The organism is Mobilibacterium timonense, assembly GCF_900155555.1.
GTDB lineage: Bacteria > Bacillota > Clostridia > Peptostreptococcales > Anaerovoracaceae > Allobaileyella > Allobaileyella timonense.
Genome location: NZ_FUHN01000007.1, coordinates 1 through 57671 on the forward strand (window position 1 = coordinate 1; position 57671 = coordinate 57671).

Annotated in this window: 47 protein-coding genes, 2 tRNA genes and 2 rRNA genes (1 of these 51 running past the window's edge); 41 read left to right on the forward strand and 10 right to left on the reverse strand. The window is 52.8% G+C overall.

Annotated elements, in window-relative coordinates:
- The 4 genes from BQ7382_RS02990 to BQ7382_RS03005 all read left to right on the forward strand — a co-directional run.
- Positions 1 to 2717 (forward strand): 23S ribosomal RNA (locus BQ7382_RS02990); the annotation flags it as partial.
- A 92-nt stretch (positions 2718 to 2809) separates the two neighbouring features.
- Positions 2810 to 2926, forward strand: a 5S ribosomal RNA gene (gene rrf, locus BQ7382_RS02995).
- Positions 2927 to 2945: 19 nt separating this feature from the next.
- A tRNA-Glu gene (locus tag BQ7382_RS03000) sits at positions 2946 to 3020 on the forward strand.
- A 60-nt stretch (positions 3021 to 3080) separates the two neighbouring features.
- Positions 3081 to 3163: transfer RNA gene (locus tag BQ7382_RS03005), tRNA-Leu, on the forward strand.
- Between the two features lie 99 nt (positions 3164 to 3262).
- Here the strand turns inward: BQ7382_RS03005 and BQ7382_RS03010 are convergent.
- Positions 3263 to 3865: an HdeD family acid-resistance protein gene (locus BQ7382_RS03010; protein ID WP_159437211.1), complete on the reverse strand. Its 603-nt coding sequence runs from the start codon at positions 3863 to 3865 to the stop codon at positions 3263 to 3265.
- Between the two features lie 448 nt (positions 3866 to 4313).
- On the opposite strand from BQ7382_RS03010, the gene ileS reads away from it, so the two are divergent.
- From ileS to BQ7382_RS03060, 10 genes are all read left to right on the forward strand, one after another.
- Positions 4314 to 7436 (forward strand): isoleucine--tRNA ligase, encoded by a 3123-nt coding sequence (gene ileS / locus BQ7382_RS03015; protein ID WP_077390674.1) that lies wholly within the window; start codon positions 4314 to 4316, stop codon positions 7434 to 7436.
- Between the two features lie 30 nt (positions 7437 to 7466).
- Positions 7467 to 8486: a 23S rRNA (adenine(2503)-C(2))-methyltransferase RlmN gene (rlmN, locus tag BQ7382_RS03020; protein WP_077390675.1), complete on the forward strand. Its 1020-nt coding sequence runs from the start codon at positions 7467 to 7469 to the stop codon at positions 8484 to 8486.
- Positions 8487 to 8714: 228 nt separating this feature from the next.
- The gene (plsX, locus tag BQ7382_RS03025) at positions 8715 to 9755 is read left to right on the forward strand and encodes a phosphate acyltransferase PlsX (RefSeq protein ID WP_077390676.1); all 1041 of its coding nucleotides are present in this window, start codon (positions 8715 to 8717) and stop codon (positions 9753 to 9755) included.
- Positions 9756 to 9768: 13 nt separating this feature from the next.
- Positions 9769 to 10488, forward strand: coding sequence for a ribonuclease III (gene rnc, locus BQ7382_RS03030; protein ID WP_077390677.1), 720 nt, complete (start codon positions 9769 to 9771; stop codon positions 10486 to 10488).
- Positions 10489 to 14043 carry a chromosome segregation protein SMC gene (gene smc / locus BQ7382_RS03035; RefSeq protein ID WP_077390678.1) on the forward strand — a complete coding sequence of 1185 codons (3555 nt, stop codon included), beginning with the start codon at positions 10489 to 10491 and terminating at the stop codon, positions 14041 to 14043. It abuts the gene before it with no gap.
- Between the two features lie 24 nt (positions 14044 to 14067).
- Positions 14068 to 14964, forward strand: a complete 897-nt coding sequence (gene ftsY / locus BQ7382_RS03040) for a signal recognition particle-docking protein FtsY (RefSeq protein ID WP_077390679.1) — start codon at positions 14068 to 14070, stop codon at positions 14962 to 14964.
- On the forward strand, positions 14957 to 16282 hold the full coding sequence (der, locus tag BQ7382_RS03045) for a ribosome biogenesis GTPase Der (RefSeq protein WP_077390680.1): 1326 nt from the start codon (positions 14957 to 14959) through the stop codon (positions 16280 to 16282). The genes ftsY and der overlap by 8 nt, the downstream gene beginning before the upstream one ends.
- Positions 16283 to 19090, forward strand: a complete 2808-nt coding sequence (locus tag BQ7382_RS03050) for a glycerol-3-phosphate acyltransferase (RefSeq protein ID WP_077390681.1) — start codon at positions 16283 to 16285, stop codon at positions 19088 to 19090.
- Positions 19091 to 20413 carry a tRNA (N6-isopentenyl adenosine(37)-C2)-methylthiotransferase MiaB gene (gene miaB / locus BQ7382_RS03055; protein WP_077390682.1) on the forward strand — a complete coding sequence of 441 codons (1323 nt, stop codon included), beginning with the start codon at positions 19091 to 19093 and terminating at the stop codon, positions 20411 to 20413.
- 62 nt (positions 20414 to 20475) lie between these two features.
- Positions 20476 to 21198 carry a site-2 protease family protein gene (locus BQ7382_RS03060; RefSeq protein WP_077390683.1) on the forward strand — a complete coding sequence of 241 codons (723 nt, stop codon included), beginning with the start codon at positions 20476 to 20478 and terminating at the stop codon, positions 21196 to 21198.
- A gap of 142 nt (positions 21199 to 21340) precedes the next feature.
- On the opposite strand, the gene BQ7382_RS03065 is transcribed toward BQ7382_RS03060, so the two are convergent.
- The gene (locus BQ7382_RS03065; protein WP_077390684.1) at positions 21341 to 21769 is read right to left on the reverse strand and encodes an OsmC family protein; all 429 of its coding nucleotides are present in this window, start codon (positions 21767 to 21769) and stop codon (positions 21341 to 21343) included.
- Positions 21770 to 22076: 307 nt separating this feature from the next.
- Between BQ7382_RS03065 and clpB the strand changes: the two genes are divergently transcribed.
- The 4 genes from clpB (at position 22077) to BQ7382_RS03085 (ending at position 27886) form a co-directional block, all read left to right on the forward strand.
- The gene (gene clpB / locus BQ7382_RS03070; RefSeq protein ID WP_077390685.1) at positions 22077 to 24602 is read left to right on the forward strand and encodes an ATP-dependent chaperone ClpB; all 2526 of its coding nucleotides are present in this window, start codon (positions 22077 to 22079) and stop codon (positions 24600 to 24602) included.
- 92 nt (positions 24603 to 24694) lie between these two features.
- The gene (locus BQ7382_RS03075) at positions 24695 to 26155 is read left to right on the forward strand and encodes a Mur ligase family protein (RefSeq protein ID WP_077390686.1); all 1461 of its coding nucleotides are present in this window, start codon (positions 24695 to 24697) and stop codon (positions 26153 to 26155) included.
- Positions 26155 to 26907, forward strand: a complete 753-nt coding sequence (locus BQ7382_RS03080) for a hypothetical protein (RefSeq protein WP_077390687.1) — start codon at positions 26155 to 26157, stop codon at positions 26905 to 26907. The genes BQ7382_RS03075 and BQ7382_RS03080 overlap by 1 nt, the downstream gene beginning before the upstream one ends.
- 52 nt (positions 26908 to 26959) lie before the next feature.
- Positions 26960 to 27886, forward strand: coding sequence for a serine aminopeptidase domain-containing protein (locus BQ7382_RS03085; protein WP_159437212.1), 927 nt, complete (start codon positions 26960 to 26962; stop codon positions 27884 to 27886).
- A 49-nt stretch (positions 27887 to 27935) separates the two neighbouring features.
- Here the strand turns inward: BQ7382_RS03085 and nth are convergent, their stop codons facing one another.
- The gene (gene nth / locus BQ7382_RS03090; protein WP_077390689.1) at positions 27936 to 28577 is read right to left on the reverse strand and encodes an endonuclease III; all 642 of its coding nucleotides are present in this window, start codon (positions 28575 to 28577) and stop codon (positions 27936 to 27938) included.
- A 157-nt stretch (positions 28578 to 28734) separates the two neighbouring features.
- On the opposite strand from nth, the gene BQ7382_RS03095 reads away from it, so the two are divergent.
- From BQ7382_RS03095 to BQ7382_RS03190, 20 genes are all read left to right on the forward strand, one after another.
- Positions 28735 to 29391: a GntR family transcriptional regulator gene (locus BQ7382_RS03095; RefSeq protein WP_159437213.1), complete on the forward strand. Its 657-nt coding sequence runs from the start codon at positions 28735 to 28737 to the stop codon at positions 29389 to 29391.
- A gap of 215 nt (positions 29392 to 29606) precedes the next feature.
- The gene (gap, locus tag BQ7382_RS03100) at positions 29607 to 30617 is read left to right on the forward strand and encodes a type I glyceraldehyde-3-phosphate dehydrogenase (RefSeq protein ID WP_077390691.1); all 1011 of its coding nucleotides are present in this window, start codon (positions 29607 to 29609) and stop codon (positions 30615 to 30617) included.
- A gap of 103 nt (positions 30618 to 30720) precedes the next feature.
- On the forward strand, positions 30721 to 31905 hold the full coding sequence (locus tag BQ7382_RS03105; protein ID WP_077390692.1) for a phosphoglycerate kinase: 1185 nt from the start codon (positions 30721 to 30723) through the stop codon (positions 31903 to 31905).
- Between the two features lie 22 nt (positions 31906 to 31927).
- Entirely contained in the window at positions 31928 to 32701 is a 774-nt protein-coding gene (tpiA, locus tag BQ7382_RS03110; protein ID WP_077390693.1) for a triose-phosphate isomerase, read from the forward strand.
- A 197-nt stretch (positions 32702 to 32898) separates the two neighbouring features.
- Positions 32899 to 34464: a Y-family DNA polymerase gene (locus tag BQ7382_RS03115; RefSeq protein WP_077390694.1), complete on the forward strand. Its 1566-nt coding sequence runs from the start codon at positions 32899 to 32901 to the stop codon at positions 34462 to 34464.
- A 28-nt stretch (positions 34465 to 34492) separates the two neighbouring features.
- Positions 34493 to 34957, forward strand: a complete 465-nt coding sequence (locus BQ7382_RS03120) for a hypothetical protein (RefSeq protein ID WP_235847926.1) — start codon at positions 34493 to 34495, stop codon at positions 34955 to 34957.
- Between the two features lie 168 nt (positions 34958 to 35125).
- Positions 35126 to 35764: a hypothetical protein gene (locus BQ7382_RS03125; protein WP_077390695.1), complete on the forward strand. Its 639-nt coding sequence runs from the start codon at positions 35126 to 35128 to the stop codon at positions 35762 to 35764.
- A 257-nt stretch (positions 35765 to 36021) separates the two neighbouring features.
- Positions 36022 to 37173 carry a double-cubane-cluster-containing anaerobic reductase gene (locus tag BQ7382_RS03130; RefSeq protein WP_077390696.1) on the forward strand — a complete coding sequence of 384 codons (1152 nt, stop codon included), beginning with the start codon at positions 36022 to 36024 and terminating at the stop codon, positions 37171 to 37173.
- Between the two features lie 81 nt (positions 37174 to 37254).
- On the forward strand, positions 37255 to 37590 hold the full coding sequence (locus tag BQ7382_RS03135; protein WP_077390697.1) for a heat-shock protein Hsp90: 336 nt from the start codon (positions 37255 to 37257) through the stop codon (positions 37588 to 37590).
- A gap of 131 nt (positions 37591 to 37721) precedes the next feature.
- Positions 37722 to 38420: a precorrin-2 C(20)-methyltransferase gene (gene cobI / locus BQ7382_RS03140; protein ID WP_077390698.1), complete on the forward strand. Its 699-nt coding sequence runs from the start codon at positions 37722 to 37724 to the stop codon at positions 38418 to 38420.
- A complete protein-coding gene (locus BQ7382_RS03145; RefSeq protein ID WP_077390699.1) occupies positions 38417 to 39259 on the forward strand; it encodes an ABC transporter ATP-binding protein in 843 nt (280 codons plus the stop codon). The genes cobI and BQ7382_RS03145 overlap by 4 nt, the downstream gene beginning before the upstream one ends.
- Positions 39222 to 39992, forward strand: a complete 771-nt coding sequence (locus BQ7382_RS03150; RefSeq protein WP_235847927.1) for an ABC transporter permease — start codon at positions 39222 to 39224, stop codon at positions 39990 to 39992. The genes BQ7382_RS03145 and BQ7382_RS03150 overlap by 38 nt, the downstream gene beginning before the upstream one ends.
- 19 nt (positions 39993 to 40011) lie before the next feature.
- Entirely contained in the window at positions 40012 to 40824 is an 813-nt protein-coding gene (locus BQ7382_RS03155) for a sirohydrochlorin cobaltochelatase (protein ID WP_077390701.1), read from the forward strand.
- Positions 40812 to 41951, forward strand: coding sequence for a hypothetical protein (locus tag BQ7382_RS03160; RefSeq protein WP_077390702.1), 1140 nt, complete (start codon positions 40812 to 40814; stop codon positions 41949 to 41951). Before BQ7382_RS03155 ends, BQ7382_RS03160 begins: the two co-directional genes overlap by 13 nt.
- Positions 41952 to 41977: 26 nt before the next feature.
- Complete coding sequence (locus BQ7382_RS03165) at positions 41978 to 42478, forward strand: precorrin-2 dehydrogenase/sirohydrochlorin ferrochelatase family protein (RefSeq protein ID WP_077390703.1); 501 nt, start codon at positions 41978 to 41980, stop codon at positions 42476 to 42478.
- Complete coding sequence (gene hemC / locus BQ7382_RS03170; RefSeq protein WP_077390704.1) at positions 42465 to 43355, forward strand: hydroxymethylbilane synthase; 891 nt, start codon at positions 42465 to 42467, stop codon at positions 43353 to 43355. The genes BQ7382_RS03165 and hemC overlap by 14 nt, the downstream gene beginning before the upstream one ends.
- Entirely contained in the window at positions 43355 to 44863 is a 1509-nt protein-coding gene (gene cobA, locus BQ7382_RS03175) for a uroporphyrinogen-III C-methyltransferase (protein WP_077390705.1), read from the forward strand. The genes hemC and cobA overlap by 1 nt, the downstream gene beginning before the upstream one ends.
- Positions 44863 to 45846 carry a porphobilinogen synthase gene (hemB, locus tag BQ7382_RS03180; protein WP_077390706.1) on the forward strand — a complete coding sequence of 328 codons (984 nt, stop codon included), beginning with the start codon at positions 44863 to 44865 and terminating at the stop codon, positions 45844 to 45846. Before cobA ends, hemB begins: the two co-directional genes overlap by 1 nt.
- 178 nt (positions 45847 to 46024) lie before the next feature.
- Positions 46025 to 46579 carry a hypothetical protein gene (locus BQ7382_RS03185; protein WP_077390707.1) on the forward strand — a complete coding sequence of 185 codons (555 nt, stop codon included), beginning with the start codon at positions 46025 to 46027 and terminating at the stop codon, positions 46577 to 46579.
- Positions 46580 to 46662: 83 nt separating this feature from the next.
- Entirely contained in the window at positions 46663 to 47064 is a 402-nt protein-coding gene (locus BQ7382_RS03190) for a transposase (RefSeq protein ID WP_235847928.1), read from the forward strand.
- A 147-nt stretch (positions 47065 to 47211) separates the two neighbouring features.
- Here the strand turns inward: BQ7382_RS03190 and BQ7382_RS03195 are convergent, their stop codons facing one another.
- Both BQ7382_RS03195 and BQ7382_RS03200 read right to left on the reverse strand, forming a co-directional pair.
- Positions 47212 to 48429, reverse strand: a complete 1218-nt coding sequence (locus BQ7382_RS03195) for an IS256 family transposase (protein ID WP_077390708.1) — start codon at positions 48427 to 48429, stop codon at positions 47212 to 47214.
- Between the two features lie 247 nt (positions 48430 to 48676).
- The gene (locus BQ7382_RS03200; protein ID WP_077390709.1) at positions 48677 to 49384 is read right to left on the reverse strand and encodes a helix-turn-helix domain-containing protein; all 708 of its coding nucleotides are present in this window, start codon (positions 49382 to 49384) and stop codon (positions 48677 to 48679) included.
- 161 nt (positions 49385 to 49545) lie between these two features.
- Here BQ7382_RS03200 and BQ7382_RS03205 point away from each other — a divergent pair, with 161 nt between their 5' ends.
- The 3 genes from BQ7382_RS03205 to BQ7382_RS03215 are packed head-to-tail and all read left to right on the forward strand — an operon-like array spanning position 49546 to position 53521.
- Complete coding sequence (locus tag BQ7382_RS03205) at positions 49546 to 50862, forward strand: metal-dependent hydrolase family protein (protein WP_077390710.1); 1317 nt, start codon at positions 49546 to 49548, stop codon at positions 50860 to 50862.
- A 14-nt stretch (positions 50863 to 50876) separates the two neighbouring features.
- Positions 50877 to 52115, forward strand: coding sequence for an MFS transporter (locus BQ7382_RS03210; protein WP_328587315.1), 1239 nt, complete (start codon positions 50877 to 50879; stop codon positions 52113 to 52115).
- A gap of 23 nt (positions 52116 to 52138) precedes the next feature.
- Positions 52139 to 53521, forward strand: a complete 1383-nt coding sequence (locus BQ7382_RS03215; protein ID WP_077390712.1) for a sodium:solute symporter family protein — start codon at positions 52139 to 52141, stop codon at positions 53519 to 53521.
- Between the two features lie 164 nt (positions 53522 to 53685).
- Here the strand turns inward: BQ7382_RS03215 and BQ7382_RS03220 are convergent, their stop codons facing one another.
- The 5 genes in view from BQ7382_RS03220 to cbiB are tightly spaced (at most 23 nt apart) and all read right to left on the reverse strand, a layout consistent with a single transcriptional unit that may run on beyond the window.
- Positions 53686 to 53952 carry a cysteine-rich small domain-containing protein gene (locus BQ7382_RS03220; RefSeq protein ID WP_077390713.1) on the reverse strand — a complete coding sequence of 89 codons (267 nt, stop codon included), beginning with the start codon at positions 53950 to 53952 and terminating at the stop codon, positions 53686 to 53688.
- A 2-nt stretch (positions 53953 to 53954) separates the two neighbouring features.
- A complete protein-coding gene (locus BQ7382_RS03225; protein ID WP_077390714.1) occupies positions 53955 to 54599 on the reverse strand; it encodes a precorrin-8X methylmutase in 645 nt (214 codons plus the stop codon).
- Positions 54600 to 54605: 6 nt separating this feature from the next.
- Entirely contained in the window at positions 54606 to 56120 is a 1515-nt protein-coding gene (locus BQ7382_RS03230; RefSeq protein ID WP_077390715.1) for a cobyric acid synthase, read from the reverse strand.
- Positions 56107 to 57150 carry a pyridoxal phosphate-dependent aminotransferase gene (locus BQ7382_RS03235; RefSeq protein WP_077390716.1) on the reverse strand — a complete coding sequence of 348 codons (1044 nt, stop codon included), beginning with the start codon at positions 57148 to 57150 and terminating at the stop codon, positions 56107 to 56109. The genes BQ7382_RS03230 and BQ7382_RS03235 overlap by 14 nt, the downstream gene beginning before the upstream one ends.
- 23 nt (positions 57151 to 57173) lie before the next feature.
- Positions 57174 to 57671: the 3' portion of an adenosylcobinamide-phosphate synthase CbiB gene (cbiB, locus tag BQ7382_RS03240; RefSeq protein WP_331465911.1), read on the reverse strand. The gene runs 468 nt beyond the window's last position; 498 of the gene's 966 nt are visible here — the last part of the coding sequence; the start codon falls outside the window, past its right edge; it ends in the stop codon at positions 57174 to 57176.

The following is a 57671-nucleotide window of genomic DNA, read 5'->3' on the forward strand; positions in this document are numbered from 1 at the left end:
ATGGAAGGGAACGAGGTGAACTGAAACATCTAAGTAGCCTCAGGAAGAGAAAGAAACATCGATTTTCTGAGTAGCGGCGAGCGAAAGGGAAAGAGGCCAAACCGAAGCTTGCTTCGGGGTTGAGGATCATCACAATGCGATCGAGGTATGCGAGTCGAAGAGGACTGGAAAGTTCCGACACAGAGGGTAATATCCCCGTAGACGAAGCAGAAGACGCGCAGATGACACCAGAGTAGGGCCGGACACGTGGAACCCGGTCTGAAGCAGGAGGGACCACCCTCCAAGCCTAAATACTAGCCAGTGACCGATAGCGAATAGTACCGTGAGGGAAAGGTGAAAAGAACCCCGGGAGGGGAGTGAAATAGAATCTGAAACCTGATGCTTACAAGCATAGGGAGCGCAAGTGACCTAGTACTTTTTGTAGAACGGGCCAACGAGTTACGGTGTGCAGCGAGGTTAAGTTACTGGAGTAACGGAGCCGTAGGGAAACCGAGTCTTAAGAGGGCGAAGAGTTGCATGCTGTAGACCCGAAACCGGGTGACCTATCCATGAGCAGGTTGAAGTAACCGTAAAAGGTTATGGAGGACCGAACCTATATCTGTTGAAAAAGGTCAGGATGACTTGTGGATAGCGGTGAAATTCCAATCGAACTCGGATATAGCTGGTTCTCCTCGAAATAGCTTTAGGGCTAGCCTCAAGGTAAAGATACACGGGGGTAGAGCACTGACTGTTCGCGGGGCCTTCACCGGTTACCAACAACTATCAAACTCCGAATACCGTAGTATCATACTTGGGAGTCAGACTATGAGAGATAAGTTCCATGGTCGAAAGGGAAACAGCCCAGATCAACAGCTAAGGTCCCAAAGAGTAAGTTAAGTGGAAAAGGATGTGGGATCGCACAGACAGCTAGGATGTTGGCTTAGAAGCAGCCATACATTCAAAGAGTGCGTAATAGCTCACTAGTCGAGTGGTCCTGCGCCGAAGATAAACGGGGCTGAAACTTACCACCGAAGCTTTGGAATACGTAAGTATTGGTAGAGGAGCATTCTATACGGGACGAAGTCGAGCCGGAAGGCGAGATGGACTGTATAGAAGAGAGAATGTTGGCATGAGTAGCGTAAGGCAGGTGAGAATCCTGTCCGCCGAAAATCTAAGGTTTCCTGAGGAAGGTTCGTCCTCTCAGGGTCAGTCGGGACCTAAGCCCAGGGCGAAGGCCGTAGGCGATGGACAACAGGTAGATATTCCTGTACCACCGAGGATCGCTTGAGTGAAGTGGGGACACAGAAGGATAGGTTGAGCATGCTGTTGGTAAAGCATGTCCAAGCGTCGAGGCAGAGGGAGCAGGACAAATCCGTTTCCTTATTAATGCTGAGGCGTGATGGGGTGGTCGTAAGACCGGAAGCAACTGATTTCACGCTGTCGAGAAAAGCCGCTAACGAGATCCAAGGTGCCCGTACCGCAAACCGACACAGGTAGATGAGGAGAGAATCCTAAGGTGAGCGAGCGAACTATTGTTAAGGAACTCGGCAAAATGACCCCGTAACTTCGGGAGAAGGGGTGCCCTCGAAAGAGGGCCGCAGTGAAGAGGTCCAGGCAACTGTTTACCAAAAACACAGGTCTCTGCTAAAGCGAAAGCTGAAGTATAGGGGCTGACGCCTGCCCGGTGCTGGAAGGTCAAGGGGAAGTGTCAGGGCAACCGAAGCACGGAACTTAAGCCCCAGTAAACGGCGGCCGTAACTATAACGGTCCTAAGGTAGCGAAATTCCTTGTCGGGTAAGTTCCGACCCGCACGAAAGGCGTAATGATCTGGACACTGTCTCAACAATAGGCTCGGTGAAATTGTAGTACCGGTAAAGATGCCGGTTACCCGCAGCAGGACGGAAAGACCCCGTGGAGCTTTACTGTAGCTTGATATTGAGTTTCGGCGTTAGATGTACAGGATAGGTGGGAGACTGCGAGATCAGCACGCCAGTGTTGGTGGAGTCACCGTTGGGATACCACCCTTGTAACGTTGGAATTCTAACCGAGTACCGTGAACCGGTACCGGGACAGTGTCAGGTGGGCAGTTTGACTGGGGCGGTCGCCTCCTAAAGAGTAACGGAGGCGCCCAAAGGTTCCCTCAGCGCGGACGGAAATCGCGCGAAGAGTGCAAAGGCAAAAGGGAGCTTGACTGCGAGACAAACAGGTCGAGCAGGGACGAAAGTCGGGCTTAGTGATCCGGTGGTACCGAGTGGAAGGGCCATCGCTCAACGGATAAAAGCTACCCCGGGGATAACAGGCTTATACCCCCCAAGAGTTCACATCGACGGGGGTGTTTGGCACCTCGATGTCGGCTCGTCTCATCCTGGGGCTGAAGTAGGTCCCAAGGGTTGGGCTGTTCGCCCATTAAAGAGGTACGCGAGCTGGGTTCAGAACGTCGTGAGACAGTTCGGTCCCTATCCGCTGTGGGCGTTGGAAATTTGAGAGGAGCTATCCTTAGTACGAGAGGACCGGGATGGACATACCTCTGGTGTACCGGTTGTTCTGCCAAGGGCATAGCCGGGTAGCTAAGTATGGAAGGGATAAGCGCTGAAAGCATCTAAGTGCGAAGCCCCCCTCAAGATGAGATTTCCTCCGAAAGGTAAGACTCGTGGGAGACTACCACGTTGATAGGTCAGAGGTGTAAGTGGAGCGATCCATTGAGCTGACTGATACTAATAGGTCGATCACTTGACCAGAAAAGGTTTTCTAGATTGGATGTGTTATTCAATTTTGAGGGCGCTGCTCTCACAAACAGCAGAAGGAAAGTATAGCATTCTTACTGCTCATATCTGGTGACTACAGCAAGGAGGATACACCTGTTCCCATCCCGAACACAGAAGTTAAGCTCCTTAGCGCTGAAGATACTTGGCGGGAAGCTGCCCGGGAAATTAGGACGTCGCCAGTTTTTTTCTTAATATAAATGTGGCCCCATGGTCAAGTGGTTAAGACATCGCCCTTTCACGGCGGTAACCCGGGTTCGAGTCCCGGTGGGGTCACCACTTTTTTTTTACCGTTTTGGAATATCATCGGGATATCGAAATAGTAATACAAGAGATATTGCGCGGATGGCGAAATTGGCAGACGCACTAGATTTAGGTTCTAGCGGGAGACCGTGTGGGTTCGAGTCCCACTTCGCGCACCAGATAAAATAAGAGCTGGCACAGGACTGATCCGTGCCAGCTCTTTTATAAAATGATGAAGATCATTGGTAGTATGATCATTGACAGATCGTTTCGTGCTCCTAGTTGTCATATGGTTCTGTGTCGAAGTCCACGGTCCTGGCATCGTCACGTTTTTTGTTTGCGTTGGTGACCATGATCCCGTTAGCTATGTTGGTCACTGCAGCTATCACCAGTGCGATCCCGATGAATCTCATCAGGAGGAGCTGTGTTGCGAAGTTGTATCTGATAGCCAGGAATCCGAGCAGTATGTTCAGGATGCCGATAATAAAAGAGGCCGTGCCGCGTTTTGGAAGGAATGAGTTCCAGAACACTCCGCAGCCGATGAAGATCACGCCCTGCACGATGATGACAGTCCCGATCACGATCGGGATGAATGCCCCGAGAGTCTGCGGATTCAGGAATATGATAACTGAGATGATCGCCGTTACTATGGCGCCTACGAGGTTTATTTTTACTGGAAGTCCGGATTTTTCTCCCGCCTTCTTAAGAGAAAAATAAGCGAACAGCCGGCTGAATGCGAACACCAGGAATCCTGCGGCGATGATGGTGCAGATGATCTTTACCGACATTTTCGGGTCCAGCAGGAATATCAGGCCCATGGCCAGCATGAGGAACGTGGACAGAAGCGAATTATTTCGTATAGTCTGGTTCAGTTTTTTCATTTTCATAACCTCCATAGGGAAGATCGTTTATCAGGATGGGATCTTCTCTTTGTTGTACGAGATTCTAACACAAGTCCTTTATGGTTGAAAGTTTATGAAAAACCGGAGAATATCGGATGAGTGCATGCACTTGAAAAAAACATGATTTTTTGTCGTTGACATACAAAAATAAATTTAGTAACATAAGTGCGTTCTGAATTTAATCATGATATGGCTGTGACGGAGACAGTAGCCGGAAGTAATATCCTTACAGAGAGCCCTGCGTTTGCTGAGAGCGGGACGGTGAGATCCCAAGTGAAGATCACTCCTGAGCCAGACACTTAAGAGAGGCGCCTTGCTGGAGGCTGCAATCGGGGTGGTACCGCGGTTATGTCAATGATCGTCCCTGCATTATTCATGCAGGGCTTTTTTATTAGTTGAAGCTGGATCAAAGAAAAGGAAGGAAGACATGTTTCAGAATTTATCTGATAAGCCTGTTGCCGAGACACAGGAAAAACAGATCGAAAAATGGAATCAGATGGATCTCCTGAACCTCTGCGTCAAAGCCAGAGAGGGGAGCCCGAGTTTTGTATTCTTTGAAGGCCCGCCTACGGCCAACGGAAAGCCTGGTATCCACCACGTTATGGCCAGGACGCTGAAGGATTCCATCAACAGATACAAGACCATGCAGGGCTACCAGGTCAAGAGAAAGGCCGGTTGGGACACTCACGGACTCCCTGTGGAGATCGAGGTGGAAAAGCAGCTGGGCATGAACGGCAAGCAGGATATCGAGAAGTATGGCATAAAGGAGTTCAACGAAAAGTGCAGAGAGTCCGTGTTCAAGTACACCGGAATGTGGAAAGATATGTCTGAGAAGATGGCTTATCTGGCAGACATGGACGATCCGTACATCACTTTCAAGAATGACTATATCGAATCCGGATGGTGGATCCTGAAGAAGTTTTTCGATGCCGGGCTGATCTACGAGGGACACAAGGTGCAGCCTTACTGCCCTAGATGCGGAACTGGCCTTGCTTCCCACGAGGTAGCTCAGGGATACAAGGAGATATCCGTCCAGACTCTGACGTGCAAGTTCAAGAGAAAGGGATACGACAACGAGTACTTCCTCGCATGGACCACAACAGCCTGGACACTTCCGTCGAACCTCGTCCTGACAGTAGGACCTGACGTGGACTACGTGAGAGCTAGAATGCTGGAGGGAGACGAGAAGGGCAACATCTTCTGGGTGGCTAAGGTCCTTGCCGACAAGGTTCTGGGAGAAGGAAAGTACGAGGTCATCGAGGAGAGAAAGGGAAAAGACCTCGAGTATGAGGAGTACGAGAGGTTCCTGGACTTCGTGGAGCTGCCTGAGGGTGCGAAGGTCAACTTTATCACTCTTGCGGATTATGTAACAACCGAAGACGGCACGGGCATCGTACACACGGCTCCTGCTTTTGGTGAAGACGACTACAACACATGCAGGCGCTACAATGTCCCACTGGTAGAGCCTGTGGACGAGAAGGGCCGCTTCACCGAGACTCCGTGGAAGGGCCGTTTCGTGATGGATGACGACCTTGCTGTTGACATCATAAAGTATCTGGCCAAGGAGAACAAACTTTTTGCAAAGCAGAAGATGGTCCACGACTATCCTCACTGCTGGAGATGCGGAACACCTCTCGTATACTACGCTAAGCCTGGCTGGTACATCGAGATGAGCAAGCTGAGAGACGAGCTCGTTGCCAACAACAAGACTGTGAACTGGTATCCGCCTTACATTGGAGAGGGCCGCTTCGGAAACTGGCTGGCAGATGTTAAGGACTGGAACATCTCCAGAAACAGATACTGGGGCACTCCGATCCCGATCTGGAAGTGCGAGTGCGGACATATCCACTGCGTCGGAAGCAGAAAGGAGCTTGCCGAGATGGCCGTCGAGGACGTGGATCCAGAGACTATCGAGCTCCACAGGCCTTATGTGGATGACATCCACCTGAAGTGTCCTGAATGCGGCAAGCCTATGACCAGGATCCTGGAGGTGATGGACTGCTGGTTCGACTCCGGAGCGATGCCTTTTGCTCAGTGGCACTATCCATTTGAGAACACAGAGCACTTCGACGAGCTTTTCCCTGCGGACTTCATCTGCGAGGGCGTAGACCAGACGAGAGGATGGTTCTACTCTCTGATGGCTATTTCCACGTTCATCACGGGAAAGGCACCGTACAAGAACGTTCTGGTAAACGACCTGATCCTGGACAAGGACGGCAAGAAGATGTCCAAGTCCAAGGGCAACACCGTGGATCCGTTCAAAATGATGGAGAAATACGGTGCGGACGCCCTGAGATGGTATCTGGTATCGGTATCCCCGGCATGGACGCCTACCAAGTTCGACGAGGACGGTGTGAAGGACGTTGTGAGCAAGTTCTTCGGAACACTGAAGAACATCTACAACTTCTTCGTTCTCTATTCAAACCTGGACGATATCGACGCTGCCTCTATCGAGGTGCCTTACGCTGACAGGCCTGAGCTGGACAGATGGATCATCTCCAAGTACAACAAGCTCGTAAGAGACGTAACTGAGAGCATGGATTCCTATGATCACATGAGATCTGTGAGGGCCATCACCAACTTCGTTGTAGAGGATCTGTCAAACTGGTACATCAGGAGAGCGAGACGCCGCTTCTACGCCGAGGGCATGACAGAGGACAAGAAGGCTGTTCTTGCCACCACGTACGAGGTTCTGCTCGGAGTGACCAAGCTCATCGCACCTATCGCTCCGTTCATTTCAGACGAGATGTACACCAAGCTCACGGGAGAGCCTACCGTACACATCGCGTACTATCCGAAGGCGGATCTCTCACTCATTGACGAAAAGGTCGAGGAGAGGATGGATCTTGTAAAGACCCTGGTCAACCTCGGAAGAGGCACCAGAGAGCAGGAGAAGCTGAAGGTACGTCAGCCTCTGTCCGAGGTGGTAGTGGACGGAAAGTACGAGAGCGTGATCGGGGACCTCGTGCCGCTGATCACAGAGGAGCTCAACGTCAAGAAGGTGGTGTTCGAGAAGGATCTTGAGAAATACATGAACTTCTCTGTAAAGCCTAACTTCAGGGCGGCTGGACCTGTTCTCGGCAAGAGCGTGAAGTCCTTCGGCAAGAAGCTTTCCGAGCTGGATGCCAAGGAGCTGCTGTCCCAGGTATCTGACGGAAAGACCGTGGACATGGAGCTCGACGGACAGACGTATCAGATCGGCGAGGACCTTCTGGACATCCGCATCTCCGCGAAGGAAGGCTTCGTGGTAGGCATGGAGAACAACATGTTTACCATCCTCGATACCACACTTACACCTGAGCTCATCCAGGAAGGATACGTGAGAGAGGTCATCTCCAAGATCCAGCAGCTCAGAAAGCAGGCTGATCTCGAGATGATGGACAGGATCGCCGTATACATGGACTGCGATGACGACATCAAGGCAGCCGTCGAAGGTGACAGGGATCACATCATGGAGGAGACTCTTGCTGATGAGATCCAGTACAGGACCGGTCTTCCTGAGTTCGACATCAACGGACATAAGACGGGTATGTCCATCGAGAAGAAATAGCTCCTTACAGGAGAAACAAATCAAAGGAATATGGATAAAAGAAATATTCTGGACTGCGGCCTCCAACAGCTTGTGGAGGTCGTTTGTTCATACGGGGAAAAGAAGTTTCGTGCCGCCCAGATCTTCGGCTGGCTGGCCAGGGGAACAGAGTCGTTCGACGACATGGGAAATATTCCGAAGCCTCTGAGATCAAAGCTCGAGGATGACTGGTACATCGGTCTTCCCGAGGTGGTGGTGGCGCAGAAGTCCGGAGAAGACGGGACGCAGAAGGTCCTTTTCCAGTTCCGTGACGGAGCCAGGGTGGAATCTGTGTTCATGAAGTACCACTACGGAAATTCCATCTGCATATCATCCCAGGTGGGGTGCCGCATGGGGTGCGCTTTCTGCGCTTCGACGAAGAAGGGACTGGACCGCAGCCTTACCGGCGGAGAGATGCTGGGACAGGTTCTGGCCATGGAAAAGTTCACCGGGGAGAAAATCGGTCACGTGGTGGTAATGGGGATAGGAGAGCCCTTCGACAATTACGACAGCCTTTCGGACTTCATACACCTGATAAACGACCCGAAGGGGTTCGGCCTCGGCATGAGGAACATCACCGTGTCCACGTGCGGGCTCGTACCGTACATAGCGCGCTTCGGAAAAGACTTTTCCCAGGCGAATCTGGCGGTGTCGCTCCACGCCCCGAACGGAGAGATACGGCAGCGCACTATGCCGGTCGCCCGGAGATACGGGTATGAGGAGCTGATGGATGCCTGCCGGAGATATACCGAGGATACGGGCCGCAGGATAACCTTTGAGTACGCCATGATCAAGGGTGTGAATGACAGCGGGGAAAATGCTCTGGAGCTGGCCGGGCACCTGGAGGGGTGGCTGACACACGTGAATCTGATCCCGCTGAACCCGGTCGAGGGCACGGGGATGAGCGCCTCGTACAGGGAGAGCATTCTGAGATTCAAGGAGGTCCTGGAGAAAAGGGGCATCGCCGTCACCATCAGGAGGACGCTCGGGTCGGACATCGACGGGGCGTGCGGGCAGCTGAGGCTGCGGTGAGGACCGGCGGAGTTCTGTTATAGAAAGCGGCAGGTTCGGAAGATGCCTTCATAAAAAAAGATCCCGGAAAGGCGGTACGCTGCGGTGCGTGCCGCTTTTTCGTGCGTGAAGACTATGCCGTACGATGTGTCATCGGCCCCTTTTCTGTGATATAATAACCTGGTTTTATATGCGAGCATCGCGCTGGTTTCAGCGAATATATAGTCATCTGTGTTTGGAGGAAAACGAATGAATATTTTACTGGACGGCATGGGAGGAGATAACGCTCCTCTGGAGATCGTAAAAGGGGCGATAAAGGCGGCTCCGGAGATCGACGGACAGATCTCGATCATCGGAAGAGAGCAGGACATCCGGGATGCTTTCGATAAGCTGGGATACACGAAGGGAGACATCAGGGTCATCAACGCCACAGAGGTGGTGACCAACAACGAGGCTCCTGCGATGGCCGTTAGAAAGAAGAGGGACTCCAGCATCACGAGAGGGATGGGAATGGTGAAGTCCGGAGAGGCGGACGCATTTCTTTCCGCCGGAAGCACCGGAGCGCTTCTCTCTGCGGGACTGTTTTTCCTGGGCCGCATAAAGGGCATACAGAGACCGGCGATAGCCGCCTTTTTCCCTAAGATCGGAAAGAACGACACCACGCTACTGCTGGACTGCGGCGCCAACGTGGAGAGCAAGCCGGAATACCTGCTGCAGAACGGTATCATGGGAAGCATTTTCGTGGAGAAGGTCAAGGGCGTCGAAGATCCGGAAGTGAAGCTCCTGAACGTGGGTGCCGAAGAGGAAAAGGGAGATTCCCTCCACAAGGAGGCCTTCCAGATGCTGTCGGAAGCGGATATCAATTTCCAGGGGAACTGCGAGGGGCGTGACGTTCCTTTCGGGTGCTGTGACGTGTGTGTGACTGACGGCTTTTCCGGAAATGTTCTGCTGAAGAGCTCCGAGGGTGTCGCAATGGCGATAATGGGCAGGATCAAGGAGAAGCTCAAGGAAAGTCCGGTGAGCATGATGGGCGCAGCCCTGGCGGGAGGCAAGCTCAGGGATCTCAAGAAGGAATTCGACTATTCAGAGGAGGGCGGTGCTCCGATCCTTGGATTGAAGGGCCCTGTCCTCAAGATGCACGGCAGCTCGAATGCCGAGGCGGTATACAACGCCATCCTCAAGGCCGTTCCGTATGTCGAGAATGACGTGACTGGGACCATAGAGAAGGCGGTGGCGGAGTTCAGCGCCAGAGAAGTGGAAAAGGAAGATACGGAGGCGGCGGAAGAGTAACATTCCGGAGAAAATGAGAGAGAACAGAGAAGAAAACACAAGACGAGATCTGGAGAGCCTCGAAAAAAAGCTGGGATACACATTCCACGACCAGAGGCTGCTGCTGAACGCGCTCACCCACAGCTCGTACGCATCGGAAAAGGGCCGCAGCTACAGGGACAACAACGAACGGCTGGAATTCATCGGAGATGCGTATCTCGATGCCATAGTGGGAAGCAAGATATACGACATCGTCCCTGATAAACACGAGGGCTTCCTGTCCAAGACCAGGGCCGCCGTCGTGTGCGAAAGGTCTCTGGCGGAGATCGCAAGAGAGATCGGACTTGGGGAATATATTCTCCTCGGACACGGAGAAGAGACCGGAGGCGGACGGGACAAGGATTCCATACTGGCCGACGGTGTAGAGGCGGTCATAGGAGCGATCTTCAAGGACGGAGGGTACGACAGCGCCAGTTCGGTGGTCCTGGATCTTTTTGGAGATCACATCAGGCTGGCCATCCAGGGAAAGCTTTACAAGGACTACAAGACGACCCTCCAGGAAATGCTCCAGGAGAAATACAGGAATCCGGAGATCCAGTACGTGATACTGGAGGAAAAGGGACCGGATCACGACAAGACGTTTACCGCAGAGGTGAGAGTCAACGGTCGGGCCATGGGGACCGGACTGGGACGAAGCAAGAAGGAGGCCCAGCAGGCAGCAGCCAGGCAGGTCATTCTGAAGGGAGAGAACTAGTTGTATTTCAAGAGATTAGAGATCCAGGGATTCAAGTCCTTTGCTGATCCGGTCACGATAGATCTGAATGAAGGGGTGACCTGCATCGTGGGGCCTAACGGCAGCGGCAAGTCGAACATCTCTGACGCCCTGAGATGGGTGGTCGGAGAGACCAGCGCCAAGCAGCTGAGAGGCGGCAAGATGGAGGACGTGATCTTCGCAGGTACGGCTTCGAGAAAGCCGAAGGGGATGGCAGAGGTGACACTGGTCATCGACAATGAAGACGGATCTCTTCCTCTGGAGTACAGAGAAGTTGCCGTCACACGGAGGATGTACAGGTCAGGAGAGACGGAATACCTGATCAACGGAAACCCCGCACGCCTTCGCGACATAAAAGAACTTTTCATGGACACAGGCATAGGAGTGGATGGATACTCCATCATCGGCCAGGGCAAGATCGCGGACATCGTATCCACCAAGCCGGAGAACCGGAGGGAGATATTCGAGGAGGCAGCGGGCATCGTACTGTACAAGAACCGCAAGTCCGACGCCATGAGGAAGCTCAACTCCGCGTCTGAGAACCTGGACAGGGTAAAGGACATAATCGACGAGATCGAGGGCAGGCTCGGAGGCCTCAAGGAGGATTCCGAGAAGGCCAAGGAGTTCCTCAAGATAAGAGAGCGGTATAATTACCTGTCGGTCAACATCATACTCCACAGCATAGAAGGGCTGGTGAGCTCTGTGGAAAAGGGGCGCCAGGAGCTCGAGTCGGTGCAGGAGGACTATGACAGCGCCATCGCCATGAGAGAGGAGCTGGAGGAAAAGCTCAGCTCCATCCGCGACGAGGAGAGCCGCATCAGCGACGAGAGCCAGGAGGCGAATGACCTTCTGCTCCAGAAGATAAAGGATCTTAACACGGTAAACAGCAGGGGTCAGATCAACAAGGAGAGGTTTTCTTCGATCGCCAGAGACGTGGAGCGCCTCGGAGATTCGATCAGGGACGCGGAGACGAGACTGGAAGCGGAGAACAGCAATTTTCAGGAGCTGAGGACTCAGGAAAAGGAGCTGAACGATGCGAAGGATGCCGCCGACCGTGCGTACCGTGAGGCCGCAGGGCGGGTAGAAGCACATAAGGAAAAGATAAAGATACTGGAAGGCCAGATAGACAGAGATCAGGACAGGATCATCGAGATCGGCAAGATGAGGGCCTCCAGGAAAGCAGAGATACAGACTCTATCCAACTACAGGGAGACGCTGATCCAGCGCCGCCAGAGGATGGTGGAAGAACACCAGAGCAGGGACGGCGCTCAGGGAGAGACCATCAAGAGGGTCGAAGAGGCGCAGAAGAGGCTCCAGGAAAAGGAAGATGAGCTGAAGTCCCTCGGCGATTCCTACGACGAGACCGAGAAGCGGCTGATGAACGCGAGAAACGACCTGAACAGGCTGGCATCGCAGGCAGAGGATCTTTCCATGTCCATCGGCCGGAGCATCTCAAGAAAGAACACCATCGAGGAGATGGAGAACAACTATCAGGGGTATAATAACGGTGTGAGAGCGCTGATGCAGGCCGGCGGCAGAGGCATCATCGGGACCGTGTCGGACCTCATCACCGTGCCTGACGGTTACGAGCTCGCCGTGGAGACGGCACTGGGAAGCCAGCTTCAGAACATCGTCTGCGAAGACGATGCCGCTGCTAAGGCCGGCGTGAACTGGCTCAAGAAAAACAGAGCAGGAAGAGCCACGTTCCTTCCAATAAGCTCCATAAGGGGCAGCTACAGGAGCGTGAGCGGCAGAGTGGAAAACGCCCCGGGATTCCTGGGAATAGCGGCAGACAAGGTCTCCGCCGAGAAGCGCTTTGACGAGATCGTGGATTTTCTTCTGGGAAGGGTGATCCTGGCCGATACCATGGACAACGCTGTGGCCATGTCAAAGCTCGACCTTAGGGGTATGAGGATAGTGACCCTCGATGGAGAGGTCATCTCCGCCAGCGGTTCCATTACCGGAGGGCGGTACAAGAATGCCACGGCGAACATACTCGGCAGGAAGAAAGAAATAGAGGACCTGGAAAAGAAAATCCTCGCGATGAAGGAGGAACTCGGCGGCCTGAGGAAGACAAGAGAAGAGAGAGAACTTGAGGCCGGGAAACTGGCTCAGTCGAGAAGGGATCTCAGAGAGAGGATCCAGCAGGAAGAGCTGGAGGCTCAGTCGCTGAGGTCTGACCTCAACCATGCGAGAGAGCTCCAGAAGGAGGCGGAGAACACCGCCGGCAGATTTGCCCAGGAGAGGGACATGATCACCAGGGATATCAATGACACAGAGGCCAGGATATCCCAGTATCAGGATAACGTGGAGGCTTACACTAAAGAGTCTGAAGACCTTGAGTCTCAGGTTGAGGAGTTCACCGCACAGGTAGAGGAATACCAGGAGGTGGCAGAGTCCGACAGCGGTGAGATAAATAGGTGCAGGATGGACGTGAGGGAACAGGAGACGAGGATCCTGGGCCTCAACGAGCTCATCGAAAGAGTCAGAGATACCATCATGACCCTGGAGACCAGGAGAGATGACGCTGCCGAGGAGAAGGCTCAGCTGGAGGAGGAGCAGAGGCTCCTTTCGGATAACAGGCAGGAATCCGCAGAAGAAAGAGAAAGGCTCGCTGCCGAGAAGACCGCGCTTGAAGAAAAGCTTCGGACACTTGCAGGTGAAAAGGAAGCGAGCAAGGCGGCTCAGACCGAGACCCTCCAGAGGCAGAAGGAGAACAACAAGTCCATAGACACCCTGGGCGACAGGAAGTACAAGCTGGAAGTGAAGAATGCAAAGAACGAGACGCTTTTCCAGGCCCAGAAGGACAAGCTTTGGAACGACTTCGAGATGTCCTATGCAGAAGCCCTGGACATGAAGGACGAGGATTTCGCGATTACCTCCGGAAACAAGGAGGCCAGGGAGATCCGTCTCCGCATGGCCGAGCTGGGAGACGTAAACGTTTCCGCCATCGAGGAATACGAAAAAGTCAGCAAGCGGTATGAGTTCATGACCGCTCAGGCGGCCGACATAGAAGAATCCATGAAGGAGCTCAGCAGGATAATCTCCAACATGGACTCCACAATTAAGAAAAACTTTAAGGAGACATTCGACAAAGTTGTGGTAAACTTCGATGAAAGCTTCAGGAAGCTGTTCGGAGGAGGCACAGCCGAGCTGCGGCTCGAGGACGAGTCGGATCCTCTCAGATCCGGAATCGAGATCAGCGCCCAGCCTCCGGGGAAGAAACTGAAGAACATCAACCTGATGTCCGGAGGGGAGAAGACTCTCACAGCCGTGGCACTGATGTTTGCGGTACTCAAGGCCAAGCCGACGCCATTCTGTATCCTGGACGAGGTGGAAGCTGCCCTGGATGAGGCAAATATAGAACGTTTCAGCGATTACCTGAAGGAGTTCGACGGCATCCAGTTCGCCCTGATCACACACCAGAAGGCCACGATGGAGCATGCGGATGTTCTCTATGGTATAACCATGCCTGAACAGGGTGTATCGAGAGTACTGTCTCTTAAGCTGGGGGACGATTTTGATCCTGTGGCTTAAGGTGTTATAAGCAAGGAGTTACGTATGGGTTTATTCAGTCAGAAGGGCACCTTCAAGAAGCTCACTGAACACATAACCAACGTCATCGTGGGAAATCCGAACATCGATGACGAGTTTTACGATGAGCTGGAGGAGTCCCTCATCATTTCGGATATAGGTGTGGACACCGCAGAGCACATAATGGAGAGGCTGAAGGAGGAGGTCAACGCCAGGTACATAACAGACCCCAAGAAGATAACGGGCGTGCTGGAGAACATCGTGGCGGAGATCGTGGACAAGGGAGACCGGAACAGGTTCAGCCGTGAAAATCCTCTCGTGGTCCTCATGATAGGGATCAACGGAGGAGGAAAGACCACGTCCATCGGAAAGATCGCCAACATGTGTAAAAACGAAGGCAGGTCCGTCCTTCTCGCGGCGGCAGACACCTTCAGGGCCGCTGCGGCCGAGCAGCTGGAGATCTGGGGCGACCGCGTCGGCGTGAGGGTGATAAGGCACCAGGAGGGCACAGATCCGAGCGCCGTGATCTACGACGGTATCCAGTCGGCAAAGGCCAATGATATCGACGTGCTGATCTGCGACACAGCGGGAAGGCTCCAGAACAAGGGCAACCTCATGAAGGAGCTGGCCAAGATGAACAGAGTCATAGACAAGGAATTTCCGGAGGCGGCGAGAGAGACGCTCCTCGTGCTTGACGCCACTACGGGCAAAAACGCCGTGAGTCAGGCGAAGGAATTTTCCGAGATAGCAGACATAACAGGGATCGTACTGACAAAGATGGACGGAACGGCCAGAGGAGGCATATCCATCACCATCGCTGACGAATACGACCTGCCTATCAAGTTCGTAGGCGTTGGCGAGGGTATGGACGATCTTAAGGAGTTCGACCCTCAGGAATTTGCAGGAGGAATTTTTGATGAGTAAGCCAATACTGGCCATCGTGGGCAGACCGAACGTGGGCAAATCCACATTTTTCAACAGGCTGGTAGGAGAACGCCGTGCTATCGTTGAGGATGTTCCGGGAGTCACAAGGGACAGGATCTACGGTGAATCCCAGTGGAACGGTAAGGAATTCGGTATCATAGACACCGGCGGGATCGAGCCGAGAACGGATGATCCGATACTGTCGCAGATGAGAGATCAGGCCGTGATGGCCATGGAGATGGCGGATCAGGTCATCTTCATGGTGGATGGAAAAGAAGGACTGACCTCTGCGGACACAGAGGTGGCATCGATCCTGAGGAGGACCGGTAAGCCTGTCATCCTCGTGGTGAACAAGATAGACAAGATGTCGCAGGCTGCGGACACACTGTATGATTTTTACGAGCTTGGACTGGGAGAACCGATACCGATCAGTTCCGCCAATATGCTGAACATCGGAGACCTGCTGGACGAGATCGTCGAGGGGTTCCCGGACGACCTGTACGACGGCTACGACGATGCAGTCAAGATCGCGGTGATAGGAAAGCCAAATGTCGGGAAATCATCTCTGGTGAACAAGCTCACGGGAGAAAACCGCGTGATCGTTTCGCCGATCGCGGGTACCACCAGAGATTCCATCGATACCCCTTTTACTTACAAGGACAGGGAGTATATACTCATTGACACAGCAGGGCTGAGAAGAAACAGCCGCATCAAGGAGAATATAGAAAAGTATTCTGTGGTCAGAGCGGTGGCCGCCGTGGAGCGCTGTGATGTCTGCATACTGATGATAGACGGAGCAGAGGGACTCACGGAGCAGGACAAGAAGATAGCCGGGATCGCCCATGAGGCTGGCAAGGGCCTGATGGTGGTGGTAAACAAGTGGGATCTTGTGGAAAAGGAGACCAATACCATGAGGGACTACGAGAGGGAGATCAGGAGCCAGCTCCTGTTCGCCTCCTATGCTCCCGTGCTGTTCATATCGGTACTTCAGAACAAGAGGGTGTTCTCGGTGATCGACAAGGCAAGTGAGATCGCTGAAAACCGCAAGATGAGGATACCTACCAGCAAGCTGAACAGCATCATCGAGGATGCTGTTATGATGAGACAGCCGCCATCGGACAAGGGCAAGAGGCTCAAGATCTTTTACGGGACCCAGGTGGGCACTGAGCCGCCGCTGTTTTCATTCACGATCAACTCCAGGGATCTGATGCATTTCTCATATTCCAGATATCTGGAGAACAGGATCAGAGATGCATACGGATTTGAGGGGACTTCGCTGAAATTTGTCTGGAATGAAAGAAGAGGAGCTGAGGACTAAATGAATCTTTACGTCAAGCTTGTGTTATGCGTGGCAGCCGCGTATTTTCTCGGCAACATATCGCCGGCCACACTTGTTGGAAGGTTTTACGGCGTTGATATCAAAAAGGTTGGAAGCGGCAATGCCGGCACCACAAACGTGCTCAGGACTCTGGGCTGGGGCCCGGCGGCGATAACGCTGGTCATAGACATACTCAAGGGATACATAGCAGTAAGGCTGGGCCTGAAGGTGGACGACCTGATCGGAGGGCAGTTGTGCTTCCTCGCGGTCCTGGTGGGTCACGTGTACCCGGTGGTCTTCCACTTCAAGGGAGGCAAGGGCGTGGCTACATCGCTTGGAGCGGCCTGGGCGATCAACTGGCCGAGTGCTTTCGCAGTGCTGCTGGTGGCTGCTCTGGGAGCCGGAACATCTAAGAAGATGTCGATAGGCTCCGTGGCGGCCTGCCTGGCATACCCGCTGCTGGTGCTTTTCTACTACCCTGTCTTTTTCCCGGTGTCGATCATCGCGGCGCTCTTTGTACTGTTCAACCACAGGACCAACTTGCAGCGCCTGTACCGTGGAGAGGAAAAGTCCATGTCAGTGGGTGATGTGACTACCTCGGACGATGAGACCGACGATAAGAAGGATGAGACCGTCGACAAGAAAAATGAGACCGCTGTTCTCGACGCAGGCGATGCCGACGAGCCTGACGGTGCAGAAAAGACTGAGAGCACCGCAGGGGCTGAAGGGACCGGGAGCGTTCCGGCTTCAGATGACGCTGAGGAGACGAAGGAAGAGTCAGGGGAGACCGGCGAAGAGTCCGGTGCTGCCGAGGATACAGAAGATGCTCAGACATCAGAAGAGGTTCCGGCTTCAGAGGCGCTTGCTGAAGAAGAGGCAGAAGATATAGAAGAGAACGAAGAAGATGACGATGCTCAGGAAGACGAAGACGACCAGGAGGCCGAGGACGTTGTCAACGAGCTTGCCATGGCTGTCCAGAAGAGCATCGAGGAGATAGAGGCAGAGGAAGAGTCGGATCCTGAGACCCGTGAAGAAGGCACGTCCGACATCCAGGTACAGGAAGAGACTGCGGACGACGCACAAGCCGCACCTGAAGAAGAGCCTGAAGCGGAAGCAGCCGATGAGGAAGCTACCGAGGAAAAGCACAAGAGGGGCGGCCTGAAGGGCCTGTTCCACAGAGTGGTGAGATCAGAGGATGGCGAGGATGAGACCGAGGTCATCCAGATGGATCCGGACGTCCACCTGGAGCCAGATGACGAGGCTGCGGACATCGAGAGCGACAGAGATCTGCAGTGGATATTCAGAGAGGCCGAGGCCGGCTCAGGAAACGGTGGCAGGGAAGAGAACAAGTACGAAAAGAATGACGAAAAGCCTGTGACATACGGGCTTTCCGAGACGGTCGCGAAAGGACTTTCCCAGATCGACGGGCCGGTGAAGGGCACCGTTGCCATGATAGCCAGGGGAGAGTCAGCCCCTAGGCCATCAGACGCTACGGCCATCTATTACGGTATGCCGAAGCATCCGGGATATGTTCCAAGAAAAGAGACTCTCGCTGCAGCGGATGGAGATCATATTACCGCAGATGCGTCCGGGAGCATTGAGGACGAAAACGCCTCAGAGCGTCCGGTACCTGTATCGGTCGCTACCGATGACCATCCGGATGCATCCGATGTGAACGACGGAGATTTTGCAGAATTCGACCAGCTGGTGGAGGAAGCAAGGAGAGAGGCCGAGGCAAAGAAGGCCGCCGAGTCCAGGATCGTTCCTGTCGACTACTATAAAGGACAGAAGAAAAAGAAAAAGCCTGTGAGCGAGAGGCGCAAGATCGCATTCATCGGAAACGGCAGCTTCGGTACGGCGCTGGCCAACCTCCTGGCTCAGAACGGCCACACGGTCACCATGTGGGGAAGAGACAAGGAATATCTGAACCAGATGAGAGAGACCAGGGTGAACAGCAAGTACCTGCCTGAGATAATCCTTTCCAGCAGCCTGAGGTTCACTCACAACCTCAAGACTGCCGTCCACGGCAAGGATCTGGTGGTATTTGCGGTGCCTGCACAGAACTTCAGACAGGTAGCAGAGAGAGTGGCAAGACACATTTCAGGAGATTCCATCGTCGTCAACCTGGCGAAGGGCATCGAGACGCAGACGAACATGACGATGTCTCAGATCGCAGAGGAGATCATGCCTGACAGCCGTTACGTGGTCCTCAGCGGACCATCTCACGCGGAGGAGATCGGGAAGAACAAACCGGCAACGGTCGTGGTCGCTTCCAAGGATGAAGCTGCGGCAAAGACGGTACAGGACATCTTCATGTCAGAAAAATTCAGAGTTTACACGAGTGACGACGTTCTCGGTGTGGAACTCGGAGGAGCTCTCAAGAACGTCATCGCCATAGGAACCGGTATCTCGGATGGCATGGGCTTCGGAGACAACGCCAGGTCCGCCATCATGACGAGGGGCATTCACGAGATGACCAGACTGGGAGTCAAACTGGGAGCCAAAGGAGAGACATTCTCGGGCCTGTCCGGCATCGGTGATCTCATGGTCACCTGTGATTCCCAGCTCTCCAGGAACAGGAGATGCGGCATCATGATAGGTCAGGGCGTTAAGCCTGACGATGCCGTGAAGCAGATAGGAACAGTAGAGGGATTCTATACTGTCGATGCCGCCTGTAAGCTGGCAGAGAAGGCAGGAGTGGAGATGCCTATAACTCAGGCGGTGAACAAGGTCATCAGAGGAGAAATCGCCCCTGACAGGGCACTGGAGCTCCTGATGGGAAGAGACAAGAAAGACGAACGGATATAGATGAGGGGATCAGAAAAAACTTATAAGATCATAACTTTTGGATGCCAGATGAACGAGCACGACTCCGAGAACATCGGAGGAATGCTGGAGGCTGCGGGTTACGCAGAGGCGGATTCACCAGATGTTGCGGACGTCGTGGTGATGAACACCTGCAGCGTCAGAGAGCATGCCGACAAGAGGTTTTTCGGCATGCTTGGCCAGTTCAAAAAGAGAAAAGAAGAGGATCCGGATTTTATCATGTGCGTCTGCGGGTGCATGCCACAGCAGCCGAGGATCATCAGGGAGATCCGTGAGCATTTCGCCTGGACCGACATCGTTTTCGGTACACAGACCATCGGCGACTTTCCAGAGCTCCTGAGAAAGCGAATAGAGACGGGGAAAAAGCAGTTCTCCATCGTCGACAACAGCCAGGAGATACCTGAGGAACAGGGTGCCAAGAGACTGTATAAGTTCAAGGCCCTCATTAACATCACATACGGCTGCAACAACTTCTGCACCTACTGCATCGTTCCGTATACCAGAGGTCGGGAGAAGAGCAGGACCATCGAGGATGTGGTGAAGGAGGCCAGGGCCCTGGCAGACGACGGTGTCGTTGAGGTGATGCTCCTAGGGCAGAACGTGAACTCCTTCAGGGATCCAAACGGAGGGAGCTTCGCAGATCTCATAAGGGAGATAAACGACATTCCCGGTATCCGGAGGATCCGCTTCATGACGTCCCACCCGAAGGACATCTCGCCTGAGCTCATAGCCTGCTACAGGGACTGCGACAAGCTGTGCAAGCAGATACACCTGCCTGTTCAGTCAGGGAGCGACAGGATCCTGAAAAGGATGAACCGCCACTACGACAGGGAGCGGTATCTCGGGGTGGTGAAGGATCTCCGCAGGGTCTGCCCGGACATCGCGATAAGCACCGACATCATCGTAGGTTTCCCCGGAGAGACCGAAGAGGACTTCCGGGACACTCTCAGCCTGGTGGATCAGGTAGGATACGATTCAGCCTTCACCTTCATTTATTCCAAGAGGGAAGGCACTCCGGCCGCCATGTTCCCGGACCAGGTGCCCGAGGACGTGAAGCACGCCAGACTGATCGAGCTCAACGAGCATATCAACGCAGGCGCTCTCAGGAAAAATCAGACCTACGTTGGAAAGACGTATGAAGTCCTCTGCGAGGGCAGAAGCACGAAAAACGACGGAGCGTGGGCCGGAAGGACCGATGATTTCAAGCTGGTGAATTTTCAAGGAGGCCGCGACGTCACAGGCAGGATGGTGGATGTGGAGATCACATCTGCAAAGACTTTCAGCCTCGACGGGAGGCTCGTTTAAGGAACAGCTGTCAGAAGACAGTCCGCGGGCACAGCCCGCACCGGTAGGGAGGCCGGTATCTATTGAATAAAAACAGGAATACCGGAGTCTGGATACTTCTCCTGCTCCTGTTGATAACGAATTTTATGAACGGGGGGCTGAGCGACCCGAAGACTTATTTTCTGAATATGCTGCTGTCACTGCCGGGCATCGTGATCGGGCTCTCATTTCACGAGTTCGCCCACGCCTGGACTTCTGATAAGCTTGGTGATCCTACGCCGAGGAGCCAGGGCAGAGTGACCATAAATCCCGCGGCGCACTTCGATCCGTTCGGGTTTCTGGCACTGGTGTTCTGCGGATTCGGATGGGGTATCCCCGTTCAGATAGACAACAGATATTACAAGCATCCGAGGAGGGATGAACTGCTGGTGTCCGTGGCGGGAGTCGCCATGAACCTGCTGGTAGCCGTAGTCCTTTCTTATGCAGCACATTTTTATCTGAAGTATTCAGGATACAGCCAGATGGACACCACCACATTGCCGGGGATCATAATGACGATCATCATCCAGGCGATACTGATCAACATCACACTTCTGGCCTTCAACATCATCCCGCTGCCTCCGCTGGACGGATTCGGGATAATAACGGAGATCTTTGACCTGAGACAGTACAAGTGGTACTACGATTTCTACTCCAAGGGGAACATCATACTGATCATCCTTCTGATTGTAGGGGCAGTCAACTGGATCATCTCTCCGCTGGTGTCCGTGATCTACAGGGCACTGCTGTACGGGATAATCATCTGATAGCGCTTCACTCGCCGAGTGTCTCTAACTGAAAAAAGTGTGTCGGTGGGAAACGTTTCCATCGACATGCAAAAGGGCCGTCGCATTTCGAAAAATGAGATGCAGCGGCCCTTTTTTTTAAACCCACGCAGTGTCCGGCGGATCACTCGAACACGATGTCGTTGAACTTAATGTTGACCTTTCCTCTCAGCGTGTTGCCGATCGGGCATCCGGCCTCTACGCCCTGGATCAGGTTCTTCACGTTCTCCTTAGGAGAGCTGCTCTTCACGTGGAATGTGACGCGGATCTCCTGGAATCCGTTGTACTCGCTTCCTTCGTCCAGGTCCAGATCGCCTTCTAGCTCCGCATAGCAGTCGCCCAGATCGACCTCGTATCCGGGAGCCATCATGGCGGCCAGGATCGTCAGGCATCCGCCGTATGCGCTGAGGAGCAGCTCCACCGGATTCATTCCCTTGTCTGTTCCGCCGCCTTCGACGGGCTCGTCCATGATGACTTTGAAACCTCTGGACTGAGCTTCCACCTGCAGACCTTCGGACAGACGGGAAACCTTTGCATTGAATGTACTGATCATCTTCTTACATCTCCTTTCAAAAACCACGATACGGAACAAAAAATCTGACCGGACCTGCGCAGAGTCTGAAATTTCCGGACATACGCAGATCGGCAGTCAAATGCAATCATTCCTTGATAATTTTCACACAATATATCCCTTCTTTCCAAAAGATAATATCGATAGCCTCAGGTGCGACCTATTTCGTCTTCACACAATCATCACACAAACTGTTAGCACTCTACACAAGAGAGTGCTAAATTATCATTGTCGAATCAGATAGACAAAAAAGACGAGACAAAAAAATCCCATTTTAAGGAGGGAGATCATGAATATAGAAAAGTATACTCAGAAGATGCAGACCGCGGTCATGGACGCACAGAACCTGGCCATCGAAAACGGTCAGCAGACATTGGAGGTGGCCCATCTCCATCTGGCAATACTGAACGACAGAGAGGGCTTGATACCTAAGCTGCTCTACGCCATGAACGTGGACGTGGACGGGATGAGGAAAGATGTAGCCCAGTCGGTGGACGGGCTTCCGAAGGTCAGCGGAGGAGACGGACAGGTCTACATGTCCGGAAAGCTGAACAAGGTATTCCTGGACGCCGAGAAGATAGCAGGGCAGTTCAAGGACGAGTACGTGAGCGTTGAGCACGCCTACATCGCCATCATGGGCTGCGGCGATCCGGAGACGGACAAGATACTCAGAAAATACGGGATCAGCAAAGACGAGTTCATGAAGGCGCTCACCATGGTAAGGGGCAATCAGAGGGTGACCAACCAGAATCCTGAGGACAGCTACGACGCCCTGAACAAATACGGCACTGACCTGGTACAGGCGGCGAGAGAGGGAAAGCTGGATCCTGTCATCGGAAGAGACAACGAGATAAGGAGGACCATCGAGATCCTGTCCAGGCGTACCAAGAACAACCCTGTGCTCATAGGTGAGCCTGGCGTTGGTAAGACCGCCGTAGTGGAGGGCCTGGCCCAGAGGATCGTGAAGGGAGATGTTCCGGAGACTCTGAAGGACAAGACGATATTCTCGCTGGACATGGGTTCCCTGATCGCCGGAGCGAAGTACAGAGGAGAGTTCGAGGAAAGGCTCAAGGCCGTCCTGAACGAGATCGATAAATCTGACGGTAACATCATCCTCTTCATCGATGAGATCCACAACATAGTCGGAGCAGGAAGGACCGAGGGCTCCATGGACGCAGGGAACCTGCTGAAGCCTAAGCTGGCGAGAGGCGAGCTCCACTGCATCGGTGCCACCACCCTTGACGAATACAGAAAGTACATCGAGAAGGATGCCGCCCTGGAGCGCCGTTTCCAGAAGGTGATGGTGGACGAACCAAGTGTCGAGGACACCATATCGATTCTGAGAGGCCTCAAGGAAAAGTTCGAGATACATCACGGCGTGAGGATCACGGACAACGCCCTGATAGCCTGCGCAACTCTTTCCAACAGGTACATAAGCGACAGGTTCCTGCCTGATAAGGCCATAGACCTCATGGATGAGGCGGCCGCCAGGATCAGGACGGAGATCGACAGCATGCCTTCGGAGCTGGACAACATTGAGAGAAAGATAATGCAGCTCCAGATAGAGCGCCAGGCCCTGACAAAGGAGACGGACAAGGCCAGTAAGGAGCGTCTCCAGGCCATCGAGAGCGAGCTGGCGGACCTGAAGGACCAGGACGCCGCCATGAAGGCAAAGTGGGAGAGCGAGAAGAAGGACATCACCTCCCTCAAGAGCAAGAAGCAGGAAATCGAGGATCTGAACCACCAGATCGAGGAGGCCGAGAGGGCCTACGACCTGGAGAAGCTGGCGAAGCTGAAGTACGGCGACCTGCCTAAGGCCGAGAAAGAGCTGGAGGACGCCAAGAACAGGCTGAACCAGGAGGGAGGCAACAGGCTCCTCAAGGAAGAGGTAGACGAGGACGAGGTCCAGGCCGTCATCTCTCAGTGGACCGGCATTCCTGTGGAGAAGCTGGCGGAGACAGAGCGTGAGAAGCTGCTGAACCTGCCTAAGATACTCCACAAGAGGGTAGTAGGCCAGGACGAGGGCATCGAAGCCGTGACCGAGGCCATACTCCGTGCGCGCGCTGGGCTCAAGAACGAGAACCGACCGATAGGTTCCTTCATTTTCCTGGGCCCTACCGGCGTCGGAAAGACGGAACTGGCGAAGGCTCTCTGCGAGACCCTGTTCGACACGGAGAAGAACCTGATAAGGATAGACATGTCCGAGTACATGGAAAAGCATTCAGTTTCCCGTCTTGTCGGAGCGCCTCCGGGATACGTAGGATACGAGGAGGGCGGTCAGCTCACAGAGGCTGTCCGCAGGAAGCCTTACAGCGTTGTGCTCCTGGACGAGATAGAAAAGGCCCATCCGGACGTGTTCAACCTGCTGCTCCAGCTGCTGGACGATGGACGTCTTACGGACAACAAGGGCCGTGTGGTGGACTTCAAGAACACCATCATAATCATGACGTCCAACCTTCAGAGAGATCAGCTGACCTCGTTCTTCAGGCCTGAGTTCCTGAACAGGGTGGACGACATAATCGTGTTCCAGTCCCTGAACAAGAGCCAGATCAAGGAAATCGTGAGGATGACAGTAAGAGATCTGTCCGACAGGCTCAAGGAAAAGGATATAGAGGTCGTGCTCACGGACAGCGCCGCGTCCCTCATCGCGGATGAGGCGTACGATTCCGTATACGGCGCCCGTCCTGTAAAGCGCTACGTCCAGAAGCACATAGAGAACGAGATCGCACGGATGATCATCGCCGGAGACGTCAGCAGCGGCTGCCGCATCAGGATCGGCGATGAGAACGGCGAATTGAAATTCAACGTCGAATAGGATATAATCGACCCAATAATACGAACGATTAGAGAAATAGGTGAAAACGCTGTTTTCACCTATTTCGGCGTAGAGGGGAATTTTTTCAGACGATGGGCAGGATCAGATTTTATTTCGCGCTGTGGGCGGCAAAGCTCTCGGTGGTGGCGCTGAAGATAACCAGGCACAACGGGACGAACTTCCCGGGAGTAGTAGCTCTCAGGCTGTGCCCGGATTTTTTGAAGTACATCCAGAAGCCGGAGAGGATCGTCGGGGTCACCGGTACCAACGGCAAGACCACGGCCACCAATATGGCCAGGGACATGCTGGCCAACATGGGAGTGAACGCTCTGTGCAACAGCACAGGATCGAACATCGCCACGGGTATCTCGACCGCCTTCATAAGCGGCGTGGGGCTTTCCGGGAAATGCCGCTACGACACCGCGGTCCTGGAGATAGACGAGCGTTCCGCAAAGAACCTCTTTCCCTATTTCGCCCCGGACTACCTGCTGGTGATGAACCTGTCCAGGGACTCGATAATGAGGAACGGACACCCTGAGTACATAAGGGATTTCCTGACGACATATATCCCGAAGTCCACAAAGGTCATCCTCAACGCGGACGATCTCATCGCATCCTCGGTCTCCCCGGATAACCAGAGATTTTTTTACGGGATCTCACGGATGGAAGGAGACAGGACCGAGGTGCCGAACCTCATCAGCGACCTTCAGATATGCCCGCGCTGCAGCGGAAAGCTGAAGTACGAGTACATAAGGTATTCAAACATCGGTCGGGCGTACTGCCCGGACTGCGGGTACACCGCACCTGAATACGACGGCGGAGCGTCGTCCGTAGATCTGGAGAATATGAAATTCAGGTATACGCTTTACCAGGGCGTGCACTCACAGGGAGCCACGACGTCAGATGGTCCTGGCGCCGGCGAGGCAGTGGACTCGCTGGAATTCCCTGTGATGAATGCGAGCGTTTTCAATATCTACAACCAGGTGGCTGAGATATCCCTCTTCCACGTGATGGGCTACAGCCTGGAGGAGATCCGGAAAGCCATGGACGGAGTGGGGATCACGAAGTCCAGGCTTGGAACGGAACAGGTGGGGGACAAGACCGTCATCAACTTCCTTTGCAAGGAGAAGAACGCATATGCGGCCTCCAGGGTCTTCGAGCGCATCCACCAGATAGATGGAGACAAGGAGATCCTCATGTACAACAGCTGCATCGGGGATACGCATCACTGGTCAGAGAATGTCTGCTGGATGTACGATGCGGATTTTGAATTCCTGGCTGACGACAGGATCAAGCAGATCGTGGTCTATGGAGACAGGGGCCTCGATCTGAAATTCAGGATGCTGCTGGCTGGAGTGGACGAAAGCGTGATCACATACGTGGAGAAGCCGGAGGAGGGCATAGATAAGCTGAAGCTCTTTCCGAACGACAATATCTACATTCTTTACGGCACGGATTCCTTTGATCTTGGCATGAAGACCAGGAGACAGGTCATAGATCACATCAAGGCCTGTGAAGGAAATGACGGAACAGGAAAGGAGGACGGGAGATAATGATCGTAGAATCTTTGTATCCTGAAGTTGCCGACCTCTACGGGGAGCTGGGCAACGTGATGTACCTCCAGAGGTCCACGGGGTGTCAGGTGATCGAGACCGGCCTGAACCAAGAGCCGGCCTTTCTCACAAGAGACGATATCGACCTGGTGTACATGGGCACCATGACAGAAAGAGCTCAGGAGCTGGTGATAGAAAGGCTCGAGCCTCATAAGGAAGAGATAATACAGTCGATAGAGAACGGGCAGCGTTTCCTGATCACGGGAAACGCCCTCGAGATCTTCGGTAAGGAGATCGAGGACAGGGACCCGGAGCTGCTCGGCGGCAGAGATCCGGTGACCAGAGGCCTCGGGATATTCGGCTTCCACACGGAGAGGAGGATGCTTCACAGGTTCAACTCCCTTTTCCACGGAATGTTCCAGGCACAGGGGACGCAGGAGGCCATCGACATCGTGGGCTTCAACAGCCAGTTCACCCAGTCGTTCCGCGACGAAGAGCTGAAGCCGCTCTTTTCCATCGTCAGAGGCCGCGGCTTCGAGCCTGAGGGCTCTGGAGAGGGCATCCGCTACAGGAACTTCATGGCCACATACATAATAGGTCCTCTGCTCGTGCTGAACCCGCTGTTCACGAAATACCTCCTTCAGGAGATGGGAGAAAAAGAAGTTTCCCTCGCCTGCGAGGAAGCGGCGTTCGCGGCGTATGAAAAGAGGCTTCAGGAGTATTCGGAGCCTGACAGGGGGTTCGTGTATTAGTCAGTTATCATCTGCGGCTCCAGGGGCTGCGTGGACAGAGAAGGTGAGAGATATGTCTGATATCAAGGAATTTTACAGGAGAGCGGCCAACGGAGAGGGACAGGTGTACTCCGTGGAGCTGAAGGCTGATGATCCCAGGGGCGTGGTCCAGATCGTCCACGGCATGAGCGAGCATTCCGGAAGGTATCTGGAGCTGGCGAAGGCCCTGAATCAACATGGATATTCCGTATACGCCAACGACCTGGTGGGACACGGGATCAGCCAGCAGGGACACAAGGGAGCTTTTTCCGAAGAGTCCGGTGGCTATGATTGCCTGGTGGATGATATAGAGAGCCTTTTCCGGTTCGGGGAAAAGCGCTCCGGGCGCTGCCCGAAGGTCCTGATCGGCGTTGGCCTCGGGGCGGCTCTGGCGGAGCTGCACTGCGCCAGATATGGGAGCGAGAGCCTGCTCATGGGAATAGGGCAGCTGGCCAGCCCGACGCTGGCCCCGGCAATATCCACCGCGGCCACGAACCACATCCTCATGAACGGATACACCAGCGTTTCGATGGCGGTGCACAACATGATGACGGATCACGCCAGGATGCCTGGCTCTGATCCGGAGAACCAGTATTATTGGCTCACGTCGGACGACGAGGAGATCAAGAAATACATAGACGACCCGGACTGCGGCTTCCCTCTTGCCGCATCTGCCTACAAGGAGATACTCGAAGGAAACAGGGAACTGGTGAAGACCATCAAGAGAGGGGAAATGAAAGACATCCCGATCTACCTGATGTCCGGAAGCATGGATGAAGCAGGAGGGTACACCAGAGCCACAAGAGAGATAGCCAAACTGATGAACAGCAACGGATCCAGCCAGGTGGCGGTTAAGTTCTACAGGAACGGCCTTCACGACATCCTCCACGATCACTGCAGAGACGAGGTCACGGAGGATATCTGTTCCTGGATCGACCACAACATCAGCGTGATAAAGTAAGAAACAAAAAAAGCCGCCAAAACAGCGGCATGATAAGGATACGGATGAACTAAGCCTGAGGATGGCGGCAGTGTTCCAGCACGGGACAGCTGCTGCACTCGGGCTTTCTTGCTTTACAGCACCGCCTCCCGTGGAAGATGAGGAGGTGGTGGGCCTGGGTCCACCGGTCCTCAGGCAGTACCCGCATGAGCCTTTTCTCGGTGGAAAGCACGTCCTTTTCGTCAGCCAGACCGAGCCTGTTGGAAACTCTGAACACGTGAGTGTCCACGGCTATGCGCTGCTCCCCGAAACCTTCGGCCAGCACCACGTTGGCGGTCTTCCTGCCGACCCCCGGAAGTTTCATCAGAGAGTCGAGATCCCCCGGCACTTCACCGTCAAAATCTTTTACAAGGGTCCTGGACATGGCGATGAGATTTTTTGCCTTGTTCTTATATAATCCGATCGAACGGATGATATCCTCCACGTCTGCCTGGCTGGCGCCGGCCATGTCCTCAGGCCCCGGATAGCGGCTGAACAGCTCCGGAGAGATCTTGTTGACGCTGACATCGGTGGTCTGTGCCGACAGCATCACCGCCTCCAGAAGATGAAATACGGTATCGTAGTGGAGCGCACACCCCGCTTCGGGATACGCCTCCAGCAAGAGGTCCAGGACCTCGGGCGCTTCTTTTTTTGTGATCAGCTTTGATGACATTTTTTCCTCACTGTTCTGGCGGGCCGTTCGTGTGCCCGCGGTAGTTTTTTCCCTTATTTATACCACGGTATTGACAAAAATGATCTCGATTCTATAATTGTATACAACAGTTATGCTGATTATTTTGCATACAATTTATTGACTGGGGGGAGTTATGATGCCTACAAAATCAAGCGACGACAGACCGTTGTCCGGCAGCCTGTTTATACAGATACAGAAGGACATCCTTTCCGGTAAGGTAAAACCCGGAGAGAAGCTGACGGAGCAGACCATCTGCAAGCAGTACAATGTGAGCAGGACTCCGGTGAGAGAGGCTTTTCGCCAGCTGGAGTCCGACGGACTTATCGAGAACGTCCCGAACAGAGGGGCCTTTGTCATAGGTCTGAGCAGGAGGGATATTTCCGACCTGTTCGACCTGAGGAGGATCTTCGAGGTGCAGGCCGTCCAGTGGGCCATCGAGCGCATGGATGAGAAGGAAGTGGACAAGCTGAAGGAAAAGGTGGAGATGATGGAGTTCTACACCACCAAGAAGAACGACGTCAAGCAGGTGCTGAACCTGAACTCGGAGTTCCACAACCTGATCTACAGAGGGACCAAGGACAGGATGCTCTACAAGACCCTGGCCACATACCAGACATACCTGAAGCACTCGGCGCCGCCAAAGACTTTTTCGGATGACTACCTCAGGACGATCCTGAAGGAGCACATGGCCATCTTTGACGCCTTCGAGACACACAACGTTGCCGCCGGAAGAGAGGCCATGGAGTATCACATGGAGCAGTCCAAGCTGAGGCGTATGAGCAAGTATTTCTAAGAAAAAGACAGAAAAAGCTGCCGCGGTTCGCCGCGGCGTTTTTTTTGCGGCGGTGCGCCGGGAAATGGCCTGTTGTAAGCAGTCTCACGTTGCACTATTGAAAAAACAATTGCCAACTGTTATCATTTTACTGAATGCTCTGGTGTTTTCAGATAAGAGTGCCGGGGCGAGAAGTAAACAACAGGTTTTTCCAAACAGTCAGGAGGAAATACAAAATGGCAAGAATCGGTATCAGCGGGTTCGGAAGGATCTCCAGAGTTGTGATGAGAGCGGCTTTGGAGTTTGACGACATCGAGATCGCAGGGATCAACTACCGTAACTCCACCATGGATTACATCAAGTACATGCTGAAGTATGATTCCACTTTCGGTCGCTTCCCGCAGGAGATCGAGACCTACTCTGAGGGTATCATCGTTGGGGGCAAGAAGATCCCTGTATTCACTGAGAATGATCCGAGAAACATCCCTTGGGGAGAGGTTGGAGCAGATTACATCGTAGAGGGAACAGGAGCTTACAACACTAAGGAAAAGGCCCAGGCCCACCTGGATGCCGGCGCAAAGAAGGTCATCATCTCCGCCCCGGCGAAGGATGATTCCCCTACGTTCGTGTATGGCGTTAACCACAAGGAATACAAGCCTGAATACAATGTTGTTTCAAATGCTTCCTGCACCACAAACTGCCTGGCGCCTATCTGCAAGGTGCTGTACGACAAGTGGGGCATTTCCGAGGGCCTTATGTCCACCATCCACGCTGCCACGTCGAAGCAGAAGGTGATAGACGGAAGATCCAACGGAGACTGGAGGAGAGGACGCTGCGCATTCAACAGCATCATCCCGACAACTACAGGTGCGGCAAAGGCCGTAGCGCTGGTCATCCCTGAGCTGAAGGGCAAGATGACGGGTATCTCCTACAGGGTCCCTACCGCAGACGTATCTCTGATCGACCTCAATGTTTTCCTCGAGAACCCTACGACATACGAGGAGATCTGCAAGGAGATCAAGAGGGCTTCTCAGGAGGAGATGAAGGACATCATCGAGTACACCGATGAAGAGGTGGTATCCATCGACTTCGTTGGGGATCCTCACGCTTCCATCTTCGACGCTGTTCAGGGCATCCAGCTGAACGACAAGGTATTCAAGATCGTCGCATTCTACGACAACGAGTACGGATACAGTACACAGCTGCTGAAAATGGTAAGGTACATGGATTCCGTGGACAACAAGTAAGGCGCCACATATAACCGAGAAATTGCAAGGCTGCAGCCCGGAGAGATCCAGGGTGTGCAGCCTGTTGTTTGACAGCGGATATACGCTGATATAGGAGTGTGTTATGAAAAAGACCGTAAGAGACGTAGAGTGGCAGGGCAGGACCGCCGTGTGCAGATGCGATTTCAACGTGCCTCTGGATGGCAGCACCATCACCGATGACACCAGGATCAGGGCGTCTCTGCCTACGATACAGTATCTGGCAGAGCACGGAGCAAAGGTGATCCTCATGTCCCATCTGGGACGCCCGAAGGGAGAGCCTAAGCCTGAGCTGACTCTGGCTCCGGTGGCCGAAAGGCTTTCACAGCTTCTCGGAAAAGACGTGAAATTCCTGAAGAGCGAGCAGGTGGTGGACGACGAGGTGAGGAGAGGTGCAGAGGCTCTCGAGCCTGGTCAGGTGGCCCTCCTGGAAAACGTGAGATACAGGAAGGAAGAGGAAAAGAACGATCCGGAGTTTGCGAAGGAGCTGGCGGGTCTTGGAGACGTTTTCGTTCAGGACGCCTTCGGTACATCCCACAGGGCCCACGCCTCCACAACAGGGATAGCTTCGTACATCCCGGCGGTATCCGGATTCCTCATCGAGAAGGAGTTGAAGTTCCTGGGTGAGGCCGTCGATTCACCTGAGAGACCTTTTGCCGCCATCATGGGGGGCGCCAAGGTAAAGGACAAGCTCCCGGTGATCGTGAACCTCCTGAGCAAGGTGGATATGCTTTTCATAGGAGGAGGAATGTCCTACACCTTCTCGAAGGTCCAGGGATACGAGATCGGAAAGTCTCTGTTTGATGAAGAGGGATCAGCTCTCATTCCTGAGATCATGAAGAAGGCTGAAGAGAACGGAGTGAAGATCTTCACTCCTGTGGATGCCGTGATGGCGGATGAGTTCGCTCCGGATTCACCTCACGCCGTGTACGACATAGACAAGATGGATCCAGACAAGATGGGGATGGACATCGGACCTAAGACCATCGAGCTTTATACAGCGGAACTTGCAAAGGCAAGAACAGTGGTGTGGAACGGGCCGATGGGAGTGTTCGAGATGGACGCCTTCGCAGAGGGGACAAAGGCCATTGCCGACTGCCTTGCAGATCTTGACGGGACCACCATCGTGGGCGGAGGAGATTCCGCGGCTGCTGCTGCCAAGTTCGGGGTCGCAGACAAGATGACACATATTTCCACGGGCGGCGGCGCAAGCCTGGAGTTCCTGGAGGGCAAAGAGCTTCCGGGGATCGCCTGCCTGGATGAAAAATAGGCTTATCAAGGAGGTTTTTCCAATGGGAGACAGCAAGTTCCTCATAGCAGGAAACTGGAAAATGAACAAGACCATTGCTGAGGCAAAGGAGTTCGCCGCGAAGTTCAGGGGGATGATGCCCGACGACGGCGACGGCGTCGCTATAGTCGCTCCCTTCACCCAGCTGCAGGCCTTGAAAGAGGCCTTTTCCGGCACGAAGGTCATGATTGGCGCACAGAATGTCCACTACGAGGCATCCGGGGCATACACGGGAGAGATATCCGTGAAGATGCTCAAGGAGCTGGGCGTGGACTGCTGCGTCATTGGACACTCAGAGAGAAGGCAGTATTTCAACGAGACGGATGAGGCGCTGAACAAGAAGCTCAGGGTCCTCCTGGACAGCGGCATCACGCCTATCCTGTGCGTTGGAGAGCCTTTGGAGGTCAGGGAGAAGAACGAGCAGATGGGTTTCGTCGGGGGACAGCTTTTCGAGGATCTGAAGGGACTCGATCCGCTGGACGTGAGAAAGATCGTCATCGCATACGAGCCTATCTGGGCCATCGGGACCGGAAAGACGGCTACTCCGGAGCAGGCGGACGATATGTGCGGCTTTATCCACTCAATAGTTGCAGGATACTGCGGGGATGAGGCGGCCGCAGGGCTCAAAGTCCTGTACGGCGGAAGCATGAAGCCCGGAAATGCAGAGCAGCTCCTGAGACAGGAAGGCATCCACGGAGGCCTCATCGGCGGAGCCAGCCTGAGCCCGGAGAGCTTCTGCGACATATGTGACATTGCCGCAAAGCTGAACAGGGAATAAGCCGAATAACCGACGGAGATCGAGGGATGACGAGAGATAGTCATCCCTTTTTTTCGTGGAAACGCTGCGCCTGAGGGGCGGTCGACCGAATGGCTCGATCCACTCAGAAAAACCCATTGGACCACGGCGGATGATGTGGTATACTGTCACTACAAAAAAGAACAGATGTTCTGAATGCGAAAGGAGGAAAGATATATATGGCAGGCGACACTGAATGCGAGAACAGACGTTATATCGCCATAGATCTCAAATCCTTTTATGCTTCTGTGGAGTGTGTGGAGAGGGAGCTGGATCCTCTTACCACCCACCTGGTGGTGGCAGACGAGACCAGGACGAACAAGACCATCTGCCTGGCGGTGTCGCCGGCTCTCAAGGCGTATGGTGTCCCTGGAAGACCGCGGCTTTTTGAGGTGGAACAGAAGGTAGAGCAGGTGAACAATGAGCTGGCCAGGCGGGCCCGCGGAAGGAAGCTGACGGGATACTCCTGGGATGACACCGAGGTGAGGAGGGATCCATCTCTTGGCGTGTCTTATATCACGGCAGTTCCCCGCATGGGACTGTACATGGAGTACAGTACGAGGATATATGACATATATCTCAGGTATGTGGCACCGGAGGACATCCATATTTATTCCGTGGATGAGGTGTTCATAGATGCCACCCCGTATTTGAGAACGAGGGGGCAGACGGCCAGGGAGTTTGCCATGACCATGATAAAGGCCGTGCTGAGAGAGACCGGCATAACGGCCACCGCCGGGATAGGCACCAACATGTACCTGTGCAAGATAGCCATGGACATAGTTGCAAAGCGCATTCCCGCCGATGCGGACGGCGTGAGGATAGCAGAGCTGGACGAGCTCACCTACAGGAGGCTTTTGTGGAACCACAGGCCGCTTACGGATTTCTGGCGCGTGGGCCCTGGATATGCGAGAAAGCTTGAAGCGAATGGCATTTATACGATGGGCGACGTGGCACGGTGCTCGCTGGGCGGACCTGAGGACTTCCATAATGAGGACCTTCTGTATAAGCTGTTTGGAGTAAATGCGGAACTGCTCATCGATCATGCCTGGGGATGGGAACCGTGTACCATCGCGGATGTACACGCATACAGGCCATCAAGCCACAGCCTGAGCCAGGGTCAGGTGCTGAATCAGCCGTATACCTTTGAAAAGGCCAGGATCGTGATCCGGGAGATGGCAGATCTTCTCATTCTCGACCTCGTAGACAAGGGACTGGCAGCCGATCAGGTAGTACTGACCGTAGGATACGACAGAGAATCTCTGACGCGTCCCGAGATAAGGAAGAAGTACAAGGGGAAGGTCAAGAAGGACCATTACGGCCGTGCCGTGCCCGTCCACGCTCACGGGACCATCGGCCTGGGAGGGCATACGTCTTCCTACAGCAGGATAATGAAGGCCGCCATGGAGCTTTTCAATAGGATAGTGAACAGAGATCTCCTGGTGCGTAGAATGTACATCGTTGCAGGAGGCGTTGTCCCGGAGGCAAGCATCAGAGGTGATGAAAACAAGGAAAAGTACAGGCAGATCAGCATTTTCGACGCTCCGGCGAGCGGGGAAAATGGTAACGGTGAAGCCGTAGGAGAAGACGAAGCAAGCCTTCTGGAGAAGGAGAGGAACATGCAGAAGGCCATCCTCACGGTAAAGGAAAGGTATGGCAAGAATGCCATGTTCAGGGCCATGGACCTGGAGGAAGGCGCCACGGCACTTGAAAGGAACAGGCAGATCGGAGGACATAAGGCCTGACGGACTATAGCAGGAGAGGTGAGACAGCGTGGGCTACAGCTACAAGGAAGTAGACAATTACGAGAGCATTATGAAATATGCGGACATCATCAAGGAGCCTCATCACAGGAGCACCAGGTACCCGCACATGTCCAGGGCTGACAGGGCCGCTCAGTTTTCTCCGTTCAAGGCGCTGACGGGGTTTGAGGACGCCGCTCAGGAAACGGCCCGGCTGACCGAGGAAAAGCCTGAACTTCAGGAAGACGATATCGCCAGGCTGGACAGACAGCTGGCCTTCCTTAAGGAGCATCTGGCCGAAAAGCCGCTCCTGGAGATCACCTTTTTTGCCCCTGATCCGTTGAAATCCGGGGGAACCATTCGGCGCATGACGGGGACACTAAGAAGGGTGGACACGTATGACCGTGAACTGGTTATGGCGGATGGCACCACGGTGAATATGGATCAGGTGCTGGCCATGGACTCGGAGATATTCAGGAAGATAGAGCAGTTCTGAAGAATATAGATATTCCAGATCAGAAGTCTTCCGGGGAAAGGAATAATTTGATAATGGTACTTCTGAGGTGTTATCATTAGACCTGTGTTCTCCGGCAGGTGGCATGATGCTGGTGCACCTGTTTTCCGGGGGATAAGGAGATCATTTCAATAACTGGAGACAAGTAAGATGAACGATATGAAATCAATGGAAGATCTGGGGTTCAGGGCGCTCCATCACAAGCTGGTGTATATCCACTGTCCCGAGGACATCGATGGCATGAAGGACAGCTTTGAGGTCATGGAAGGCGCAGAAGGCGTTCTGACCTATTGTTATGTTGAAGATGGTATGGGACTCAGCTTCTATATCCTTAGCTCGGCAAAAATAGAAGACGGAAGTGTAGTCAAGGGACCGGATGTTCACGAAGAGTGCTGCAGGCTGAGGTTTGGTGAGTTGGAATACTATCCGGTGGTCACTGAAAATGACATGGACGTGTCTGCGCAGGACTACAGAGACACGATCGATGACATCCACGATAAGTTCGAGACCGAAGATGAGAATATCCGCAGGCTACACATGAACAAGCTCCTGGACGGAAGCAGGAACATCGAGTACCCGGACTTCATTTCCGTTGTGTTCAAGGGCACCGGGACCTATCCGGAGCTTGGCTGGGTGAAGTGCACCGGAGAGGAAGAGGGCTGCTTCGAAGGAGAGGTAGTGCAGCCGCCGAGACAGAAGCTTGGCGTTCACTTCGGAGACGAGATCACGTTCCGAGCATATGAGGGAAGCGATAAGAAGATATACTTCATTGCCGACAATGAAGGTTAAGAACGATAAGGATCCCGACATAGAAGACATGGAGGCACATCTGCAGGCATCGGTGAGGTCAGTACCGCCGGAGCCTTGTGGGTGTGCTTCTTTTTCGTGGTCATATCTGTCATGAAGGCGGGAATATGAGTCAGAAATAGGACTGTTTAATAGATGCTGCGGGTTATAATAGTAATTGTAAATAATGGCCCCTATGGCAGGGTGTTAGAATCTAAGCGTACGAGTCACAAAGTAAAACAGGTAAAGGAGAGTTGATCATGGAAATCATCAAGGATCTTCCAAAGGTATTTGACGAGTTCGGAGAAGCGAGGAGAAACAGCTTCATCGCCGTAAAGGAGATCAAGGATTCGGGGACCCCTGTCGTGGGAGCCTATTGCACCTATGCGCCGCAGGAGCTGGCGATGGCAGCCGGTGCAGTCCCGATCGCCCTCTGCTCCATGTCCAATGAGACGACGGCGGATGCGGAGCAGGATCTCCCCGCCAACCTGTGCCCGCTGATCAAGTCCAGCTACGGATTCGCGAAGACCGACAAATGCCCGTACTTCCATTTTTCCGACATCGTCGTGGGCGAGACCACCTGCGACGGCAAGAAGAAGATGTACGAGCTCATGAGCGACTTCAAGAAGGTATTCGTCATGAACCTGCCGAACTCTCAGGACGAGGAGGGAAGGAAGCTCTGGAGGTCCGAAGTGCGGAGATACAAGGAATACCTCGAGAAGGAGCTCGGAGTGGAGATCACCGACGACCAGATCAGGGAGGCCGTGAAGATCAAGAACGCCGAGCGCGATGCCCAGAAGGCCGTGTCAGAGGTGATGGCGAACGATCCGGCACCGGTGATGGGCGGTGATGTTTTCAAGGTGCTCTTCGGAAGCCAGTACAAATTCGACAAGGACGAGTCGATCAAGTCGCTTAACGCGGTAAGGGACAAGATCCTGGCCGACTACGCGGACGGGAAGAACGTCGGAAAGAAGCCGAGGATCCTGATAACCGGATGTCCTATGGGCGGCGGCACCACCAAGATCATCGATGCGGTGGAGAACAACGGCGGAGTGGTAGTCGCCTTTGAGAACTGCTCCGGGTACAAGCAGTTCAACGAGAACGTCGACGAGGGCGCAGACGACATACTGAACGCGGTGGCGGACAGATATCTGAACATCGGATGCTCTGTGATGACACCGAACCCTAACCGGTATGAGCTCCTCGGGAAGCTCATCGACCAGTACCACGTTGACGGGGTCCTGGACATGACCCTCACCGCCTGTCATACATACAATATCGAAGGCAAGAAGATCGAGAGGTTCTGCAGAGACGAAAAGGGCATTCCGTATATCTCGGTGGAGACCGATTACTCCTCGGCGGACGTTGGACAGCTGAACACGAGGATATCAGCTTTCGTGGAAATGCTGTAATGTACACAGGACACCTGTGATATAATGAGCTGGATCTATTAGTACCGAAATAGTATCGAATGATTGAAACGGAGGTCAGACATGGCAGTTATAGACAGTGTAAAAGAGCTTGTAGCAGCACCTAGCGTATGCCCTGAGGCTAAGGAAGCAGGAGAGAAGTACCTGGCGGCTGTTGGAACAGACGGACAGAAGAAGGCAGCAGAGGCGCTGGTCGCCGAGCTGGAGGAGGATGTGCTGACTCTCAATCAGAACATCGAGTTCTTCGGCAGCCCTGCCGCAGCCGAGAAGTTCGGAAAGGAAGCCGCAGACGGATATCTTGCTCACTTCAAGGAAGCGAAGGCAGCAGGAGAGAAGTGGTGTGACTGCCCTGCATGTGCTGCGGGAAAGGCAGTGCTGGACCACAAGGAAGAGCTGTAGTTCGGTGTTCGAATTGAACACTCTGCCACGTATGGGAAGGTGACAGACATTGCGGACCATGTTTTCCATGGTCCGTTTTTTATGGTATCGGGAGTGTGCAGCAAGTGCACTGTGAGAGAAGGGATGGACAGATGGCACAAGGAAAAGCATTTGGCGTCGGCGTAGGCCCCGGGGATCCGGAGCTCATGACCTTGAAGGCGGTGCGCCTTATAAGAGAAAACGACGTTATCGCCCTGCCGGGCAAGATCCCGGAGGAGACCACGGCTTACAAGATAGCGGTCCAGGCCGTTCCGGAGCTGAAGGACAAGACGCTGGTGCCCGTGTACATGCCGATGGTGACCGACAAGGCCAGGGTGAGAGAGGGCCACAGAAATGGTGCGGCAATGATCGAGGAGATCCTTGACCAGGGCAGAAATGTGGTGTTCCTCACGCTTGGAGACTCGACGGTATACTGCACATTCACGTATCTTCAGGCTATCCTTGAAGAGGATGGATACGAGACCGAGCTTGTCAGCGGTATCACCTCGTTCTGCGCCGCGGCCGCCCGCCTCAACATTCCCATCGGCGAATGGAATGAGCCTATACACATAATACCGGCGATGCACAGCCTGGACGGGGAGCTGGATCAGCCCGGCAACTACGTGCTGATGAAATCGGGGCGCCACATGAGCGAAGTCAAGGAGATGCTCGGCCGCTCCGGCCGTCAGGTGATGATGGTCGAGAACTGCGGGATGCCGGACGAAAAGGTATACCGTTCGGTGGAGGAGATCCCGGACGACGCGGGATATTTTTCCCTCATAATCGCGAAAGAGGATGGGCGCACGCTATGATCGAACTGAGAGATCTGACAAAGAGATTCGGAGACTTCACGGCCGTTGACCATCTGGACATGACCATAAACACAGGAGAATTCTTCGGGTTCCTGGGACCTAACGGCGCGGGAAAGACGACCACCATCAGCATGCTCTCCACCGTTCTGCTCCCAACGGAGGGACAGATCTTCATAGACGGCAGCCCTTTGAACAGAAAGGCCTCGGAAGCCAAGAGGAAGATCAGCGTTATAACGCAGGAATTTTCCATGCGGCAGGACATGACCATGGACGAGGTGATGGAGTACCAGGGGCGGCTCTACTACATGAAGAAAAAAGAGATACGGCAGAAGACGGACGAACTCCTGAAGTTCACCGGCCTGGAGGAATACCGGCACCGGGTGGTCCGCCACCTCTCGGGAGGGATGAAGCGGAAGCTCATGGTGTGCCGCGCGCTGATGACGGACCCTGAGATCCTTTTGCTGGACGAGCCCACGGCTGGCATGGACGCCATCTCGAGGAGGCAGATGTGGAACCTGCTGAGGCAGCTGCACGCCAGAGGCCTCACGATCCTGCTCACCACTCATTACATCGACGAGGCGCAGTCTCTCTGCGAGAGGGTGGCGCTGATCGACAGGGGAAAACTTGACACCATCGATACTCCTCAGGCGCTCATCGAGGAGCTCGGTGAGTTTGCGGTCGACGAGACGGCTGAGGACAGCCTCAGGAGCACGTATTTTCACGACAGAAACGATGCCATCGCGTATCTCTCCGGAGCGGGAGATGATTCGGTGATGAGAAACACCACGCTGGAAGACGTTTTTGTCGAACGGATCGGAAGAGGACTGGGTAAACAATAACATGGGCATACTGGCAGTATTATGGGAGAAATGGAGGGAGTTCCTCAGGGACTTCTACAAAATAACGCTGGCCGCAACGGTTTCGCCGCTCATGTACCTCCTGGTATTCGGCCTCGGGATACAGACAACGTCCCACGGAGAGCCGTATCTGAACTTTCTCGTGCCAGGGATCGTTGCTATGTCCACCATGACGGGAAGCTTCAGCGCCGTGGCCCAGAACATGAGCGTTCAGAGACTTTACGAGAAGGCACTGGACCAGGTAATGGTCTCGCCCACACCTCTCTGGCAGTTCATACTCGGACAGGTCATAGGCGGGGCCCTGAGGGGCATGTACGCGGCAGGCGTGATACTGCTCATCACGCTGCCGATAAGCAGTTCGCTTATCTTCAATGGCTGGTCGTTCCTGATCATGTTCCTGAACGGCACGGTATTCGCAACGATCGCCCTGGTGCTGTCCTTCCTGGCGAAAAGCTATTCTGACGCGCCGAGATACACTGCGTACATAATCGTTCCCATGTCGTTCCTGTGCAACACATTTTTCTCCACCGACCAGATGCCTATGGGTTTCAGGCAGGTCATCGGCGCGCTGCCTCTGTCACAGGCCTCGGACATGATAAGGCGCATATCCGCCGGGGGACAGCCGGGGATACTGGGGTTCGTGGTGTTGCTGATATACCTCGTGATCTTTGCGGGGCTGTCGGTGGCATTCATTTACAGGAAAAAGAATTTGTAGATACAGAGAGGTGGCGTCGATGAGTAAGGAAAGCGTCGGAAGAAGCGCTGAAGTCGAAAAGAGGGGCGTCCTCGTAGTGAGCTTCGGCACTTCCTGCAGGGAGACACGTGAAAAGACCATAAACGCTATAGAGAAGGATATTGAAAGCTCCTTCCCGGACAGGGCCTTTTTCTCAGGATGGACCAGCCGCATGCTTACGGCAAAGGTGAGGAAAAACGAGGGCCTGAAGGTGAGGACCGTGGAGGAGGCGCTGGAGTACATGGAGCAGGCGGGGATCGAGGATCTCCTCGTCCAGCCTACGCACCTCACAGACGGGGTCGAAAACAGAAGGCTCAGACAGATGCTGGAAGCCAGCAGCATCCGGACGATCCACCTGGGGAAGCCGCTTTTGTCCAGTGAGAAAGACCTGGAGAATGTCGCGGATGCCATAGCACATACATTCGTAAACGTTGGAGAAGACGAAGCGGTCGCACTCATGGGCCACGGTTCCCCGAACAGCGAAAACACGATCTACCTTGATCTCGAAAGTGTTTTTCACAGGATCGGACACGAAAACATCCTGGTCGCCGCTGTCGAAGGAGATCCTGGCATCGAGCACATCATGAAAGAGCTTTCGGCGCGCAGCGTCGCCAGGGTCAGGCTGGCCCCGCTCATGGTAGTTGCCGGAGACCACGCGATCAACGACCTGGCCGGCGACGACGAAACTTCCTGGAAGTCTGAGATCGAGAAGATGGGATACGAGACAGAAACTTATCTCCACGGCCTTGGAGAGTCGGAGGAAATAAGAAGCATATATATCGAGCATGCTCAGGAGGCGGAATGCATAAAGTAGATCTCCGGATAAAAAGAATGTGGAGCGGCGGAGGGAAAAGAACTCAATTGATCCTGAGACCGCTCGCGCTGGCTGCGCTCATCTGCTGCCTTGCCATGTCGTGGATTTTTCCTTCAGAGGTCATGGCCGCTTCCGGGTATGAAGATGTGGCATCGGGAAGCGACGTATCGTCGGCCCAGCAGGTAGGAAAGTACGGCATGACCCCTCTGACAGCGGAATATGTACGAGATGGATCATACGATATTTCAGTGGACAGCTCGTCGAAGTTCTTCCGCATAAAAGAAGCGAAACTGACGGTGGAGAACGGGAAGATGAAGGCCGTCATCATGATAGACAGCACTTCGTATGAGTTCATTTACATGGGCCCCGCAGAGAAGGCGGCAAAAGCACCTGAAAGCCGGTACATTAAGGCGGATGTAAAGCAGGGAAGGAGCTATTTCACGATCCCTGTCTCCGCCCTGGACGAGCCGCTGGACTGTGCCGCGTTCAGCTCGAACACAAAAAAGTGGTACGGCAGGCAGATCCTGTTCGATGCCACGACGCTGCCTTCTGGAGCGCTGACAATAACGCTGCCGGATTACGACAAGATTCAGGCCGCCGTGGATGCATACGATAATGGAGGTGACACGGATGACAGCACGGGAGATGCTTCTTCCGCGACAGATGAAGAGCAGTCTTCGGAGCCTCTCTACACCAGCCTCGACAACGGTGTTTATTCCATTGAGGTCTCCATGACGGGCGGCTCGGGCAGGGCATCTATCTCATCCCCGGCCTATCTCTACGTGAGAAAGCATCATTTTTATTCGAAGATAACCTGGAGCAGCAGCCACTACGACTACATGATAGTGGGCAGCAAAAAATACCTGAATGAATCTCCAAAAGGAGAGAATTCTACATTTACGATCCCGGTGACGGCCATAGACGAACCAATGATCGTCAAGGCGGACACCACGGCCCTGGGAGATCCGGTGGAGATAGAATACCATCTGACCTTTTACGAAAACTCCATCGGGAGCGTAAACCAGATCCCCCAGATCGCGGCAAAAAAAGTGCTGACTATCGCGCTCATCGTGATAATCGCCGGAGGGATACTCAATTATTTCGTGAAGAGCAGAAAGCGCCAGTAGTTTTTCATTCGAAAGGACGTTGTGATATGGGACATTCCAGTTATTTTCCGCTGTTCGTCGATGTGAGCAGGAAAAAGATACTGTTCTTCGGCGGAGGGAATATCGCCACGAGGAGGATAGGCGTTCTGAACGGGTTTGCGGAAAACATCTGCATGATTTCACCGGAAGCCTCGGAAACCCTAGGCGAGATGGCCCGGAGCGGTCAGATCTTCTGGAAGCGGGATCGTTATGATCCGTCGTTTCTGGAGGATGCGGATCTGGTTTTCGCCTGCACAGGGGATAAAGAGACGGATGTGCGGATCGTAAACGACTGCAGAGAGAGGAACATCCTCGTGAATGCCGCAAGCGACCACGGCCTGTGCGATTTCTTTTTCCCGGCGATCGTGGAGAAAAACCAGACGGTGATCGGAATAAACGGCAGCGGAGTGGATCACTCCGGGGTCAAGGAGCTGAGGATCAGGATAGAGGAAATGCTGGATGGAGGATCTCAGCAGGAGAACGAGCAGGACTGTGATGACAGACAATAATAACGAGATAATAAGAATAGGAAGCAGAGAGAGCCGGCTGGCCATGATACAGACGGAGATCGTCCGGGATTTTCTTGAGGAGCAGGGAATGGAGGCGGAGATAATCGGCCTTACCACCACCGGGGACAGGATACTGAACAAGACCCTGGACAAGATAGGCGGAAAGGGGCTTTTTGTCAGGGAGCTGGATCAGGCGCTCCTGGACGGCAGGACTGACCTCTCCGTCCACAGCATGAAGGACATGCCGATGATCGTTCCGGAAGAACTGCCGGTGGTGGCGTTTTCGAGGCGAGAAGACCCGAGGGACGTGCTGGTGCTGCCTGAGGGTGCATCCGGGCTGGACAGGACCAGGCCCATCGGCTCCTCCAGCCTGAGGAGGAAGCTTCAGCTCGCGCAGCTCATGCCGGACTGCGAATTCAAAAGCGTCCGGGGAAACGTCCTCACCAGGCTGGAGAAGCTGGATCGAGGCGAGTACGGCGCACTCGTCCTGGCCGCCGCCGGGCTGAAGAGGCTCGGGCTGGAGCACAGGATCAGCAGGTATTTCAGCACCGACGAGATCATGCCAGCAGCCGGGCAGGGAGTTCTGGTGGTCCAGGGCAGGAGAGGCGAAGATTATGCATATCTCCAGGAGTTCGACGACCGGGATTCGCGCGTCTGCTCGCTGGCCGAGAGGGCTTTTGTCCGGTACCTCGATGGAGGGTGCACGTCTCCCGTCGCCGCTTACGGCAAGACCGACGGAAACACCGTCCACCTGACCGGCCTCTACTACCACGATCCCACGGGGCAGTGGCACAAGGACAGCATAGACGGCCCCTCGGAGGAGGCCGAAGACCTTGGGATCGCCCTTGCGAAGAGAATGAAAGGAAGATACATCTGATGAGTTCAGGAAAGGTTTGGCTGGTCGGGGCCGGCCCGGGAGATGCGGCGCTCATGACCTTGAAGGGCCGGAAGGTCCTGGAAGAGGCCGACGTGATCGTGTACGACAGCCTGGTGGGGGACGCACTCCTCTCCGGGCTCCCTTATGGCGCCCGCCTGATCAACGTGGGAAAGAGATCCAGCCATCACACCATGCCGCAGGAGGAGATAAACAGGCTGCTCCTGGATGAGGCGCTGAAAGGCAACAAGGTCGTGCGACTGAAGGGGGGAGACCCCTTCCTTTTCGGGAGAGGTGGAGAGGAGCTGGAGCTCCTGGCGGAGAACCACATCGGCTACGAGGTGGTGCCGGGAGTGACTTCGGCGCTGGCGGTGCCGGAATACAACGGCATCCCGGTGACCCACAGGGACTTCACGTCCTCACTGCACATAGTCACCGGCCACAAAAGGGCCGGTAAGGACTACGATATCGATTTCGATGCCCTGGTCCGCACGAAGGGAACGCTCATATTCCTCATGGGGGTGAGCTCCCTCCGGGAGATATGCTCCGGGCTGATGAATGCCGGAATGGCCGGGGAAACGCCGGCGGCGCTGCTGGAAAAGGGCACCACGGCCCATCAGAAGAGGATCATCGCCACCGTGGGAACTCTTGCAGATGAGGTGGAGCGCCGGGGGGCAGAGACTCCCGGCATCATAGTGGTGGGTCAGGTCTGCCAGCTTGCCGACAGGTTCGGCTGGTACGAGAGCCTGCCGCTCGGAGGCTGGAAGGTGGTCCTCACAAGGCCCGCGGGGATGATATCCCGGATGGCCGGGAAGCTTCGCATGGCAGGTGCCGAGGTCCTGGAGCTGCCGTCTGTCGAGACCGTTCCAAGGGAGCCGTGCCCGGAGCTGGCAGATGCCCTGGGCCACATTGGCGAATACCAGTGGCTTGTGCTCACCAGCCCGACAGGCGTCAAGGTGCTCAGGAAAAACATGGAGCGCCTCAGGATGGACGTCCGCTCTCTGGCACCGGTTCGGATAGCCGTCATCGGAAAGGGAACGGAGAGGGAGCTTAGAGAGATCGGGATATATCCCGACATGATCCCGTCCAGGTTCGACGGGGACACCCTGGGTGAGGAACTTGCCATGCGGATCAATGCGGGTGACAGGGTGCTCATTCCGAGGGCTTCGGCGGGGAACCATGCACTGGTCCGTTATCTGGAAAAGGCGGGTGCGTCTGTAGACGACGTGGCGACCTACGACACGGTGCCGGCGCGCCGCGGCGTGGTGGATGAGAAAGAGCTTTTTTCCAGAGGAGAGATCGACTGCGCCGTGTTCACCAGCGCCTCTACCGTGAGGGGTTTCGTCCAGGCAACTGAAGGCCTCGATCACTCCAGGGTGAAGGCTGCCTGCATTGGAAGGCAGACGGCTGATGCGGCGAGATCGTTTGGAATGGAGACTTATGTGGCCGGGGAGGCCACCATGGATAGTCTGTTGAAACTTGTTTGTGATATGAAGAAAGAGGGTATGTAGTGGAACTTCTGAAGAGACCGAGAAGACTTAGAAGCAGCGAGGCGATGAGGAGAATGGTGAGGGAGACCAGGATGGACAAGAGCTCACTGGTGTATCCGATCTTTGCCATTGATGGAAAGAACGTTAAAGACGAGATCCCGTCGATGCCGGGGCAGTACAGGTACAGCGTGGATCAGCTGCCTTTTGCACTCGAGGAGCTGCAGGAGGCCGGGGTGAACAACATCCTGATGTTCGGGATCCCGGATCACAAGGATGAGGTGGGGAGCCAGGCCTATGCAGAGGACGGCATCGTTCAGAGGGCGCTCAGGGAGACGAAGAGGACTTTTCCGGACATGATCGCCATCGCGGACGTTTGCATGTGCGAGTACACATCGCATGGCCATTGCGGCATCCTGTGCGACCACGACGTGGACAATGACAAGACTCTGGAATACCTTTCGCGTATCGCGCTGAGCCAGGTGCAGGCCGGGGCCGACGTGGTGGCTCCCTCCGACATGATGGACGGAAGGGTCCTGGCCATAAGGAACAGGCTGGACGAAAACGGGTTCAAGAACACGCCGATATTGTCATATGCCGTTAAATTCGCTTCTTCGTTTTACGGTCCGTTCAGGGATGCCGCGAATTCCGCGCCGTCCTTCGGAGACCGGAAGGCGTATCAGATGGACTTCCACAACCCGCGCGAGGCCATGAAGGAGGCCCTTAGCGATGTGGAAGAGGGCGCCGATATGCTCATAGTAAAGCCGGCGATGGCGTACCTCGACCTGGTGAGATCGGTCGCTCAGGCCACCGACATCCCGATCGCCACCTACAGCGTGAGCGGGGAATACGCCATGGTAAAGGCCGCGGCCCGCAACGGCTGGATCGACGAGGAGAAGATAATCGGCGAGATGGCGGTCGGAGCCTACAGGGCGGGAGCCGGAATTTATATAACTTATTATGCGAAGGAACTGGCGAAGATGATGGATCAAGGCCTGATTGGTTAATCGGCTTATGGAAAGATAAACAGAGAATAATATAAAATAATGGAAGAAGGGCTGTTGCATTTGAAAAAAATGTTACAGCCTCTTCTAATGAAAAAACAGACTATAGGCGACAGGATCTACGATTCCGATGTAAACGGTAAACGAACCGTGTCTATCACTCTCCAGAAGTTATTCATAATTGAGTGAGGAAAACACAAAGCTCCAGAAGAAAAATGAAGAACTTCAAGTCCGTCTCAAGGCGATGCTCACACAGATGTATGGCCGCATGAGCGAGAAGTTCACTTCGGATGACCAGGTAACGATTGCAGACCTTGGCGCGAATGAAGCTGAATACGTGCTGGATACAGAAGGCCATGCCGAGGAAGAGCTGGTAGAAGTAAAGGCCACCAGAAGGAGGCTCCCGAAGAAAAGAGCCATAGATGTGAGCAGCCTCCCTGTCACAGTAAAGGAATACACTCTGTCTGAGGATGAACTCCAGGATAAGTTTCCGGAGGGAAGGAAAAGATTCGACGACGAGGTGTTCAGGACTCTCGAGTACGAACCGGCTAAGTTCTCTGTAACAGAGAATCATGTTGCGGTCTGCCACGGCAAGAGTGGAAACATCGCCAGAGATCCGCATCCGAAGACATTGCTGAAACACAGCATCTTTACACCTGCTGTTGGAGCAGCGATCATGAACGCCAAATATGTCAATGCAGGAGTATCCCAAAGATTGTGTAAACCTCCGTACTAACGTAAGAATGACTTACGAGTATGGAGGTTTTTATGGCCAGACGAAGATCAGATTCACCGCAAAAGGCTGCTCTCCGAGAAATGATGAGCAACTATCTGAAAGAGAATGACGTTCACATCAAAGATGGCACAGATGTCAATTCGATCATGAGAGATATGATGTCCATCATCCTGGAAGGTACACTGGACGCTGAGATGAACGAAGAACTCGGTTATTCCAGATATGATTACAAGAACAAAGAAACGGACAACAGCCGGAATGGTTATTCAAAGAAGACCATGCATACCAGCTACGGTGACATGGAGATAGATGTTCCCAGAGATCGAAAGGGGAAATTTGAGCTCCAGGTCATCAAAAAGCATCAGAACACCATTACGCAGGACATGGAAGAGAAAATCATTTCTATGTACGCCAAAGGAATGACAACAGCGGACATCGAGAGCCATATGCGTGGTCTTTACGGGAGTATGGAAGTTTTTCTGTAAATAAAGGTCTTCCGTGAGAAGTGTATAGCGGGCTGGTCAGTTCCTTCTGCCAGCTCTTGAACATTGTTTAACAGAATGATCTTTCCATGTCAAGACATGCCCTTGTCAAGGAGGGCATGTCTTGTACATATGATCTTGTGATCTCTGCTATTCAGGCAAGCGCTCCGGGTACATGATCGACAATTCGCCTCGCACTTTTCCCCAGTTGCGAATCGGCATCGTCCACTTGCGTGTGGCTTCGAATGTTGCGAGATACAGCGACTTCAGTAATGCCTGAGGTTCTGGGAATACGCTCCTCTGTCGGTTCAGCCTCCGCAGCGTTGAATTCAGCGATTCTATGGCATTGGTCGTATAGAAGGCTGTTCTGACATCCCTGGAAAACTTGAAGATCGGGGATATGGCGTCCCAGTTGTCGCTCCAGCGTTTCATAGCATATGGATACTGCGGACTCCATTTATCTGTAACGTGATCAAGTTGTGCCAGTGCGGACTTTTCATCCGGAGCTGTATATATAGTCTTAAGATCCTTTGCAAAGGCCTTCATGTCTCTATTTGCCACATATTTCAGCGTATTTCTGACCATATGTACGATGCAGCGCTGATGCTCTGTTTTCGGAAACGCGGCCGAAATAGCATCCTTTATTCCGGTCAACCCATCTGAACAAAGGATCAATATGTCCTGAACACCTCTGTTCTTCAAGGAATTCAGAACAGATAGCCAGTATTTGCTGCTTTCGTTTTCTCCGACATCTATCGTCAGGACATCTTTTCTTCCGTCTGCGTCGATACCGAAGACAACATACGCTGCACGTTTCTGTACAACACCGTCTTCCCTTACGGAAAAATAAATTGCGTCAATGAATACGATCGGGTATACCGCTTCCAGCGGACGGTTCTGCAAATCTTCGATCTGCGGCAGGATCTTATCTGTTACGTCTGAAATAAAGCTTTCTGAGGTCTCAAAGCCGTATATGTCCTCGATCGTTTCAGATATTTGCTTTGTGGTCATTCCCTTTGCGTACACCGATATGATCTTCCGGTCAATATCCGAAATATCCTTCTGACGCTTTTTTACGACCTTAGGTTCAAAGGAGGAGTTACGGTCCTGTGGAACGTCGATGGACATACTGCCATAGCTGGAATTGACTCGTTTATTCTTGTATCCGTTTCGATAATTACGTTCAAGGTCATCCAAATCTGCCCGCTCAGATTTTTCATAGCCGATATGTTCATCCATCTCGGCCTCCATCATTTCCTTGATCGTGCCACCGAGCAGATCCTTTAGAGCATCCTGTATATCCTGAGCGCTCTCTATATCGTACTCTTCGAGCAGTCCGCGGATGATCTCACGTTTTCCTTCAGTCATTTCGACATGATGCACTGGTTTCTTTGGTTTTCTGGTCACAGTAAAAGGCCCTCCATGAATTAATGATTGCTGTCACGAAAGGCCTTGTCAAACACTTTTACAGACTTTTTTCTATTGTCCCGGCATTTATCAAAGTGCCACACACTACGTTAAATAGTTATTAAATAAAAAATAAAGTAAGCGGTAAATGAGCCGTGGTCCACATGCAGTATTCCATAATAGTGTTCTTCCTTTTTTATATAGTTGATTACTGAATATTCTTACCATGTACAAAGAATGCGCCTTTTGCTTTGAAACTTCGGAGATCATCGTTTGTTAATGGCAGTAACCGTCCCAGTTCAGAAGTACTGTTAATTATCTTCCGAGAGATCAGCCATCTGCCGGCTATGGGATAATGTACTCCGACGGAAAAAGATGCGAAGAAGGAATACTGTTTTTCCGTATTCCCTAGTGGATTCTCTATTTCCGTGATTATGATATCAAGTTCATTCAGTGGATTTATCAGAACTATTCTTTTTTTTGCTGTATCATTAAAAACATTTCCTGCGTAATAGTATTTGCAGTTCCAATATTCTGTTTCATTTTCCACCTCAGCATAAAACTTGGCCGTGGAGTTACCAATAAAGAGAACGTTCTTGCTATAGTATGCTTTATCATGGCCTAAGAAAGTGTATACGAAGTATTTATTATAACTATTTTCAGAAATATCGGAATTTCTGAAAATAGAACCTTCGGATGGAAGATATGACTCATCCAGCAACTGAATAGGATCTATTTGCAAAGCTTTTGCTATTTCTGACAAAATATCCAATGTGATCGCAGACTCTCCTCTTTCATATTTAGAGATAGCTGACTTACTGATATTCATTCTTCCAGCAAGTTCAACTATAGTTATCCCTCTGGATTTTCTGAAGAAACGTATACGTTCTCCTACCATAGTAGTTATACTTTTCATCAATTATCACCTGATCCCCTTTAAAAATTGCCCCCCGAGGAATAGCAGTTTCAAATTCCACAAATTAGAAAATTTTTATGGAATTTAACATCGAACTAGTTTATTAATCGTAATATTTTAAATATTTCGTATGAAATTCCTCTCACAGTAAAAAATATCATATGAATATTCTACTATCAATGGAATCGGTGTTGTTTGAAGTAAATTTTCTCAAAAATATAATTGTCGTATCAGTTAATATCTGTGAGGAGCCATCTACGTTTACAAAAAGAGGTATTAAAATGAAAATTCTAAAAAATTGCAGACTTATCCCTGAACTATCCGGTAATTTCAATGAAGGTCTGGCAGATCTTGTGATCGATGGAAGACATATCCGTGAGATCCTCAAGGCTGGTTCGGACATCTACAGGTCAGTTGATTTCGTTGATATGAAGGGAATGACAGTCCTTCCTGGATTTTTCGATCTACACGCCCATCTTATGTTCAAGGATCAGGACTACTATGCATCCATGGCAAGGTCTCAGAACGAGTATCTCATCGACTGCATTGAACACGCTCAGGTATATTTGAAACACGGTTATACGACTATCAGAGATGCTGGAAATGACTTCTATGCTGGTATCACTGTGCGTGACGCCATCAATCGCGGGATCGTTCAGGGAGCCAGAGTGATCACTTCCGGGAAGATCGTCTCACCTGTAGCAAAGGGCAACAGCAGCTTTGGTTCACTCTATTGGGAAGTCGATGATCCTCGGGAGATGATGCATGTTGTAAGAACAGAAGTGGCTAAAGGTGTTGATTTTGTAAAATACATGGTAACTGGCGCAGTTCTTAACGAAGGCGGAGTTCCAGGTGAACTCATCACATCTGCTGAAGAGGTAAAAGCTATTACATCTGCTGCTGAATCACTAGGTACTTATATAGCAGCACATTGCCATGGGAACGAAGGAATCAAGGTAGCCATCAGAAATGGGGTCAGGACTATTGAGCATGCATCTTATATGGACGAAGAGTGTGTGGAACTCATGCTCCAACGTAAAGATTTTGTTGCAACTGTTCCAACAGCTTCCATCGCGTACACATTATATAAAGAACTCTATGCTGGCGGTGTTCTTCCTGAATTCGTGGAAAAGTCCCGCTTAGCTTGTGCGCAAATGCTGAAAGGGATCTGTATGTGCGAAGAGGCTGGTGTTGCAGTCGGCTGGGGAACTGACCTCGACATGCAAATGTTTGACAAATATCCGGGACTTGAATTCAAGGCTAGAAGTGAGTTTGGGCTGGATAATATGACTATTCTCAAAGAAGCAACCATCACAAGTGCCATAATTGCAGGTATAGCGGATAAAACCGGATCCATCGAAGTCGGAAAATTTGCCGATCTGGTCGTGATCGACGGTAATCCTGACGAAGACATGACCGTTATGAATAATCTTCCAAAATTCGTATACAAAGAAGGAACTCTTGTAGCTCAGAATTAAAGAAGAAAGGAAATATCAAAATGAATAAGAGAAAAAAATATCTGTTGATTTTCCTGCTTACGATGTCAGCATTATGCTACAATCTACCATATTTGAGTGCTACTTTCTATACTCAGTTCCTTGAGGCATTCAATTTGAGCAATACCCAAGCAGGCTTCCTCATGACAATGTTCTCACTCACCGCTACACCGGGATACCTTTTCGGCGGTTTACTCGCAGATAAGTTCTCTCCGAAAAAACTTTTAATCATATCACAACTACTTACTGCGGTATTGGGATTTGCGATGAGCCTTGTCAATGGATATGCCATACTGATCGTCTGCTATCTTGGCTTTGGTGTATCCACGACCTTTCTCCATTGGTCAGCTTTCCTGAAGCTGATACGTGCACAGGCTGATGAAAATGAAGAAGGTAAAGTGTTCGGATTCTTTGAACTCAGCTATGCTGTTGTTGGTGCTATTACAAGTTATGGTATACTTGCGGCGCTCAGCAAACTCAGCAATTTCAGAATCGTTACATCTGTTTATGCAGTGATCCTGGTTCTGGTCGCGATTGTTATTGTGTTTGCACTTAAAGATGTAGAAGAAAACGAGGCTTCAAATGAGTTCAATTTCAAGATGGCGAGCAAAGCTATCGCGCATCCTGTAACATGGCTCAACGGCCTGATCGTCATGGGAATGTTTATTATAGTAACCGGCTCAAGCTATCTGAACCCATATATGTCATCTGTCTTCGGAACAACAGTAGCTTTCGGAACAGGTTTAACAATTTTCAACAGAACAATTGCAAGAATCATCTGCGCACCTTTTGGCGGAATGCTTTTGGACAAGTGGAAGACACCTAAATTCATGATCACTTTCTGTGTTGTTCTGATTGCGCTTGCATCCGTTTTCCTGTTCATACCACAGGATGCCAGTGGTCGTACAATCGCAATAATTGCTGCTGTACTGATCATCATGGTTCTCAGTGGATCACGTTCAGGGTTATACACGCCTATTCCTGAAGCAAAGATACCTTTTGAGATAATGGGAACATCAATGGGTATAGCATCAGCTGTAGGCTATTCTACAGATCTCTGGTTATATACATTATGCGGAAAATGGATAGATACTCTTGGCAATGCAGGCTACAGGAATATCATTCTCCTCTATATTGCAGGACTTGTACTGGTAATAGCAGCATCATTCCTTCTTTACATATATGAGAAAAAACATGGTGTTTTCGCAGAATCCGTCCCTGACCAGGCGATTTAAACATCATTTGAAGGGCATCTGTTATGAACGCTTTAGATACTATAATTTTGATACTTGCTATCACTACAGTAGTAACGGTTGGTATCTTTTCAGGCAGGAACAGCAATACAGCAGATGAATTCCTTCTTGCAGGAAAAAGCATCAACAAATTGCAGGCGGGTTTTTCTATGGCTGCAACGGATTTCGGTGGAAGCGGTCTGGTGGCTGCTATCGGTTACTGCTACATGGTCGGAATGAGTGGAATGTGGTGGAATCTTGCAGCTGCCCCGGCATTCCTGGTAATAGATCTGTGGCTTGCAGATAAATTCAACAAGATGGATGGAGCAACGCTTCCGGAATATCTCGGACAGCGTTACTCCTCTGCAGTAGAATATTTAGCAACAGTTACACATGTGCTGACAAATATAGCTGCTTTATCAGTTCAGTTTACAGTTGCATGTGCAACGCTGTATTCGATTACTGGGTTCAGCACAAGAATCTCCCTTGTGATCAGTGTAATACTTGTTATTCTTCTGACTGGTGGCGGATTAAAATCTGTAGTAAATACCGATGCAGCCCTCTTCGTGATAATCGTTCTGTCAGTATTGATCTCAGTGCCGGTAATGATAAGAAACGGCGGAGGTTTATCATCAATCACAAGTCAGCTTCCTGGCGGGTTTACCAGTATTGCTTCACTGGGATTCTGGACACCTTTCTCTTGGTTTGTTCTGTGTCTCCTCAATTATTCTACGAATCAGAACTACATTCAACGCATGGTGTCGGCCAAAGATGAAGGAACTGCCCGTTTCGGTGCTTGCTTCACAGCAGCTTTTTATCTTATTATTTCTGTTGCAATTGGTCTGATAGGTATCAGCTCATATGTCCTGATGCCTGGTGTCGAGGATACAAATACGATCTTTCCGCGTATGCTTATTGAATTCTTCCCGCACGGCTTGATAGGTCTCGGAGTTTCCGGAGTGTTCGCAGCTACGATCTCAACAGGAACTTCCATCCTCCATGCCACGACGACACTTACTATAAACGATTTTTTGAAAAAGCTTGCGAAACGAGAAAATACAACAGACAAACAAACCGTTGTCATATCACGCGTGCTGGTAGTGGTGATCGCTCTGCTAAGTATGATTCTGTCGCTGTTCAGTAGCAATATTATCAATGTGATATATATAGCCGGGCTCTTCTATGGAGTATCAGTATTTGTTCCAATGCTCATGGGAATGTATAGCGAGAAGCCAACTGCAAAAGCCGCACTGATAACCATGATCACTACCATAGGGTTCAGCCTTTGCTGGCAATATTGGTTGAGTGAAAAAGTACCTTATATCGGCTCTGTGCCTGCTAATATTATGGGATTGATAATTAGTGCTATTCTGTTGCCAACTATTTCATATCTAGAGAGCGCAAAATGAATAAGCTGATTCGATCAGGGAGCTTTCGCTTACCAATGTATATGCCACTTGACAACATGGTATAAACACTTTTACAAATATTAAAGGAGATCCTCAAACCCGGTACGGGATCTTTTAGCAAGACACGGTTCAGTTTCCGTTTATGAATAAAAGAGCGCAAAGCATTAGTGGGATTTTTTTCTCCTGGCTATTTCATTAAGTTCCGGAAATTTTGAATTAACGTAGCGGTATCCTCCCTTTGAATGGGGGATACCGCATTTTTCGCAGCTTTTTATGCCTTTTTCTGTATAGTAAAAATTGCCGCCGCACCGGTCCCCGAGGGCGTAGAGGGGGCAGTAGCAGAAGAGACAGTTGAAATCTTCCGGATCCACATTGTCGTGACAAGGGAAATATTCGCAGTCCTTATTTGAAAAAAATGAATAATCAGCCATGGTTACTTCCTCGTAATTGTATACATCAGTGCATTTACGATGGCGGCGGCCACGTTGCTGCCGCCTTTTCTTCCACGGGCAACAATATAAGGAACATCTGTGGTCATGATGAGTTCTTTTGCCTGGACCACATTAACGAATCCTACGGGAACTCCGATTACCAGATCAGGCCGCATTTCGCCATTGTTGATTTTTTCATATAGACGCACCAGCGCAGTGGGAGCGTTTCCTACTGCATAGATAAGAGGGCCGTCGATTGAAGCGGCCTTGTCCACAGAGGCGGCGGCACGGGTAAAACCATTCTCTTTTGCAGCGGCAGCCACATCCGGATCTGCCATGAAGCATATCTTCCTGCATCTCAGTTTCTCAAGGGCACTGTTGTTTATCCCTGCCAGGGCCATGTTCGTATCGGTCACGATCGTAGCCCTGTCTCGCAGAGTTTTTCTGGCGACATCCATGACTCCGTCGCTGAAACACAGCGAGTCGGCGTATTCAAGATCCGCAGAAGTGTGGATAGCCATTATTATCACCGGCGCCAGCTCCTCTGGCACCGGGTGGGGCAGCTCCGACCGGATGATCTCGAAGCTTCTCGCCTCTATGTCCGCGGGAAGCACGTTTTCCAGTTCGATGTGCGTCGTCTTATCCATTTCTGTTCAAATGCCTTTCTCGATTATTCTGTAGATCATATCCATATCCAGACTGGCCCTCAGGCCGTCGGCCAGCTCGTCGTACTGTTCGTCCTTGTGGTCGTGCCAGTTGAAGGTGTCCGGGGAAAAAATGATGCCTTTGCTTTTTGCTATTCCGTCGAAGATCCCGCGGCGGCATTCTGCCGAGTCGAAGAATCCGTGGAGATAGCATCCGTATATATTTCCGCGCTGGCATCCCATCAGCTCGCCGCTCTCCAGCCCTATCAGCGGAGAGCCGTTACCCGCAAGAGCCGTCCGGCCCATGTGGATCTCATAACCCGTCAGAGGACGGCCTGAAAGAGAGGAGAAGAACCCCGAGACCTCGAGGAACTCGCCGGAGGTCCTGGTCCGGTGCTTTTCCGGTTCGAATTCCGTCACAACTGGAAGCAGGCCCATGCCCCGGATGCTTCCGCCGCCCTCCGCGCCTTCACTGTCGGTTATTTTTTCACCCAGCATCTGGTAGCCGCCGCAGATACCTATGACCGGAGTCCCGGAACCGCTAAGGTCTTTGATGACCGCCTCGATGCCGCTTTCCCTCATCCAGCGCAGGTCGGATATCGTGCTCTTGGTCCCTGGGATGACTATGAGATCCGGGCGTCCCATCTCACCGGGCTTAGCAATATATCTGACACCGACGCCCGCCGTCGCTTCAAGGGGGGCCAGATCAGTAAAGTTCGATATTTTCGGGAGACGGATAACGGCCACGTCTATCACGGCGTCTTCGTCGTGTCTTGACAACCTCGAAGAAAGGCTGTCCTCGTCGTCGATGTCCACATCCAGCATCGGGACGACCCCAGCCACGGGCTTCCCCGTGAGCTCGGATATCATCTGCAGGCCGTCGCCCAGGAGGCTCACGTCTCCCCTGAACTTGTTGATCACCAGCGCCTTTATCATGGCCTGCTCATCCTCGGTCAGGAGCTTGACCGTGCCGTAGAGCTGGGCGAAGACCCCGCCCCTGTCGATGTCCCCGGCCAGTATGACTGGAGCCCCGGCTATCCTGGCCATCCCCATGTTGACGAAATCGTCCTTGTTCAGGTTGATCTCCGCCGGGCTTCCGGCGCCCTCGATCACTATGATGTCGTTCTCGGAGGCAAGACGGTCGTATGCGCTTTTTATTTCAGGTAAAAGCAGGTGCTTCTTGTCGTAGTATTCCGAGGCTTCGCAGTTGCCTCTCACCTCGCCGCAGACGATGACCTGGGAACCCATGCTCGTCACTGGCTTGAGGAGCACCGGATTCATCAGGACGCTGGGCTCGATCCGGGCGGCTTCCGCCTGTACATACTGGGCTCTTCCCATCTCGAGTCCCTCGTCAGTTATGGCCGAATTGAGGGCCATGTTCTGGCTCTTGAAGGGGGCCACCTTGTATCCGTCCTGGCTGAAGATCCTGCACAGGCCTGTGCAGAGAAGGCTCTTTCCCGCGTTTGACATGGTGCCCTGGACCATTATCGCCTTTGCTCTTCTTTTTCTGCTATTTGTTTCCATCAAGTATCTCCTTGATCGCATCGATGAGGATCCCGTCGGCCGCCTCGTCCAGAAGTCCGATGCGTATAAAATGGTTGTCGAGGCCGGTGAAATTGGAGCAGTCCCTCACCAGTATGCCACGTTCTCTCAGAGGCGCTGCCAGCGGGACGGGACTCTTTACCAGAATGTAGTTGGCGGCAGGAGGGTATACCACGAGCCCCAGTTTTTTCAAACTGACGGACATGCGCCGGGCCTCCCTGGAAACGTATCCCGCGGTCGCCCTTGTCCACCCGGGTTCCAGTTCGAGGGCCCGGATGCCGCAGACCTGGGCGGGAATGGAAACGCTCCATTCACCGCCGTAGGGGCTTATCCTGCTCAGGACGTCCGGATCTCCGACGATGTGTCCAAGACGTATGCCCGCCATTGAATACAGCTTGGTGAACGCCCTGAGTATTATAGTGTGGGAGAAGTCTTCGACCACATCAAGCATTGATCGTCCGCTGGTGAAGGGGAGAAAGCACTCGTCCAGCACGAAGAGCGCGCCGCGTTCCTCACACCGCGCAGAGATCTCACAGAGGAGCCCGTGGTCTATGAGCTGCCCCGTGGGATTGTTGGGGGTGCACAGGAAGACGATGTCGGTCTCATCCGTGATCCGGTCGAGGATATCCGGTCTGACCCGAAAGTTATCATCTTCATGAAGCGGATATTCATCCACTTTCCCGCCGTAGAGCTCTATGCACCGCTGATAGTCGGAAAAGGATGGGGCGGTCACCAGCCCTTTTTCCGGCCGGAAGCAGGCGCAGATACGGTTGATCAGATCTGCAGAGCCGTTCCCGCAGAGGATCATATCCTCAGGCACTCCGAGATATCCGGATATCGATCTCCTCAGCTTCCTGCACCTGGTATCAGGGTATCTGGAATATAGATCCGTGCTGCTGCAGAGTGCTTCCTTCACAGGCCCCGGAATGCCGAGCGGGTTGCAGCTGATGGAAAAATCGTATTTTATCCCGGGGATGTCGTAGACGTCCCCGCCGTGTTCAAATCGCTCCATAAGAAATTCCTTTTTTCCTCGTCTCACAGGATCGCAAGAAAGATAAATGCGGCTCTAAGCAGGATGCCGGCCGAGAACATGAGAAGCGCGGTGGTGTTCAGTATTTTGTGGGAGGAGATTATATCGCCGGCGGCGACTGGCCGTATGTCGTCGCCGATGAACGGCTTCTTCAGCACTCTCCCGGAATAGATCGCGTCTCCGGCCAGCTGCACATCCAGGGCTCCTGCCATCACTGATTCGGTCTGGGCGGCGTTCGGGCTGGCGTGCTTACGCCTGTCCCGCCTCCAGATCCTGCGGGCGTTTTCTGCATCGAATCCCCGGAGCCTGGAAGCCATTATCATGAACAGGGCACATAACCGGGATGGAATGAAATTGAAAACGTCGTCCATCCGTGCGGCCGTGCGGCCGAAGTCCTCGTATCTGGCGTTCTTGTAGCCTATCATGGAGTCCATGGTGTTGACCGCCTTGTACAGGCATCCTCCGGCGGCCCCACCGATGAACATGTAGAACAGGGGAGAGGC

What these genes read in the sequence shown, in the direction of transcription:
- BQ7382_RS03085 (WP_159437212.1), top strand. Translation starts at nt 26,960, where the DNA reads ATGTCTGATATCAAGGAATTTTACAGGAGAGCGGCCAACGGAGAGGGA.
- BQ7382_RS03065 (WP_077390684.1), bottom strand. Translation starts at nt 21,769, where the DNA reads ATGATCAGTACATTCAATGCAAAGGTTTCCCGTCTGTCCGAAGGTCTG.
- BQ7382_RS03010 (WP_159437211.1), bottom strand. Translation starts at nt 3,865, where the DNA reads ATGAAAAAACTGAACCAGACTATACGAAATAATTCGCTTCTGTCCACG.
- BQ7382_RS03145 (WP_077390699.1), top strand. Translation starts at nt 38,417, where the DNA reads ATGATCGAACTGAGAGATCTGACAAAGAGATTCGGAGACTTCACGGCC.
- BQ7382_RS03155 (WP_077390701.1), top strand. Translation starts at nt 40,012, where the DNA reads ATGAGTAAGGAAAGCGTCGGAAGAAGCGCTGAAGTCGAAAAGAGGGGC.
- BQ7382_RS03130 (WP_077390696.1), top strand. Translation starts at nt 36,022, where the DNA reads ATGGAAATCATCAAGGATCTTCCAAAGGTATTTGACGAGTTCGGAGAA.
- BQ7382_RS03215 (WP_077390712.1), top strand. Translation starts at nt 52,139, where the DNA reads ATGAACGCTTTAGATACTATAATTTTGATACTTGCTATCACTACAGTA.
- der (WP_077390680.1), top strand. Translation starts at nt 14,957, where the DNA reads ATGAGTAAGCCAATACTGGCCATCGTGGGCAGACCGAACGTGGGCAAA.
- cobI (WP_077390698.1), top strand. Translation starts at nt 37,722, where the DNA reads ATGGCACAAGGAAAAGCATTTGGCGTCGGCGTAGGCCCCGGGGATCCG.
- BQ7382_RS03205 (WP_077390710.1), top strand. Translation starts at nt 49,546, where the DNA reads ATGAATATTCTACTATCAATGGAATCGGTGTTGTTTGAAGTAAATTTT.
- nth (WP_077390689.1), bottom strand. Translation starts at nt 28,577, where the DNA reads ATGTCATCAAAGCTGATCACAAAAAAAGAAGCGCCCGAGGTCCTGGAC.
- BQ7382_RS03235 (WP_077390716.1), bottom strand. Translation starts at nt 57,150, where the DNA reads ATGGAGCGATTTGAACACGGCGGGGACGTCTACGACATCCCCGGGATA.
- BQ7382_RS03230 (WP_077390715.1), bottom strand. Translation starts at nt 56,120, where the DNA reads ATGGAAACAAATAGCAGAAAAAGAAGAGCAAAGGCGATAATGGTCCAG.
- BQ7382_RS03135 (WP_077390697.1), top strand. Translation starts at nt 37,255, where the DNA reads ATGGCAGTTATAGACAGTGTAAAAGAGCTTGTAGCAGCACCTAGCGTA.
- BQ7382_RS03200 (WP_077390709.1), bottom strand. Translation starts at nt 49,384, where the DNA reads ATGAAAAGTATAACTACTATGGTAGGAGAACGTATACGTTTCTTCAGA.
- BQ7382_RS03125 (WP_077390695.1), top strand. Translation starts at nt 35,126, where the DNA reads ATGAACGATATGAAATCAATGGAAGATCTGGGGTTCAGGGCGCTCCAT.
- cobA (WP_077390705.1), top strand. Translation starts at nt 43,355, where the DNA reads ATGAGTTCAGGAAAGGTTTGGCTGGTCGGGGCCGGCCCGGGAGATGCG.
- BQ7382_RS03220 (WP_077390713.1), bottom strand. Translation starts at nt 53,952, where the DNA reads ATGGCTGATTATTCATTTTTTTCAAATAAGGACTGCGAATATTTCCCT.
- BQ7382_RS03225 (WP_077390714.1), bottom strand. Translation starts at nt 54,599, where the DNA reads ATGGATAAGACGACGCACATCGAACTGGAAAACGTGCTTCCCGCGGAC.
- ftsY (WP_077390679.1), top strand. Translation starts at nt 14,068, where the DNA reads ATGGGTTTATTCAGTCAGAAGGGCACCTTCAAGAAGCTCACTGAACAC.
- BQ7382_RS03160 (WP_077390702.1), top strand. Translation starts at nt 40,812, where the DNA reads ATGCATAAAGTAGATCTCCGGATAAAAAGAATGTGGAGCGGCGGAGGG.
- BQ7382_RS03095 (WP_159437213.1), top strand. Translation starts at nt 28,735, where the DNA reads ATGCCTACAAAATCAAGCGACGACAGACCGTTGTCCGGCAGCCTGTTT.
- BQ7382_RS03115 (WP_077390694.1), top strand. Translation starts at nt 32,899, where the DNA reads ATGGCAGGCGACACTGAATGCGAGAACAGACGTTATATCGCCATAGAT.
- BQ7382_RS03105 (WP_077390692.1), top strand. Translation starts at nt 30,721, where the DNA reads ATGAAAAAGACCGTAAGAGACGTAGAGTGGCAGGGCAGGACCGCCGTG.
- BQ7382_RS03080 (WP_077390687.1), top strand. Translation starts at nt 26,155, where the DNA reads ATGATCGTAGAATCTTTGTATCCTGAAGTTGCCGACCTCTACGGGGAG.
- gap (WP_077390691.1), top strand. Translation starts at nt 29,607, where the DNA reads ATGGCAAGAATCGGTATCAGCGGGTTCGGAAGGATCTCCAGAGTTGTG.
- rnc (WP_077390677.1), top strand. Translation starts at nt 9,769, where the DNA reads ATGAGAGAGAACAGAGAAGAAAACACAAGACGAGATCTGGAGAGCCTC.
- clpB (WP_077390685.1), top strand. Translation starts at nt 22,077, where the DNA reads ATGAATATAGAAAAGTATACTCAGAAGATGCAGACCGCGGTCATGGAC.
- BQ7382_RS03165 (WP_077390703.1), top strand. Translation starts at nt 41,978, where the DNA reads ATGGGACATTCCAGTTATTTTCCGCTGTTCGTCGATGTGAGCAGGAAA.
- rlmN (WP_077390675.1), top strand. Translation starts at nt 7,467, where the DNA reads ATGGATAAAAGAAATATTCTGGACTGCGGCCTCCAACAGCTTGTGGAG.
- BQ7382_RS03190 (WP_235847928.1), top strand. Translation starts at nt 46,663, where the DNA reads ATGAGCAACTATCTGAAAGAGAATGACGTTCACATCAAAGATGGCACA.
- BQ7382_RS03075 (WP_077390686.1), top strand. Translation starts at nt 24,695, where the DNA reads ATGGGCAGGATCAGATTTTATTTCGCGCTGTGGGCGGCAAAGCTCTCG.
- ileS (WP_077390674.1), top strand. Translation starts at nt 4,314, where the DNA reads ATGTTTCAGAATTTATCTGATAAGCCTGTTGCCGAGACACAGGAAAAA.
- miaB (WP_077390682.1), top strand. Translation starts at nt 19,091, where the DNA reads ATGAGGGGATCAGAAAAAACTTATAAGATCATAACTTTTGGATGCCAG.
- plsX (WP_077390676.1), top strand. Translation starts at nt 8,715, where the DNA reads ATGAATATTTTACTGGACGGCATGGGAGGAGATAACGCTCCTCTGGAG.
- BQ7382_RS03195 (WP_077390708.1), bottom strand. Translation starts at nt 48,429, where the DNA reads ATGACTGAAGGAAAACGTGAGATCATCCGCGGACTGCTCGAAGAGTAC.
- hemC (WP_077390704.1), top strand. Translation starts at nt 42,465, where the DNA reads ATGACAGACAATAATAACGAGATAATAAGAATAGGAAGCAGAGAGAGC.
- BQ7382_RS03050 (WP_077390681.1), top strand. Translation starts at nt 16,283, where the DNA reads ATGAATCTTTACGTCAAGCTTGTGTTATGCGTGGCAGCCGCGTATTTT.
- tpiA (WP_077390693.1), top strand. Translation starts at nt 31,928, where the DNA reads ATGGGAGACAGCAAGTTCCTCATAGCAGGAAACTGGAAAATGAACAAG.